Below are 57,671 nucleotides of genomic sequence, written 5' to 3' on the forward strand. Positions count from 1 at the left end.
CAAGCACACGACGGTTGGTGTGATGCAAGTGGAGATGCCAATTATAATCGTTTGGTACGTCTTCCTTATCCAAAAAGTGCTGAAAAGATGCAACGTGAAGATGGCCTCTATGATATGGGCCTTATTCTAGATTGGAATATTACAGAACGAAAGATGGCAAAAGGAAGTGCTATTTTCATACATTTAGCACAAAATAATTATACGCCAACAGAAGGATGTATCGCACTTTCATATCGTGATATGCAACGTATTTTACCTTATATTAATCGGCAAACAAAAATTATTATTTTAGGTTAAAGCTATGCTACTTTTAATCCTCCCATAGAACAGACTTCTTTCCATTCATCTTCTGTAACTGATTGTACCGATAAGCGCGTAGCTTTAACCAGCATCATATTTTTTAATTTTGGATTAGCTTTAATTTGTTTTAATGAAACGGGATTTGGTATATCACAAATAGCACGAATATCTACACACTCCCAGCGTGGATCTGAACTAGTAGAATCAGGATGTGTTTCAGCGCATACTTCCACAATACCAACTATTTCTAGTCCTTGATTTGAGTGATAAAAAAAACCCTTATCGCCATATTTCATAGCGCGCATATTATTGCGTGCTTGATAATTGCGTACACCATCCCATTGTTCACCATCAAATCCTTTTTGTTTTTGCATGTCCCACGACCACTTAGAAGGTTCAGATTTGAAAAGCCAATAAGCCATAAAATTTCCTTTATAAACTTTAATAAGTTTCCAGATTTATACTTTTACTCCACGACGCCCTGTCCCGACTAAAGGAAGAGATTTTTCATCTAATGGCCAGCGTGATCGAGGTCCGATATCAAGAGAACTTACTTGTCCCCGTGCTAAACGTTCAGCACCAGCAAAAGCAATCATTGCAGCATTATCCGTACATAAAGAAAGAGGTGGAGCAATAAATTCAAAACCGTGTTGATGAGCAAGCTTTTGCAAACTAGAACGAATAGCTTGATTAGCTGCGACTCCTCCAGCAACAACTAAAGCAGGGAGAGGAGATGCCTCATGACGAGAAAACGGATAATGGTTGATAAATTGTTGTAACGATAGACCAACGCGATCCTGCAATATATCGATAACAGCTGCTTGAAAACTTGCAGCAATATCGGAAACATCACTTTCTGTTAAAGGTGCCATAGCTGTTGCAACTTGCCGAACAGCCGTTTTAAGACCAGAGAAGGAGAAATCTAACCGCTTATCACCCTTCAAAGGTCGTGGAAGAGAAATACGATTTTTATCCCCCAATAAAGCAGCTTTTTCAAGTGCTGGACCACCAGGATAGGAAAGACCTAAGAGTTTTGCGGTTTTGTCAAAAGCTTCTCCTAATGCATCATCAATAGTGGTTCCTAAACGCTGGTAATTCCCCACCTCATGAACAAGGATTGTTTGAGTATGCCCCCCTGAAACTAAGAGCAATAAATAAGGAAAATTAACATTATGCGTTAAAACAGCTGTCAAAGCGTGTCCTTCTAGATGATTGACGCCAATAAAAGGCTTTCTGGTAGCAAAAGCTAGTGCTTTTGCACTCATGAGCCCAACTAAAAGTCCTCCTATCAAACCAGGACCACTTGTTGCTGCAATGGCATCAATATCTTTGAGTTTCAGATCAGCGTCTGTAAGCGCTTGAAGAATTAAACCATCAAGAATTTCAATGTGAGCGCGTGCAGCAATTTCAGGAACAACACCACCATAAGGCGCGTGGTGGTCAATTTGGCTCCAAACAATATTGGAAAGAATACGGCTTTTTCCCTTATTGTTGTGCTCAATAACAGCGACTGCTGTTTCATCACAACTTGTTTCTATTCCCAACAAACGCATTTTAGGCCAAATCTCATATTATGAAATATCTTTAAAGCATACACGTATCATGAATAAATAAAGATGCAAAGAATTTCACCTTTAAATTAATCGATCTGAAAATAAATAGATTTCACTCTATACCTTATAAGAACTATGGGAGCAATTTTTGCACTCATCAAAAAAATGATTAGACCTAATGCTTTTTGCATATATTTATAAAGTTTTGTACAATCTCTATACTCTTATAAAATACTTTATGACAATGATTCAGTCGCATAAAATGTGACGCTTTAATTTGATTTATTTCACCATCAAGTAAATCATTTATTTGATTTTCTGGAAAAGTAAAATATACACATTATACTGACTTAATAATATTTGTAGGATGGGCTATAAATGTTATATGTTTCCTAAATTGAACCAATTTCAAAAAATTCTGCCCTCAGATTACTAATTATTTGGTTACAATTGCTTCTTCATACTTAAAAATAATCATAAATCATCGTCATACTCATAGGAGAAGAATAATTGCATCAATTACGCCGTATATTACATACTTTTTAGAGAGTACAGATTTATGAAGAGCTCTTACATAATAGAATAATCAATACTTCTCACTTTATTTATATGAATATGAGAACGCTAATGTCTGAGTTAATACACATAAGAAACACCGTCATCTTCTTATAAATTCTACAAAGAAATGGCTCACGACAGCGTGATAATTACCAATGACAAATGAGCACATTTTAATTGCTTTTCCTGAGATAATGAGTCAAAAAATCATTCTAAACAGACCTATAAGCTTTTGCATTTAGAAAATTATATGTCCTTATTATGACGATCATACCAACAGCTTTTCTTAAAGAATTATATCGTATCTCCTATATTAAATAAGGTATTGAAGATTTTTTAACATTTATTACAGTTAAACGAAAATAAGCAATTTACAAAAGAATTATGCAAATATAAACGATCGAGTAATCTTTGCAAAAGAAGATCCTAAATTTACAAATATTTCTAATCTGCAAGCATTTTACTGCATTACAGAAAGGAAGCTCATTATAATTTAGAAATACAGAGAGCAGTCTATTAACACTTATAATAAAAAATATTTTTCTTTAATCCTATAAGAATATTGCAAATAATCGGTCTCTCTTCAAATGAGTAATGCAGCGACAATTTTAAAACTTCACAAAACAAAAAAGATCACTAATAATGCTACTTATTATCCTGTTGAAACAGTTAGCAATATAACTTACCCATTAAAACCACTTCAATGAATTATTTGTAATTTAGCAACAACCAAAAATAAATAATTGATAAAACATATTTTCAACTTGATTGTAAATTATCTTTAAGGTAACTTCCTATCTTATGAAAATTTATTTTTCATATTGTTATATTTGATTAATTGGGTGGGGATTAAGTATGTTAAAGGATTTAGTATGCCCTCAAAAAAGAGATTCCCAAAATTTGAACCCCTCTCTCAAAAGAAAATTGCTTCAGCAGAAAAACTGTTACAAAAATCAAAAGACAGCATTCCTTCACCCAAAGAGCTTTCATCAAAGTTAAAAGATAGCATTCCTTCACCCAAAGAGCTTTCATCAAAATTAAAAGACGGCATTCCTTTACCCAAAGAGCTTTCATCAAAGTTAAAAGATAGCATTCCTTCACCCAAAGAGCTTTCATCAAAATTAAAACAAGGGTTTGCAATAGGAATCGAAAAAACAAAATATCTCTGTGTATCCGCAGGAGGGAATTCTAAACTTTGTCGTATTGTGGCCGTTAAATCTTTTGGAGATGTAACAGAGGGCGATCTTGGCGGTTTTATTGAAAATGAATCAAATTTATCACAACAGGGTGATTGTTGAGTTTACGGCAACGCTAAGGTTTTTGGAAACGCTAGAGTTTACGAAGATGCTAAAGTGTATGATAATGCCAAAGTTTATGGAAATGCCCAAATTTATAATAAAGCTCGTATTTCTCAATCTGCCGAAATTTACGGTAATGCTCGAATTTATGGCAAGTCTAACATTATTGGTGATGCTAAAATTCATGGTCGGGCAAGCGTTTATGGACACGCTCAAGTTTGTGGATGTACCGACGTTTATGATAATGCAAAAATTCACGGTAGAGCTAAGATTAATGACTATGTAAAGATTTTTGACCATGCCGAGATTTATGAGAATGCTCTTGTTACTGACAAAAGTAGAGTTCACGGCAAAGCTGAAGTTTATGGTAATGCTCAGATTAAGGAGCAAAGCGAAGTTTTTGGCAACAGTAAAGTTTATGGTAATGCCATAATTTCTGATAATGCCAAGATTTTTAGGCATAGCAAGATTTATGGAAATGCTGCTATTTACTACAATGCTTTGGTTAGTGGTGGAAAGATTTACGACAATGCAATAATTACGGATAATGCACAAATTTCTGGTCACGCTAAGATTTATGGAAATGCCAAAATTTATGAAAATGCCACAGTTAATGGCCATGCTAACATTTATGGTAATGCTAAGACTTATGGAAGTGCTGTAGTTAATGAAAATGTAAAGATTTTTCACAATGCTCAGATTAAGGGCAATGCCGAAGTTCGGGGAAATGCCAAAGTTTATGGTAGTAGTATAATCTCAGATACTGCCAAGGTTTATGGTAATGCTGAAGTTTATAACGAAGCTATGATTTGTGAAAATGCTCAAGTTTTTGAGAAATCCATAATTGCGGGAAAAGCTAAGGTGTATGGTAATGCACAGATTTATGGAAGTACTGTGATTAGTGAAGAGGTCGAATGTTTCGAAAATACTAAAATTTTTGGTCAAGCCAAAATTTCTGGTCAAGTCAAAATTTCTGGTCAAGCCAGAGTTTACGAATTTGCAGAAGCTTGGGAGTCTGCCAATATTTTTGGCAATGCTTGCGTTTTCGGAAAATCTCAGATTTTCGGTAATAGTAAAATATTTGATGAAGCAAAAATTTATGACTTTGCTGCAATTACCGAAAATGCTGAAGTTTATGGTTGTGCTAAAATTTATGGACATGCTAGAATTTTCGGTGAAGCAAAAATTTTAGGAGAAACCTTAATTACAGGCCAAGTGAAAGTTTTTGGTCAGGCTGAGATTGTTGATAAACGTTTTTTTAATAATGAAGCAATTAACGGCCATCAATTTCTTCATGATGAGAGCCAGATGAAAATTCTCCATGAAAAAGAAGAAAAAGTTTTTGATGAAAGCAAAATGCAAGTTTTAAATGAGAACATAACTAAAACTTTAAATGAGAGAAAGATTATAAATCTTAAGGCTCAAAAAGCTTCTATGATTAATGAAATTAATATAGTTCAAAAGGCTGAGGTTCAAAAGGCTGAGGTTCAAAAGGCTGAGGTTCAAAAGGCTGAGGTTCAAAAGGCTGAGAATATCATAAGTAATGATGAGAACCAGATGAAAATTCTCCATGAAAAAGAAGAAAAAGTTTTTGATGAAAGCAAAATGCAAGTTTTAAATGAGAACATAACTAAAGCTTTAAATGAGAGAAAGATTATAAATCTTAAGGCTCAAAAAGCTTCTATGATTAATGAAATTAATATAGTTCAAAAGGCTGAGGTTCAAAAGGCTGAGGTTCAAAAGGCTGAGGTTCAAAAGGCTGAGGTTCAAAAGGCTGAGGTTCAAAAGGCTGAGGTTCAAAAGGCTGAGAATATCATAAATAGTAAAGGACGGCTTTGCCGAAGCTTCTAATGTTTTTATTAAAAATACACAAAATCTTACTGTGTAAATATATCAGTATGCAAATATGAGAGTGAATGTTATATAAAGCTTTTTATATTAATAAATAAAATGTATACTAGAAACTATAAAAGCTAAATTAAAAAAGAAAAAATTGTTAAGTCTAGTTACGAAACTATGAAAAAGTATAAAAAATAAGTATCAGAAAATACTCTATCTTTACGTTCGATAGGTTATATTTTTACAGTATTTTAGTTTTTATCCAATTACTGCTTAAAAGCAGTTAATAAATTAGACAATAAATAATACTGTTTTTGATAGGGGGTATATTATTATAACAATAATAAACACAAAGAGTCTCAAACAAGTGGTTTTAAGCTACAGTGCTGTTTTGTACAAAATTAAATCAGAAGGAGCTCTTCAAATCAGTGATAGCTCATACAAGCGTAGTATTTGAACTGGGTGAAGTTTTAGCTGATATGTTTTTAAATTTTAGATATATCACAACAAATTATAGCTTGTTTATGAGAGAAATTCTTCTCCTAAAAACTCTGATAAAAATATGGACCTAGAAGATTTGATAACAAAAAATCTCTATTTTTGAAAATCTGATATGAGAAGGCAATTACATAAATATTCTTAACAATATTACCAACAAAGCATTCGTATGATGTATAAAATAATTTATGCAATTATTTTTCGGATATTAGGGGAGTTAAGCAATTTATCATTAGTTCTTAATATAGACAAGCAAACGGTAGCTAATATTTTTTATATCATACTAATAAACAAGCAATAATTATCAATCTAAAGGCAGCATCTAATGAACGTCATTAAGTAGCACATAATATCTGTCATTAACTTCCTAAATATCATATGATTGAACAGTATTCATAGCCTTCTAAAAATTAGCAAAGTGGTTTGTTGTATGATGGAATATAACAAACTAACGGCGCCGTATTATATATAATAATTGAGAAAGCAAAACTTCCCCTATAAAATTTCTACTATACATGCTCATATAAATACCACCAAAATCTGATGTAAATACAGTCAGATATCCTAAAAATTATTCTGATGCTTTGCAATAATCGTCAGTTTCAGTAAGGCTTGATGAATGATTACTTCACTTAAAAGTGGATTTTTACGACTTTCTAAAATAGCTGATTGTATTTTTTTCATTGCATACAAAATTTTCTCTAAGTTCCAATATTTTAAGGCTTGTTCAACTATTTTTTTCCTTTGAAAAAAAATCGGTGGTTGCGCCTGAGAAATGACTATAAAAGGAGTTTTGCCTTCAATTTCTACTTGATAACGTAAAAGCTGTAATTGTTGAAAATGCCTTTGAGCCGTATTTAAAACAAAAAAAGATGTATTGTTTACAGCACAACAACGGCTAAAATAAATTTCAAAACTCGCTAAATCTCCTAGTAAAACAGCATCAATTACTTCATCTTGAGAAAGAGCACTCACATCGCTAACAATAGCTTTTACATCTTCAAAAGCAATATGAGCCTTCTTTAAGGTATAAAGACACAACTTTTCCAATTCACTCCGTGATGCAAGACGATCTTCTCCGATATTTTGGTGCAAATATTGACGCGCTTCCAAAGAAAGAGTTGCATTGAATTCATCTAAAATCTCATCAATCAAGATATCAAGAGAATGAGCATTATCTGCATAACAAGGCAAAGCAATTGCTGTTGATGCTGTTTCAATAATATTGCGTAATCCTACTCCTTTTTTTAAATCACCCGCTTCAATTAAAATAAAACTGGCTTCTGGTGGTTCTGTTATTAAAAGTTTAAGCGCCTTAAGAAAGCCTTTTTGGTTAGCACCACTAGATATCCATATCAAACGATCACCACCAAAGAGCGATAAAGTGCGTGCTTCATCGCCTAATCGCGCAGGATCTTTATCGATTTCAGCTGCATCTAAGCGAACAGTGGAAAAAGGATTTTCTATTGCCACCTGAGAGAGCTTGGCAAAACGTTGTGCACGCTCACAAACAAGACCACGATCCGGTCCATAAATTAAAACGATAGGAAAAGAACGCGAAAAATGTTTTAAAAACTGATCAACTTCATGTGCTTTTTTCTGAGCCAAAATATTAATCCATTAAAAATACATCATCAAAAACTTCATCACAAATCTTCTGAAATAGTCCAATTTCACTACCTCTATCTTACATTTTTTACACTCTTTCTTCACTAACTGTCCAAAATGACCTTACGCTAAGCAAAAGCAAAATCTGATTTCTATAATCAAAAATCTAATGTACGGAATTCACCACTCTAATAACAATTTCCTCTTAATATTTATTTAGTTAGTTAAAAATATCACAAAATCAGCTATTTCTGAACGAATACTCAAGAAATCACATAAAATAATAAAACATTATCTAAAAAGGAGAAATCTACAATTTTCTTGATAGTGCCTCTTAAAGGCATTGTGTAGTGATTCTGAAGATATATTAGATTCCATTCAATACTTTTATAGCGCAAAATGACTGTTTCTAGTGATTTACAATCCTTTATCAGAGAACAACGCTCTTTTGATTTTTTACTTTTATCAAATTTCCATGCCAAAAGGCAAAATCAATATCTTATTTAAAGGGAAAGGATTTTATAATTATTGATTTTATTATGTTTTTTATCCTACTTTTCACCTTTTAGATACTTTTCTACCGTTTTGATAGCAAGCCTTTTGCAATCAGTGCTTTTTATATAAAGAGCAATTATATTACCACCTATCCAGCAAAAAAATACTTTGAAGTGTAATAAAGACTGTCTTATCTAAGTTTGCAGCTCTTGCTGCTACTAATTTTTTCAAACCACGAGCTGATTTTTTAATACTGGCTTCATTACAAAACTTTTTAAATAAATTACCAAAACTCTCTTTAATGAATTTTCCCCCTTTGCCACAAATAAATATTGCATCTCAAATAGAGCTAATTTTAAAAGTCTTTGCTCGTTTAGTTCAAATAGACAAAAAGGTACCTATTTGATGAATATTTTTAGGGCAGAAAATGAGCTTTTGTCGATTTTAATCACTGAAACAGGAACAAGAAATAAAAACAAATATCACCCCATTAGGAAACAATCATGCTCAAACGTCGTGATAAAAAAATCACAGATTTAAAAAAGCGTTTAATGAATACGATTGTTATTGGGAAAATCAGTCATGCTGACCATAAAAATGCGTGCTATCGCAATCTAAAGTAGAAATTTAACCAACGACTGGATTGTTGATTGCCAAACACAGACAGATAGAGCACATATCTATGGAAGAGGTGGTATAGGAGAGCAAGTTATTATGAATTCTGTTCATACAGATGCTAATCAAACCGACGACTTACGAAATGTAGAAAAGAAGGAAAAGTATTTCTTGTATCAGTTGGTTTCCAATGTATTTGGATCAGAAAGATTTCAATATGATCAGTATCAATTGAGCAAAACAAATCTTAAAATATAATAAATATGATAAACACTTCTATGATTTGATAACATATTTAATAAATCAAGTCATAAAGATTAAAGAGTTTATAAAAATGAAAAAAGAACTATTCATTCATGAGACGATGTAGAAGCACATTTAAGATCTTATTTCACATCTTAAAAAATAAATTGAAATCAACAAATTATGCAAAAGAAAAAGCACTGATATCCAAAATAATAATGACAACATCAGACTATCTCACCATTCTCAATACGATCATATTACTGTTGCGTATAAAATAATTGTAGAGCTTAATGAGCTTAAGCATTTTCAAAATCAATTTTTACTCTTATTTTTAAAAAACAAAAAAATAAATCTACTGAAACGTTATTTTTTTGTTGCAATTCGGAAAAGCCTACGCCATACAGGGAGTGTTTAGGTAAAAAGTGGTTCAAATTTTTAAGCGGGTGTAGCTCAGGGGTAGAGCACAACCTTGCCAAGGTTGGGGTCGTGGGTTCGAATCCCATCGCCCGCTCCATTAGTGAATGTAAACTTATTTTTAAACTATAAACTTTTTGAAGAGTCTTTCTTATCTATGATCCCAAAGTTCACAAAAATGATGAAGTGGACCACGTCCTTTTCCTACGTTTAAAGTACTTGAAGCAAATAAAGCGCTATTTAAATAATTTTTAGCTCTTTTGATTGCATCAAATAAAGGTTCCTTAGGTAAGAGTGCTGCAATCGCAGCCGAAAGAGTACAACCTGTGCCGTGATTATTGGTTGTACTGAAACGGGAAGCCTCCAGCATTACAACACCCTTGGAATCACAATAAATATCAGGACTAGAAAGATCGTAATAATTTGTAGTCTTGCAAGCAAGAACATCTAAATGCCCTCCTTTCAATAAAACAGCACCACACCCCAATGCCAAAAGTTGTGGACTTTGCTGATACATAGCATCTAATGACCATTGCACTTCATGATTCAACAACATTGCTGCCTCAGGTAAATTTGGTGTAATCAACGTTGACATGGGAATAAGAACACTACGAATAACTTCAATCGCATCAGGCTTCAACAGAACATCTCCACTCTTTGCCACCATAACCGGATCAAAAACAATGAAACGAGCTTTATAATGAGCCAAACGTTCTGCAATAATCTGTGCAATCTGAGCATTCGCCACCATTCCAATTTTGACGGCGTCTACATGAATATCTTCAAAAACCGAATCAATTTGATCAGCAACAAAAGAAGCATCCAATGCCTGAAAAGCACGCACACCCTGTGTATTCTGTGCAACAACAGCTGTAACTACGCTCATACCATAAGCTTTCATTGCCGAAAAAACCTTTAAATCGGCTTGCATTCCAGCACCACCAGAAGGATCAGTACCCGCAATGGATAAAATCCGTGGAATAAACTTACTTTTATCACTCTGTAATGTCATATGGTTCTTTCCTTATAATTTTAAATATTTTAAAAGGAGTATTTGAAAAAGTTTTAATTAAAGATGTTTTCTCATATAAATTGCATTATAAATAGAATTTCTTGATAGACATGAAATGGGAAATGTAGTGCTTATCTTTCGCTCTCTTCTTTTTACATTTGTTTTTTACATAACAACTTTTGTACAGATGATTTTTTACGCGCCTTTCTATTTTTTAATGCCGCGTAAACAAGCATGGATTGTGCCTAAAATGTGGGCACGCATTACATTGTTTTTACAAAAACATATTGCTGGAACAGACTATGAAATTGAAGGTATAGAAAATCTTCCCAGTGGGGCTTACATCATTGCTCCAAAACATCAATCCGCATGGGAAACTTTTAGCCTTGTTCCCTATTTTGATGATCCCGCCCTTATTATCAAACGTGAATTAATGTGGATCCCTCTTTTCGGTTGGTACATGGCAAAAACACAAGTTATTCCGATTAACCGGACAAGTCCTATTAAAGCCCTCAAAATCATTTTACACAATGCAAAACAAAAAGCGAAGCAGGGGCGCGAAATTCTCATTTTTCCTGAAGGAACGCGTAAACAACCTGGTCAAGATCCAGATTATAAACCAGGAATTACTGCTCTTTACAATGAGCTTAAACTTCAAGTTGTTCCTATTGCCCACAATGCTGGCTTATATTGGCCACGCAATAATTTTCGTCGCTATCCAGGAACAATCCGTGTTCGTATTCTTCCTCCTATCAAAGCTGGTTTAAATAAACGTGATTTTCTAGATCAACTCATTCAAAAAACAGAAAAGGCTTGTGATGAATTACTCCTATTAGCTGCTCAAGACCCTAATCCTCCTCCTATGCCGCCCTCTGCTGTTCAAAGACTTCAAATGCTTGGCCATCATTGGAAAGGACCTATACGTAATTAAAGATTCATCCTCTTTATGAATAAACAAAAATCTTTACAATAAAACTCCAACAATGCCAAACCACTTATAATGTCAAAATAATGGGGGAATTTATTTTATGCATCAACTCTTCTACACACTTTTTTTCTTTTTTATTCTGAGTATAATGAGCTCTCTAAGTTTAGCCCATCCTTTCATCTCTGTTGATGCCACAACTGGACGCATATTAAAGCATAATCAAGCTTTTGAACGTTGGTATCCTGCTTCTTTAACAAAACTAATGATGACTTATATTATTTTCCGAGCCATGAGCACAGGAAAAATTTCACCCCACAAGCATATCACCATCAGCAAAAATGCAGCGCAAGCGCCTGCTATTAATTCAGGTTATAAAGCTGGTTCTGTTCTTACACTTGATACGGCCTTAAAAATTACTTTGGTTAAATCCACAAATGATTTAGCTATTGCTATAAGTGAAGCTATTTCGGGTTCACAAGAAGCTTTTGTAAAACAAATGAATGCAGAAGCTCGACGTCTAGGTATGTTTGGAACCAATTTTACAAATACAAGTGGATTACCAAATCCAAATAATTACTCCACAGCACGGGATATGGCTCTTTTAGCGGTTCAAATCCGCCGAGAATTTCCGCAATATACTCATTATTTCTCTATTCCAGCCATTGATTTTGGCAATGGAAAAAAAATTCAATCTAATTCAAATAATCTTATTGGTCGTTTTGATGGCATAGATGGCATGAAAACGGGATTTATTTGTGCTTCCGGTTTCAATCTTGTCGCTTCAGCAACCAGAAATAAGCGAACAATTATCGTTGTTATTTTAGGATCGGAGAGCATCAATAAAAGAGAAGAAAAAGCAGCACAATTGCTCAATGCAGGATTTTCGGACAAAGGATCTCCTCAATCAACATTAGCAACATTAGAACCTTATGGTACGAAAATATCACAAATAACCGATATGAGACAACAAATATGTACACCTGAAGCTATAAAAATGCGTCTAAATTCTTATGATGAAGAAGGAAATATTATTCTCACCTCGCCTTTCATTACCGCTTTACCTTCCTCCATTCTTCCTTTGCAAGTAAAGCTCATCAGCGCACCGAAGATATTGAAAATCAATGGAAAAATAGTACGAGAAATTCCCATCCCATATAAACGACCTCCCTATTCACCTCCTATGATAAAAGCAGTCAACCACATTTAATATTTCAAATGCAAACAACACGTATTCCTGTCACTCTCATCACCGGTTTTTTAGGTTCTGGTAAAACAACTTTGCTTAATTATTTGCTTCAAGATCCTCTCTTAGCTAACAGTGCTGTTATCGTTAACGAATTCGGTGAAATAAACATTGACCATCTTTTTGTTGAAAAAGCAACAGAAGGAATTATTGAATTAACAAACGGCTGTTTATGCTGTAATTTGCGCAGTGATTTAGTCGATACATTAGTTGATTTAATTGATCATACTCAAAAAAAATATCTCAAAAAATTCAATCGCATTATAATTGAAACAACGGGTTTAGCTGATCCTGCTTCTATTTTACAAGTTCTTTTAAACCATCCTATTTTAACTCAAGCATTAGAGATTGATGCTGTTATTACAACATTTGATGTATTAAACTCTCCTCCTATTCTTGAATCTCATCCTGAAATACAAAAACAACTCGCTTTTGCTGACAAAATTATCCTTACAAAAACTGATCTTATTGATCATATAATTCCCCTAGATTTTCTCACCAACAAACTCAAAGCTCTTAATCCCACGGCACAAATCATCATTTCCCATTCTGATCAATGCAACTCACATGAATTAATAAATAAAATAATTCGGAATAAAAAAGAAGGTAACATAGAGCTAAAAAAATGGCTTCCCACTGTTCCACATGATCATTCTCATTATCAAAATTTTCGCGCTTTTTCATTAGATTGTAATGAACCGATTCACTTTGCTACGTTAAAAGTTTTTCTCAACCTCTTAAAAGATCTTTATGGTGAAAAATTACTCCGTATAAAAGCCATTATCGCATTGCACGATAATCCACATAGTCCACTTATTCTTCATGGTGTACAAACATTTTTTCATCCACCAATAAGGCTTCCAAAGTGGCCAAAAGGCATTACAAAAACTCGCTTTGTCATCATTACTCATGGTGTTGAAAAAAAGGCAATACAAAAACTCTTTGATGCTTGTTTAAATAAACCAGCACTAGATACTCCAGACAAAACTGCTATCTTAGATAATCCTTTACTCATTCCAGGAGTAAAATTTTAATCTCCTTTGCACAGTAACAAATCAACTGCTCACATACAATTCACGTTATATTACTCTTATAACTGAAAAATTGTATATTCTTAATATAGCTCATCCTTATATAGCTCATCCTTAGAAAGCCATAGCAACTGAATCTTCATCAATAAAATGTTCAAAAACATAACGTTTATCATAAACAGTAATTTTGGGAGGTTTACGATTTGTTTCAAAAAAATCATAGCCTTCTTTGAGCATCATCCAAAATTCATAATGAGGGCTTGTATAATGACGTTGCATATTAGCATCAGTCATACGAAAAGGAAAAGCATGTAACTGAAACTCTTTTTGCCCGCCTTTAAAAGCATCCCGTGCAAAGGCGTAGATTTGTGCCATATTCCTGTCATTCATTGAATAGCAGCCTACAGAAGAACAAGCTCCATGAACCATAAGATAGCTCCCTGTACGGCCATGAATCTGATCATAAAGATTAGGAAAACCTATATTAAAAGAAAGATAATATTTCGAATAAGGGTTCATTTGGTTTTCCTGAACGGTATAAAAACCTTCTGGAGCTTGAAAATCGCCTTCTCGATATTTAGGCCCAAGCCGACCTGACCATTTGCAAATGTCATAACTTACAACAAGAACAAATACTCCTGAACGATTTTGTTTCCAAATTTCAGCAATATTATCTTCCTTAAAAAATCGCATCATAATTGGTGCATACTGATCAATATCGTTCATAGCCATTTTATTGAGGATTTCTCGAGGCAATGATTGTTCAATTTTAGCTTTGAAAGAAGTAGGTAACCTCTCCTGACATGCCATTAACATTCCAGTTAGAATAAAAAGCGCTGCTGAAAACAATCTCTTTAATTTCATTTAAAAAAGGTCCTTGACAGTAAATATATTAATTCAAAGAACGACCAATCTGAAGATATTTTTCCCAACGCTCTTGTTTAATAATTTCACCATCTTTACCAGTCATAGACTTTAAAGCGTCTGAAATAATATTACCTGTTGCTTCAATTACAATTTCTTTTCCTCTATGTGCTCCTCCCAAAGGCTCAGGAATAATACCATCAATAATCTGTAACTTATAAAGATCTTGAGCAGTAATGCGCATATTCGTCGCAGCATCCTTTGCACGAGTTGAATCGCGCCATAGAATAGAAGCTGCACCTTCTGGTGAAATAACCGAATAAATCGAGTGCTCCAACATATAAACTTTATTAGCTGCCGCAATTGCTATCGCTCCCCCAGAACCTCCTTCTCCAATAATAACGGAAACAACAGGGACCTTTAAGCGTAAAGTTGCAGCTGTTGATTGTGCAATTGCCTCTGCCTGCCCACGTTCTTCAGCACTCACACCAGGATAAGCGCCCGCCGTATCAACAAAAGTCAGTAATGGTAATTGAAAACGATCAGCCAATTCCATAATACGAACAGCTTTGCGATATCCTTCTGGACGTGCAGAACCAAAATTATGGTGCAAGCGGGTTTGGGTATCATGCCCTTTTTCTTGACCTATATAAGCAATTGCTTCACCTCTAAAGCGTGCAAAACCAGCTTGAATAGCTGCATCTTCAGCGAATTTACGATCACCTGCCAAAGGTGTAACATCAGTCAACAATTGCGCTGAATAATCCATAAAATGAGGTCTATCAGGATGACGAGCTACTTGTGTTTTTTGCCATGGTGATAATTTTTTATAGAGATCTCTCAAAGCTGTTTGAGAACGCGTTTCAAGACGTGCAATCTCATCACTCATATTAAGGCTATCCTTTTCTTGAGCGATTTTTTTTAATTCAAGAATTTGCAGATCAAGATCAGCAACTGGTTTTTCAAAATCAAGATAATTATACATTGCATCCAACTTGTTTTGTATAATTTATACACTTATAATTTATTTTATAAAGTATTTTTCAAAAGATCATCTTTTCTTTACCTGACCTTACACTAATCAACAAGCGGATGATGCTCATTAACCAAACGATGCAACCTAGCTTCCAGTACATGTGTATAAATTTGAGTTGTAGAAATATCACGGTGACCTAACAAATGTTGAACCGCACGTAAATCAGCACCATTTTGCAACAGGTGGCTTGCAAAAGCATGGCGCAATACATGAGGAGAAAAGTTTTCACTTTGTATTCCTGCTCTTTTAGCGAGATCTTTTAATCCGCGAGCAACAAATTGGCGTGCAATATATCCAGTAGATGAACGAGCAGGAAAAAGGTAAATGCTTGTTGCGTCTTTTCTCTGATCACGCACACTCAACCACTGCAACAGAATTTGACGTGCTTTCTCTGATAAAAGTACCACTCGCTCTTTTTCACCCTTCCCGCGAACCAAAATAAATTGCTCTTTTCCTCGCACAGCTTGAACTGGAAGACTAACTAACTCACTGATACGTAATCCCGTCGCATAAAGCATTTCAAGCAACACCTGAAAACGCAAAGCACGGTAATAATTCTGGGTTCCAGACTCTGCTTGCTCTGTCTCCAATTGCGCAAAATCTAATAATTTTGTCATCGCATCTTCACTGATAATTTTCGGCAAAGGACGTCCTTGACGTGGTGAATCAATATCACTAGAAGGGTCATCTTCTCTTAATCCTTCAGCATAAAGAAATTGAAAAAATTGACGTAAAGTTGATAACCGACGCGCTTGTGAAGTTGCTGCGCAACCAGCTTTCTGCATGAGAGATAAAAGATTGATTAAATCTTCTCTTTGCGCCGAAAAAAACGAAATAGAGTGCGAAGATAATTTATTTTGTGCCCATTGTAAATCATGTTGATAAGCTAAAAGTGTACAAACAGAAGCCCCTCGCTCCGCACTCATCATTTCAAGAAAACGATCTATGACAGCATCATTTTTCATGTATTTTCTTTCGAAGATTCCTTTAATAAATCTAAAGGCACATCAACATTTATATCCACGGTCACTGGTTCAACATAAACCACAAGTGCAACCATAATGCTAAAAAAAATAATAATTAAAATGAAAAATATTATTAAAAATCGAGTTAATGTTGGCATGAAAGTAAACTATTCCAAAAAAATCTTAATTTTCTATCGTATCTGATAAAGATTAACAGGTCTTGACTTTAAGATAGATAAATATCGAAATAAAATCATGAATAATAATTATTTTAAAATATCCCCACAACATAAATAAAAAATCAACTGTTACTGTATCTTAATTGTTAAACACTCATACTGGCCGGTCTCATGAGTGCAGAAAAATCAATGATTAAAAAACATGTCGTTATTATGTATAATTTACTTTATTTATGATACTGATCAAGAAATCGAAAAAGCAGCACAAATAACAATTTCTGAATTCTTTTAAACTTATAAAAAATAAAGTTTCACACTTTTGAACAAAATATCATTTAAATATCCTTAAAAAATCTCCCTCATTTTAGCAACAAGCAAAGCAGCTTATATACTGAAAAACCATACCTCAAATTAAATATAGCACAAAATAGATCTTAATATTCTCATTGAACGTATTTTAAAGTATCCTGGCTATTGCTTTAAAAAAGACTTAAAAATCACCAAAACTCATAGAATAATGCTACTCTAGCTATGCAAAAGCAAACTTAACGATTAGTAATCATAGCAAACATTAAGAAGCATAAAATATTACACGATCCACACAATGCTAATTGCACAACAAAATATATGAAACTGAAGCACACACATTCCTTAATCTTGGCCACACATTTGGACACATGCTTGAAAGAACAATTACCTACAATTCAAACTGCTTAATCCATGGTGAAAGTGTAGCGATTGAAATAATTTAGCTCACCAATTTTCTACTCAACTGAATTTAATAAATCCCACACTAACACAACCTATTCAAATACATTTTAAAGCTGTTGGTTTACCTACAAAATTACAGGATATTCCAAAACTTGAAATGTTAATGACTTTAACAGTATAAGATTAAGAAAATAGTCTCACTCTCGCCCTAACATGTAAGCTCAGTTAATCATTCATTGCAAAACATCTTGATCGCATTGAATATCATTTTAAATTTTCTAAAATAAAAATTAATGAAAACGGGCTCATAAATATTTATAATGATTGATTAAACTCGACGTTTTCGCTATAAAATTAAATATGATTGGGTCTGCGTAGCTCAGTAGGATAGAGCACAGGATTCCTAAGAAATTGGGCACTTTCAGAAGAAATTCTAAAAGTGAATCTGCTCAAATTCGGGGAAAACTTCACAGGAATTTGTATGTCAATCCCGAGCCAAGTCTCTTTTTAAATTAAAGAGAAAGGTGTAGAGACTGAACGGGCAGCACCTAAAAAGCATAAGTTTTAAGGTGAAGAGACAGTCCAGACCACAAACAGTTTTGCTGATAAAGCTGGCGGTGAAAATCGAAGTGGTATGAATCCTGGGGTCGTAGGTTCGAATCCTACCGTAGACACCACTATATAAGTTACGATTGTTACTTTGAATCATTAAGGAAACGTTATGAAAAAACTCTACTTAAGTTTATTATCCTTCAATCCGATTACTGCCTTCGCTGGATCTTTGGTGATCAATGTACCAGATGTCCCGGAGCCTATGATAAAACAGGTTGTTTATCAATGTGATACTGGAACAAATAAAGAAAAAGTCGAAGCAACTTATCTCAATGCTGATAATATTTCGTTAATCGATTTTAAATGGAAAGGTGAACGCATTGTCGGTGCAAATGTCATCGCTGCGTCAGGATCAAAATACGCAGGAGCCCAGTATATTTGGTGGGAATCTAAAAACGAAGTTACACTTTTTGACCTTATTAATGATCCAGAAGAAAAGAAACCTATTTTTTGTAAAATAGAAGATAAGCAATAATAAGTTTTTATCCATTAGGTTTACATTCGTCTAAATTTCACGATTTCTTCTTTTTATGATTATGAAATAAAAGAGAAAGTGGTTCTTTTAAAAAATCCTTTGATTGATCTCGATGAACTGCTGTTTGTGACAACAACATAGAGGTTATTGGTGTTGTCATAAACAAAAAAATCATCAACAATATCTCATGAATAACAAATACATGATCCACATGTATTGAATAAAAAAAAGAAGCAATAATAATACTGCTTCCTCCCCAACTTGTACTCAATGAAGATGTATGCAAACGTTCATAAAAATTAGAAAAACGTACAAGCCCTATTGTTCCAATGAGAGTAAGACTAGATCCCAGTATTAAAAAAAAGCTAATTATAAGAGCACTCCAAAGTGAAATATCATCTTTCATTCAATAATTTCTCCACGCATTAAAAATTTTGCCAAAGCAATACTCGATATAGGACCTAAAAGACTAATAATGAGAACAGCTTCAAAATAAATAGTTGTTCCTGAACGAATATCAAACGTCAGAAATAAAAGGATAGCAGTCATATAAAGAGCATCCAAACCAACAATGCGATCTTGTGCTCTTGGACCACGAACCAGTCGAAACAATGCTAGAATCATCGCCAAACTTAAAAAAAACTGTGAAAGATAAAGTCCCCAATAAAGAATAACCATACTCATGAAAAAATCTCCAAAAGCAATTGTTCATATCGCTGCTTGATCAACTGTTCATAATCATTTCCATCTATTAAATTTAAGACATGAATTAAAAGTTGATTATTTTTGCTATTATAAGCAACCCAAACAGTACCTGGAGTAACTGCCAAGATACATGCTAAAATAGCTAAGGCAACTTGACTTTCAAGCGCTAGAAAAATAACAACAAAACCAGATTTTTGTTTTTTACGCCTTTTTGTTAAAATAAACCAAGCTACTGAAATATTTGAAGAGATAGAATCTATAAATACCCGGAATAATAATAGAAAAACCGCTTTCCAACTCTTAATGGTGGCTGTTTTCATCTCAATAAGCTGCATCATTAAACTACTGAACAAAGCAATAACAATGCCTAAAAGAAATTGGCCTAAATTAAAACCGTTTAAAATCACCCACATTAAAACAATCGCACAACTAAAAAAAGGATATGCAAAGAAGCGATTCATCAATTTTTCTCCATCTTTTTTAGAGAAAAATCAGTTAAAATACTACTGATATAATTTTTAGGAGAGTGTAAAACTTTAGCAGTTTCATACATATAATGGCTAACAGGTCCAGCCATTATTGTTGCAACAAAACACAAAACTAAAAGAGCAGCAATAGGTGTAAATTCGATTACTTGCACACGTGGAATTTTACCTTCAAGAGAAACCCAAAAAATTCGAATACCGGCTCTTGTCATTGAAATTAAAGTTGCAAAACCGGAAATAATAATAAAAATTACAAAAAGCCAATCCTGTAAAACTGGCATATATGCGGCAGAATTCCCTTCTTTGGGATTTAAAATTGCCATAATCATCATAAATTTTGCAATAAAACCAGATAAAGGAGGTAATCCAATAATTAAAATAGCACAAATAGCAAAACAAGCACCAAGAATTGCCAAAGTTACCGGTAAATAAGTACCTACTTTATCTTCTTCTTCCTCTTCTTCATCATTATACACTTCCGTTGTAACATCTAAAACATCAGTGGTGACGTCCTGATCACGCTCAACTAATTCTACCAAAAGAAAAAAAGCTCCCAAGGCTAAAGTTGAAGAAACAATATAAAAAAGCGCACCCGCTGTTAACAGTGTATTTCCAGTCCCAATTGCTGTTAACACTGTTCCAGAAGATACAAGAACACTATAAGCCGCTAAACGACCCAAAACTTGACTAGCCAACACTCCAATAAAACCAAAAGTTAAAGTCGCAAGCCCACCATAAAATAAAATCGTAGAACCAAAATGGGTAAAATATCCACTTTCAGGACCAAACCATAACAATGTTAAACGTAAAATAACATAAATACCCACCTTGCTCAAAATCGCAAAAGAAGCACTCACGGGAGCCGCTGCTGCACAATAAGTTGGTACCAACCAAAAATTAAGTGGCCACAGACCAACTTTAAGCAATAAAGCAACACCTAAAAGGGCTACACCTATTTCAAATAAAACAATATCCGTAGAAGCGATATATCTTATTTTAACCGCCAAATCAGCCATATTAAGCGTGCCCACTATTCCATAAATTAGAGCCGTACCAGTTAAAAACAAAAATGAAGCAAAAAGATTAATCACTATATAATGCATACCAGCACGAACGCGTGATTGACCTGATCCATGTAAAGCAAGCCCATAAGAAGCAGTTAACATAACTTCAAAAAATACAAATAAATTGAATAAGTCACCTGTCAAAAAAGCACCATTAATGCCTACTATCAAAAATTGCATCAATGACTGAAAATGGGGACCTACCTTATACCAATAAGCTTGTGAGAAAATAAACGTAGCAGCAGTCAATACACTTGAAAGTAAAAGCATCAAAGCACTTAAGCGATCAAGAACCAAAATGATAGCGAAAGGAGAGGGCCAATTACCAAGTTGATAAACATCTGAAGCCGGCGCTATTTCAAGAGTACGTAGACACAATAAAATAGAAATAACAATCAATAAACCCGCAGAAGAGAGACTAATAAGTGACTTAAGCTGTGAATTACGTTCATCATAGAAAAGAAGAAGTGCTCCAGTACTTAATGGCAAAAGAATAGGCAAAATAAGTAGATGCTGTAACCAAATTTCCATCACTTTGCCTCATGTCCATCAACATGATCCGAACCTGTTAAGCCACGTGACACCAAGAGAATAACCAGAAATAAAGCTGTCGTTGCAAAACCAATTACAATCGCTGTCAAAACCAAAGATTGCGGAAGAGGGTCAGCATAGTTTGCTGGATTGATCGCACGAGATGGATCAACAATAGGGGCTGCATTGCTACGAGGCCTGCTCATTGAAAAAATAAAAAGATTTATGCCATAAGAAATTAACGACAAACCAAGAATAACCTGAAAAGTTCGTGGACGTAAAAGCAGCCAAATACCGGATCCAACGAGAACACCAATACCTAAAGAAAGAACAACTTCCACTAACTTTCTCCTTTTTTCAAATTAGGTTTTTTACTAATTCGATAAACGCGAATGGATTGATGTGCAATTGCAATTAAAATAAGGATAGTTGCGCCCATCACGAGAGAAAACACCCCTAAATCAAATAAAAAAGCAGATGCAATAGGAATTTTTCCAACCCAAGGAAGATTCATATATTGAAAAAAAGATGTTAAAAAAGGATATTTAAAAAACCAAGAACCTACCCCCCTGTTGCTACCGATAATAACAAACCGAAACCCATCCAACGCAAAGGCAAAACCCTTAAATGACTTTCCACCCAACGAATATTAGTAGCAAGATATTGTAAAATAAATCCTATTGCCAAAGTAATACCTCCAGCAAATCCACCTCCTGGAAGATTATGGCCACGTATAAATAGATAAATTGCAAAAGTAATAATAAGAGGAAAAAGCCAATGCATAATAACAGAAGGAATAAATAAATAATCTAATAAAGTATCCCTCTCTTGATAATTAATCCGTTCTTTATCAAAAACCGTCTGCATATGATGTTGAAAAGGAGCTATGCTTTCAGGTGCAGGACGAAAACGCCGTAAAAGAGCAAAAACAGTCAGTGCAACAACACCTAAAACCACTATTTCTCCCATTGTATCAAAACCACGGAAATCAACTAACAAAACATTCACAACATTGCGCCCACCAGTATCAAAATAAGCCCGTGTAAGAAAAAAGTCAGAAATTGTCATTCTTTGTGGACGCGTCATTACCGCAAATGATAGCCACGCTATACCTGCACCACTGACAAATGCTATGATAAAATCACGAACACGACGTAAATACACTAAAGATCCAACAGATACAGAGGAAGAAGGATGCAAACGCTTAGGTAACCAACGTAAACCAAGAAGTAACAATACTGTCGTCACCACTTCAACAACCAATTGTGTTACCGCTAAATCAGGAGCAGAAAGCCACAAAAAGGTCGCACAAGTCATTAAACCAGCGCCTCCCAACAGCATTAATGATACAAAACGATGAAACTTGGCCTGCCAAGCAACTAAAAATGCACAAAATCCGCCAATCAACCAAATAACAATAAAAGAAAAATCAAGAGGAAAAAGTGGCAATGGACCTGCTGAAATTAACCCATCACACCACAGTAAAAGACCAACAAATGCAAAACACACGAAAAGGACCCAACATAACTGAACTTGTAAACGACGTGTTGATAAAAAAGATTCTGCTATACATGGCCATTTCCAAAAAATAATCATAAAAATACGCTCAAAAATACGTAATCTTTTTAAAGAACGAAAAAGAGGCACTCCCTCATTACATGATAAAAAATAATGATACCCTAAAATATAAAGCAATGCACCCCCTGATAAAGCAACAAAACTCATAATTAAGGGAGTATTAAAACCATGCCAAACAGCTAAATTATAAGAAAATGTTGTTGGTCCTAAAACAGCTACTATGGCATTATCTAAAATAGATCCGATTGTTAAATTAGGAAAAATACCCACTGCCAAACAGATAAAAACCAATAATTCTATTGGAAAACGCATAAAGCGTGGTGGCTCATGTGGTTTTTTGAGTAAATGAACAGGTTCAGGTCCGAAAAAAACACTGTAAATAAAGCGTATAGAATAGGTTACGCTGAACAAACTAGCTAATGTTGCTATATAAGGTGTAATCCGATTCAACCAAGATTCCATATGGATTTCAACTGTTTCAGCAAAAAACATTTCTTTTGATAAAAAACCATTAAGCAAGGGCACACCAGCCATTGCAGCACTCGCAACTAAGGCAAGAGTTCCTGTAATAGGCATATAACGAAAAAGGCCTGTCAATTTACGCATATCACGCGTACCTGTCTCATGATCAATGATACCAGCTGCCATAAATAATGACGCTTTAAAAGTAGCATGATTAGCCATATGAAAGATCGCGGCAACACAGGCAAGGGGACTGTCAAGACTCAAAAGCGTAGTAATCAAACCAAGATGGCTAAGCGTCGAGTAAGCAAGCAGACCTTTCAAATCTTGCTGAAACATTGAAAAATAAGCACCAAGAAGTAATGTTATTAATCCTGAAATACCAATAAGCCAAAACCAAACGTCTGTTCCAGATAAAACAGGCCACAGTCGAACAAGCAAAAATAAACCTGCTTTTACCATTGTTGCCGAATGTAAATAAGACGATGCAGGTGTTGGAGCAGCCATTGCGTTGGGTAACCAAAAATGAAATGGAAACTGTGCACTTTTTGTTAATGCTCCTAATAAAATACAAATAAGAATCGGAATATAAAGAGAACTGGACCGAATGAGATTTCCAGATTCTAGGACCTTATCCAGATCAAAACTACCAACAATATGGCCAATCAATAAAACTCCGATCGGCAGTGCAAAACCGCCTAAACCAGTAACTGTTAAAGCTATACGCGCACCATCACGCGCACTGGTATTATGGTACCAATAACCAATCAATAAAAAAGAAAAAATACTAGTAAGTTCCCAAAAAATCACCAAAAATACGAGATTTCCTGATAAAATTATTCCCGTCATTGACCCCATAAAGGCTAGAAAAAAGGAAAAAAATCGTGGAACTGGATCTGCTGGATTCATATAATAACGTGCATAAACAACAACAAGAAACCCTATCCCTGTAACTAAAAGGCAAAAAAGCCATGATAAACCATCTATGCGGAGGGTTAGATTAACCCCCCATTCTGGAAGCCAAGAAAGATCTAAACGTACGACACCGTTTCTACAAACCGCTGGATACAGCATAATTGTCAAAAGAAGGCTAAAAAGTGCAATAGCTCCAGCAAACCAAGCTTCATTATTTCTAGCAGTTGAACGAAAAAAACCAATGATAAAACTACCACTAAAAGGAAGCAAAACAAGCAATATTAACATTGCTTCCCGTGTTGTCATTAGCTGAACTCCATTTTATTTTTAATATTCTATCATTGGCAAAATAAAAAATGTAAAATCATTCTTCCTTTCACACTTATAACAATAGATTTAAATAAAACTTAAAAATGTAAAGAATTCTCACAAAATGATCACTTCATACACAAAATCTACATAAAATATTTCAAAGTTTTTTACCTCTTATATCCTTTACCCTTTGAAAAAACTGGAAAAACATTGCTTGCGAGGTCCATGGAAAGGTTGATAGCTATTATCACTTTGAGTATAAGAACGATAATGAGCTTTACAATACGCAATATGCTGCTTCATATTCCATAGCTTCTTTTCCTCTAGAACAAAAGAAGTCGTCGATTTGTCGTTTTGGGCTGATATAATCTTTCGAGGCATATTTTTCACATCTGAAGATGTATACGCAACAAATGCTTTTTCAGGATACCACCAACCGTCATTATATTTACGATAACCATGCCGATAATGACGATAACCTTTAAAACCATTCAGTTCCTTACGCCCAGTAACTTTCAAAAAAGCTGAATCATTTTGAACAGAAAGCTGATCAACTGCTTTTGCCTTAACACCACTCTTATGCACCATATTAGAAATATTGGTTGTTATAATAAAAATACTGGCAATCGCTACAATAGACAAAATGGAATATAAGTTTTTAATAATGAACATAACATACATCTCAAAACAATTGAATAAAAACCAAATTACAGAAAGTCTTCTTACTGCCACCAAATGAAAATAGATTTTCTCACTGCTATTTTTTCCTTGAGACATTCTGTTGCTATATGTACTAAACGCTAATATGAACAATAAGATCCTTCAAACGAGAACGAATAGCCAATGATTGGGACTCCTTATTATCTTATCGATAAATCTAAACTCATAAAAAATATGAAGACTATTGCTCACTTACGAGCAATATCAGGAGTAAAAGTTTTACTTGCTTTAAAATGTTTTGCGACATGGAGTCTCTTTGATGTTATGTCCCAGTATATGGATGGCACCACATCATCATCCCTTTATGAACTCCGCTTAGGAAAAGAAAAATTTGGAAAAGAAACCCATGCTTATTCAGTTGCATGGGCCGATGATGAAATTGACGAAGCCTGTGGTTATGCAGATAAAATCATTTTTAATTCAATTCAACAATTGAAACGCTTTGCTAACACGACAAAAACAATTCAACGAGGCTTAAGATTAAACCCAGGCATCAGTGCATCAAATTTTGATCTTGCAAATCCCTCCCGTCCTTTTAGCCGTTTAGGAGAAACGAATCAGGATGCTATTAAAGAAGCCTTACCTCTCATTAACGGTTTAATGATCCATAACAATTGCGAAAATAGTGATTTTAATCTTTTTAATCAAATGCTTAACCACATTGAAGAAAAATTTAAAGAACTCTTTGTTGCAATTGATTGGATCAGTCTCGGTGGAGGAATTCACTTTACCGCTGAAAATTATCCTTTAGAAGATTTAGCAAAACGCTTAAAACATTTTTCTCAAACCTATGGTGTAACTGTTTTTCTGGAACCAGGAGAAGCTGCCATTACCAAAAGTACTACCTTAGAAGTTAGCGTTCTTGACACATTATATAATAAAAAAAATCTTGCCATTGTTGACAGTTCAATTGAAGCACATATGCTTGATCTTTTAATCTACCGTGAAAATGCCAAATTAGAACCAAATCATGGTCCTTATGAGATTATGGTTTGCGGCAAATCTTGTCTTGCTGGAGATATTTTTGGAACATTTCAATTTCCTGAACCCCTGAAGATAGGTGACAAATTATCCTTTCAAGACGCTGCAGGATACACAATGGTTAAAAAAAATTGGTTTAATGGCGTTGCAATGCCGGCTATTGTCATTAAAGAATGTAATGGGACCTTAACACTTCAACGTCAATTTAGCTATAATGATTATAAAAATAGCCTTTCATAACAAACACAACAAATAAAAATCATCATGCAGCAGTATTAAAAGGAGATGAACCCACAATGAAAAAAAACGTTCTTATTATTGGTGCTGGCGGTGTTGCACAAGTTGTTGCTCATAAATGTGCCCAAAACAATGATCTTCTCGGTGAAATTCATATCGCTTCACGAACACAAAAAAAATGTGACGCAATCATTGCTTCCATTCAAGAAAAAAAAGCTACAAAAGTAGAAGGCATTATCAAAAGTCATACACTCAACGCAATGGATGTTGAAGAAACTGTCAAACTTATTCAAAAGACAAAATGCGAAATCGTTATCAATGTTGGCTCCTCTTTTCTTAATATGTCTGTTCTTTCAGCTTGTATTGAAACAAAATGCGCTTATATCGATACAGCGATTCATGAAGATCCTTTAAAAATTTGTGAAATACCCCCTTGGTATGACAATTATGAATGGCCCAGACGTCAAGAATGCGAAAAAGCAGGTATCACTGCTATTTTAGGCGCAGGTTTTGATCCTGGTGTTGTAAATGCTTATGCAGCATTAGCACGCGATAGCTATTTCGATACAATTACCGATATTGATATTATTGATATCAATGCCGGAAACCATGGACGTTGGTTTGCTACAAATTTTGACCCAGAAATTAACTTTCGGGAATTTACAGGACAAGTATGGTCATGGCAAAATAAAAAATGGACTTCTAATCAAATGTTTGAAATCCGTCATGAATGGGATTTACCCGTTGTTGGAAAACAAACGGCTTATATGACAGGACACGACGAAATCCATTCATTATCTAAAAATCTTGATGTTCCCAATATTCGTTTTTGGATGGGTTTCAGCGAACGTTATATTACTGTCTTTACCGTTCTTAAAAATCTTGGACTCTTATCCGAACAACCTATCAAAACAGCAGAAGGTCAAGAAGTTGTTCCTTTAAAAGTTGTGAAAGCTGTTTTACCTGATCCTGCCTCTTTAGCACCAAATTATACAGGAAAAACTTGTATTGGAGACCTTGTTAAAGGCACAAAAAATGGAAATCCAAGAGAAGTATTCATCTATAATATAGCTGATCACAAACAAGCTTTTAATGAAACTGGCGCACAAGGAATTTCTTATACAGCTGGAGTTCCTGCAGCAGCAACAGCTATGCTTATCGCTACTGGTGAATGGGATGTTAAAACTATGGTGAATATAGAAGAACTACCGCCACATCCTTTTCTAAAATATCTTGATCATATGGGACTGCCAACTTATGTAAGAGAACAACAAGACGATAAGAAATTACAATTTTAATTTATTTACGGAATGAAAACACAATAAAACCGCCTTTAAAAAAGCGGTTTTATCAAAACATAAAGATATTAAGGGAAAAAACTCTCCCATTCTGCTTTCAAAAAGACCTATGGAATCTTGTTAGAAAGTAACTTTAGGTATGAAGAGGTTTAGAAAATGTCGCTAAAGCTGCTTCTCGCACAGCTTCCGATAAAGTAGGATGTGCATGACAACAACGCCCTAAATCCTCTGATGAACCACCAAATTCCATCAGAACTGCAATTTCATGGATCATTTCACCTGCACCAAATCCAAGAATATGCCCACCCAAAACTTGATCTGTCTTTTTATCAGCAAGAATTTTAACAAATCCATCATTCTTTTGCATTGCACGCGCACGCCCATTTGCCATAAAAGGAAATTTTCCAATGTTATAACTAATACCTGCTGCTTTAAGCTCTTCTTCTGTTTTACCTACACTAGCGATTTCTGGTTGTGTGTAAACGACACTGGGAATAACATCAAAATTAACATGGCCTTTTTGACCAGCTAAAATTTCAGCCACGGCAACACCTTCTTCTTCAGCTTTATGAGCCAACATTGGACCTTTAACAACATCACCAATCGCATAAATTCCTGGAACATTAGTTTGCCACTGTGCATCTATCTTAATAAAACCGCGTTCATCCATCTGAACACCTGCTTCAGCCAAACCCAGCCCCTCTGTATAAGGAGAGCGTCCTGTAGCAATCAAAACAACATCAGCTTCTAAAGTCTCTTCAGCACCACCTCGAACAGCTTCAAAAGTTACCTTAGCAACTGAATTAGATTGAGTCACAGCTGTTACCTTCGCACCAAGCTTATATTCAATCCCTTGTTTTTCCATTAACTTCTGAAATTGTCGTGAAACTTCACCGTCCATCGATCCTAAAACTTTATCAAGAAACTCTACAATAGTAACTTTAGCACCCAAACGACTCCACACGGAACCAAGCTCTGAGCCAATAACACCCGCACCAATAACTACCATGCGTGCAGGAACTTTTTCAAGTGCAAGTGCTCCTGTCGAAGACACAATCACTTTTTCATCGATTTCCACATTCACACCTGGAATACCTGATACATCTGAACCTGTAGCAATAATAATATTCTTTGTTTCAATCTTGTGTTGATTGCCATCTTTGGTAAGAATTTCAATCTGACCTGCACTTAAAATTTTTGCAGTGCCATGAAAAGTATCAATTTTATTTTTTTTCATCAAAAAAGAAATGCCACTTGTATTAGCTGTTACAACAGCCTTTTTATGCGCCATCATCTTATCAAGATCAAGCTTAGCCTGAGAAATAGAAATACCTAGCGTTTCAAAACCATGTTGCGCTTCAGCAAATAATTCCGAAGCATGTAACAATGCTTTAGAAGGTATACAGCCAATATTAAGACACGTACCACCTAATGTTGCACGTTTTTCGATAATCGCAGTTTTGAGACCCAATTGAGCAGCTTTTATTGATGCCACATAACCACCTGGACCAGCTCCAATTACAACAACATCATAAGACATCTGTCTCCCCTTTCATCCTCAAAAACTGTATTTTTATAAATCAAGAACAAGACGTTCCGGATCTTCCAAACTTTCCTTAACACGCACAAGGAAAGTAACAGCTTCTTGCCCATCTACAATACGATGATCATAAGAAAGCGCTAAGTACATCATTGGACGAATGACAATTTGTCCTCCGACCACCATTGCACGTTCTTTAATTGCATGCATTCCCAAAATACCAGATTGTGGTGCATTCAGAATCGGTGTTGACATTAATGACCCATAAACGCCGCCATTAGTAATAGTGAATGTTCCACCCAACATATCCGCGACCACCAATTTTCCATCGCGAGCAAGGCGCCCTAAACGACCAATTTCTTTTTCAATTTCTGCAATTGACATTTGATCTGCATTGCGAACAACCGGAACCACAAGTCCTTTATCCGTTCCAACAGCAATCCCAGCATTAACATAATTTTTATAAACAATATCTGTTCCATCAATTTCCGCATTAACAGCAGGAAGTTCTTTTAATGCATGACAAACAGCTTTGGTAAAAAAGCCCATAAAGCCAAGCTTAACGCCATGCTTTTTTTCAAAAAGATCTTTGTAACGTTTACGCAAATCCATAACAGTAGACATATCAACTTCATTAAATGTGGTTAACATTGCTGCTGTATTTTGCGCATCTTTAAGACGGCGTGCAATTGTCTGACGCAACTTTGTCATACGAACACGCTCTTCGTGCACTGTATCCACAGATATAGCAGAAGAAACAGAAGCTGATGTTTTTGTCCCCGCTAAAACATTAAGAACATCTCCCTTGAGAATCTGTCCACGCTTTCCAGAACCTGAAAGATCACTTTTCTCTATGTTATTTTCAGCCATTAATTTTGCTGCTGAAGGAGCAGGAGGCATCGTTCCTCCTAAAGAGGAAGTCGATACAGACGCTGCCATAGGAGAAGATGTCGGCGTAGATATCACAGAAGGTGATGCAGGTGGTGCGGATGATACAGAAACACCATCAGCTCCTGCTTCAACCATTCCTAAAAGAGCATTCACTTCAATTGTATCACCTTCTTTTGCAATGATTTCAGATAACTTTCCAGCAACAGGAGAAGGAACTTCAACAGTTACCTTATCAGTTTCTAACTCGACCAAAGGCTCATCCATAGCTACGGCTTCACCAATTTTTTTAAACCATTTGCCAATTGTTGCCTCAGTAACTGATTCGCCCAAAGTAGGAACACGGATTTCAGTAGCCATAATATTTTTCCATACGTCAGAGTAGTAATAAATTAAGAACCTAACGCGTCTTCAAGAAACGCGGCAAGCTGTTCAAGATGTTTCGACATTAAGCCAGTCGCAGGCGATGCACTTGCAGAACGCCCAGCATAACGTGCACGCGAATAACGTGCACGAATATGAGTCAGAACCCATTCTAAATAAGGCTCAATAAATGACCAAGCTCCCATATTTTTGGGTTCTTCTTGACACCAAACAATTTCTGCCTTTAGAAAGCGCGACAATACGTCCACCAGAGCCTTTGCCGGGAAAGGATAAAGCTGTTCAACACGTAACAAATAAACATTATCAATTCCCCTCTTTTCACGTTCTTCATAAAGGTCATAATAAACTTTACCTGTACAAAGAACAACACGGCGAATCTTGCTGTCTTTTTGTAATTTAATCACAGAACTTTTAAGGCATTCTGCATCATCAAGTAACAAGCGATGAAAATTTGTTCCAGGCCCCATTTCACTTAAAAAAGAAACCGCTCGTTTATGACGCAGAAGTGATTTTGGTGTCATCAAAATCAATGGTTTACGAAAATCACGTCTAATTTGGCGACGCAAAATATGAAAATAATTTGCAGGAGTTGTACAATTTGCAACCTGCATATTATCCTCTGCACACAATTGCAGAAAACGCTCTAAACGGGCTGAAGAATGCTCTGGCCCTTGTCCTTCAAAACCATGAGGTAATAAACACACAAGACCAGACATACGAAGCCATTTACGCTCAGCGGATGAAATAAACTGATCGAAAATAACCTGAGCACCATTAGAAAAGTCACCAAATTGTGCTTCCCAAAGTGTTAAACCACGTGGCTCAGCAAGTGAATATCCATATTCAAAACCAAGAACAGCTTCTTCAGAAAGCATAGAATTTACAACCTCATAAATAGCTTGTCCCTGTTGTAAATTATTTAAAGGAATATAACGGGCTTCATTTTCTTGATCATAAAGAACTGCGTGACGTTGCGAAAAAGTTCCACGTTCAACATCTTCACCAGAAAGGCGAACCGGTGATCCTTCTAAACACAAAGAACCAAAAGCTAAAGCTTCAGCTGTTGCCCAATCAATACCCTCACCAGATTCAAACATTTGAACACGATTATTTAAAAAACGCTGAATCGTTTTATGTATATGAAAATCTGATGGAACTTCGACAAGTTTTCGTCCAATCTCCTTTAAGGTTTTTAATTCAACACCTGTCATTCCATAGCGCTGTTCATCACTACTACTAGCAGCTTTAATACCTGTCCAACTCCCATCAAGCCAATCAGCCTTATCAGGTTTATAAGAAGCACTCGCTTCAAATTCACTTTCAAGCTTATCGCGCCACATTTGTTTCTTTTGTTCAACTTCTTGAGGATCAATGACTCCTTCAGCTATTAGTTGATTACTATAAAGTTGAACTGTCGTTTTATGATTACGAATCGCTTTATACATAAGGGGCTGTGTAAAGGAAGGTTCATCACCTTCATTGTGTCCGTAACGGCGATAACAAAACATATCGATGACCACCGGTTTATGGAAGATTTGACGGAATTCCGTTGCTACTTTTGCTACAAAAACAACAGCTTCTGGATCGTCTCCATTTACATGAAAAATTGGTGCATCGATCATTTTCGCAACATCTGATGGATAAGGTGACGAACGTGAAAAGCGTGGATTAGTTGTGAATCCAATTTGATTATTGATAATCACATGAATCGAACCAGCAACACGGTAACCCCTCAAATCTGAAAGACCAAACGTTTCCTGAATAACACCTTGCCCTGAAAAAGCTGCATCACCGTGAATAAGAAGCGGTAAAATTTTCGAGCGTTCACTTAACGGTACAACCTCCGTGCGATTATAACCAATAAGTTGATCTTGCTTAGCACGTGCCTTTCCAATCACAACTGGATCAACAATCTCAAGATGAGATGGATTAGGCAAAAGTGATAAATGAACTTTTTTACCATCAAATTCACGATCAGCAGAAGTCCCCAAATGATATTTTACATCACCTGATCCCTCAACATCATCAGGTTTATAAGAACCACCTTTAAACTCATGAAAAATAGCTCGATGCGGTTTTTCAAGAACTTGAGAAAGAACATTTAAACGACCCCGGTGAGCCATCCCAAAAACTATTTCTTGTACCCCCAAAGCACCACTGCGCTTAATAATCTGCTCAAGAGCTGGAATAAGCGCTTCACTCCCATCAAGACCAAAACGTTTTGTGCCCTTATATTTTACATCCAAAAACTGCTCAAAACCTTCAGCTTCTATAAGCTTATTAAGAATAGCTTTTTTACCCTTTTGTGTGAAGGCAATTTGTTTATCTGGCCCCTCAATACGTTCCTGAATCCAAGCTTTTTGAGCAGGATCTGAAATGTGCATATATTCTACACCAATCGTCGAACAATACGCACGATTAAGGATTTCAAGCATCTGCGGGATGGTTGCGTACTCTAATCCCAAAACATTATCAATAAAAATCGGACGTTCGTAATCAGCAGGACTAAAACCATAAGCTTCTGGTGATAACTCTCTATAGTCTTCCCGATTTCCAGCCAGTTTAAGTGGATCAAGTTGTGCATGAAGATGCCCCCGAGCTCGGAAAGCACGAATCATCATAAGCGCATGAACAGAATCACGTGTTGCTTGAATAATATATTCTTCGCGAGACATTTTTCCATTTTGTACAGGATTAACAGCTGCTTTCTCTTTTAATTTATCTCCAAAATGCTTCTCAAGTGCAGACCAATCACTATCTAAAGCAGAAACTAGCTCTCCACTTTCTTTTAATGGCCAATGATCCCGTTGCCATGTCGCTCCTTCAGCATTCTTGAGCACATCTTCTTTACTCTCTTGAAAAGTTTCAAAAAAATCACACCATTGTCGATCAACATTGGTAGGATTCTTTTTATATTCGGCATAAAGTTGATCTATATAATCGGCATTTCCACCATATAAAAATGATGTTTGTGTAAAAAGATCATTCTTCTCATCCTGCCTTGCCATATACTTTTCCGGAACACTCGTTCCGTCTCCTTAATGTACCCGCTTTTCTTTTTAAAATAAGAATCGGAAAATTGTAAAAAAGTTTTTATTTTTATACCCATATTTTATCTGAATGGATGACATCCACTCAGATAAATTCTTCTTTTAACACTTCAACTAAAGTCTTGCCTATTTGTGATGGTGAAGGAGAAACTCGAATTCCAGCTGCTTCCATTGCCGCAATTTTATCTTCTGCCCCACCTTTACCACCAGAAATCACTGCACCAGCATGTCCCATTGTCCGTCCCGGAGGAGCTGTACGACCAGCAATAAAACCAACCATTGGTTTTTTACGACCTTTTTTTGCTTCATCCTTTAGAAACTGTGCTGCTTCTTCTTCAGCAGAACCACCAATTTCACCAATCATAACAATAGATTCGGTTTCATTATCAGCTAAAAACATTTCCAACACATCAATAAATTCAGTCCCCTTAACGGGATCTCCCCCAATACCAATAGCTGTTGTCTGCCCAAGTCCTTCATGACTCGTTTGAAAAACCGCTTCATACGTTAGAGTTCCCGATCTTGACACAACTCCAACAGAACCTTTTCTGAAAATAGAACCTGGCATAATACCAATTTTACATTCATCAGGAGTGAGAATACCCGGACAATTAGGACCAATTAAACGCGACTTTGATTGCTCTAATTTAGCCTTAACCTTAACCATATCCATAACCGGTATACCTTCTGTAATACAGACAATTAAACCGATTTCAGCTTCAATAGCTTCTATAATAGCATCAGCAGCCCCCGCAGGAGGAACATAAATAACAGAAGCATCAGCCCCAGTCTTTTCTTTACCTTCCACAACACTGGCAAAAATAGGAAGAGTTTCACCCTTTGATCCCTTCCATGTTTCTCCGCCTTTTTTGGGATTAATACCGCCAACCATTTGCGTACCATGGTAAGCAAGTGCTTGTTCTGTATGAAATGTCCCCGTTTTCCCCGTAAGCCCTTGAACAAGAACTTTTGTATCCTTATTAATAAGAATTGACATGGTTTAAGCTCCCTTCACTGCTGCAACAATTTTTTGAGCAGCATCATCTAAGTCATCAGCAGAAATAACATTTAAACCACTTTCACTGATAATTGCCTTACCCTGTTCAACATTAGTACCTTCAAGACGAACAACTAAAGGAACTTTTAAACCAACTTCCTTAACAGCAGCAATCACACCTTCAGCGATAACATCGCAACGCATAATCCCACCAAAAATATTGACTAAAATGCCTTTGACATTCGGATCAGCTGTAATAATTTTAAAAGCAGCAGTTACTTTTTCTTTTGAAGCACCACCACCAACATCAAGAAAATTTGCTGGTTCAGCCCCATAGAGTTTGATGATATCCATTGTTGACATAGCAAGACCAGCGCCATTCACCATACAACCAATCGTCCCATCAAGAGCAACATAAGCAAGATCATGCTTTGATGCTTCAATTTCTTTTGAATCTTCTTCTGAAAGATCGCGTAATTCCAAAATATCTGGATGACGATATAACGCATTATTATCGAAAGAAACTTTTGCATCAAGGACACGTAAACGGCCATTATCCATTACAATCAGCGGATTGATTTCAAGAAGGCTCATATCTTTTTCACAAAAAGCCTTATAGAGTATTGGAAACAACCTTTCACCATCTTCACGTGCACTATCGCATAATTTTAACGAGTCACAAAGTTTCGTGCAATCAGAAGGAGTAACGCCCTTTGTAGGATCAATAGGAAGAGTAAATATTTTTTCCGGTGTCTCTTCAGCAACCGTTTCAATGTCCATTCCTCCTTCCGTCGACACAACGAAAGAAACTTGACCAATTGTACGATCAACTAAAAGTGAAAGATACAGCTCCCGCTCAATATCAGCTCCATCTTCAATATAAAGACGATTAACCTGTTTACCTTCCGGACCCGTTTGCTTAGTTATCAAAGTTTTACCAAGCATTTCTTTTACATTCGTAATAACTTCTTCAACTGATTTTGCAAGTCGAACACCACCTTTTGAATCAGAGCTAAGTTCTTTAAACTTCCCTTTTCCACGTCCTCCAGCATGAATTTGACTTTTAACCACATAAAGCGGTCCTGGTAATTTTTTCACCCATTTTTCAGCTTGTTCTACAGAATAAATAGCAACACCATTCGCTATTGGCGCACCATATTCATGAAGCAGACGTTTGGCCTGATATTCATGGATATTCATATATTTGTCCTTTTCTTCTATGAAACACTAAATTGATTCTCAAAACACTTAAGGTACCTTATTTACCTAACAAAACTATTTTGAATCATCCGAGATTAGGTGCGATAGCAGCACATGTTTTACAAAGCTCGTGCACTGCATTTACTGATTTTTCAAAAGCAGATTTTTCAGTGTCATTCAAATCAATTTCAATGACTCGTTCAACACCACCAGCACCAATAACAACAGGAACACCAACATACGTATCCCTAACTCCATATTCACCTGAAAGATAAGCAGCAACAGGAAGAACGCGCTTAGTATCTTTTAAATAAGCCTCGGCCATTGCAGCAGCAGAAGAGGCCGGCGCATAAAAAGCAGAGCCTGTTTTTAACAAATTCACAACTTCTGCCCCTCCATTCCTTGTACGTTGGATAATTTGATCAAGTTTCTCCTGCGTTGTCCAGCCCATCTTTACAAGATCAGGCAAAGAAATACCAGCAACAGTGGAATAACGGATCAGGGGGACCATCGAATCACCATGACCTCCCAAAACAAATGCTGTCACATCTTTAACAGAAACTTTAAATTCCTCAGATAAGAAATAACGAAAACGTGCTGAATCAAGAACACCAGCCATACCAATGACTTTTTGCGTTGGAAGACCAGAAAACTTTTGCAATGCCCACACCATTACATCGAGAGGATTGGTAACACAAATTACAAATGCTGAAGGCGCATATTTCTTAATTCCCGTGCCAACTTGTTCCATAACTTTTAAATTAGTAGCTAAAAGATCATCACGACTCATACCAGGTTTACGTGCAATACCTGCCGTTACGATAACAACATCAGCATCTGCAATAGCTTCATAAGTATTCGTTCCTGCTAAATTGACATTAAAGTTTTCAACTGGTGATGATTCTGCAATATCCAAAGCTTTACCCTGCGGTATTCCCTCTGCAATATCAAACAAAACAACATTTCCAAGTTCCTTAAGTCCTATTAAATGCGCTAAAGTACCACCAATCATACCTGAACCGATTAAAGCTATCTTCTTTCGTGCCATTTTTATTTCCTTTTACTAAGCGCAAAATCCCCCGCGCTAACAGATTAAATATTTTCCCTTAATCTAATCCTCTTTTTAACAAGACCACTTAGACATAAGATGATCAAAATTCATCAAACTTTCTTTTTACGACTAAAAACTGCTTCCTAAAATATTAAAGCAACCAATTACAATTGTATCGATAAAATGAATTTAAAAAAATACAACAGAATTATTACAACATTTGTCAATTCAATAAGTTATTATTGAAGCAGTTTACGTAAAGGTAAAGTAAAGATTCGCTTATTTCTTTAACAATTGTTCTGCCCAAATATTGAGATAATCTTGGCTTTGCATTTCAAAAAGGCGCGACTGCGTTCTTTGAAACTCAAATGTTTCTATTGTCTGCGCCCGTCCTTTATATAATTGCCCAAGCTCTGCTTCTGCCGACATAAAGAGTCTTATGTTACGTTCATAAAGAACATCAATAAGCAAAATAAATCGTTTAGTTTCATTGCGATGTGCATCATCCATAACAGGAACATGATCAATAAAAATCGTATGAAAATGCTCTGCTAACGCCAAATAATCTGCTGCAGCTAAAGGCTTTATGCAAAGATCTCGATAATCAAAGCGTGCACATCCATCTCTAAAACGTGGAATATGAATAGAACGTCCCTTTACAGATAAATCATCTGATGTTTCCTTTTGACCTCGTAAAACGAATGTCCATGCTTGATCCATATTTTCATCTGCTGCTTGTCCCAATGGGGTGATATACACATGTTGTGGATTTGATTTTTCAAGACGATAATCCGTCTTTGCATCGAGATTAATAACACATACATGTTTTTTTAAAATTTGAATAAAAGGCATAAAAAGCTCTCGATTCAAACCATTGTAATAAAGATTATCAGGAGCGACATTTGACGTAGCAACAAAAATAACGCCTTGATTAAATAATGCAGTAATAAGACGACCAAGAACCATTGCATCCGCAATATCTGTCACCGTAAATTCATCAAAACAAAGCACATGTGCTTCTCGTGCCAAATCTTCTGCAACTGCTAAAATAGGATCATTTTGTTTGGATTTTGCATGTTTAAACGCTTGCCGATGTGCATCAATACGCTCATGTACATCAGCCATAAAATCGTTAAAATGAGCACGTTTTTTATTCCCTTCTGGCAAACAAGAGAAAAACAAATCCATGAGCATAGTCTTGCCACGCCCAACCTCGCCATAAATGTACAATCCCTGAACGAAATTATCAGTACCACATCGGTTTGAAGCATGAGAATGCGTTTGTTTCTTAAAAAAACGCCAAAACGTCCAAGGTCGAGAAATCTTTTGTGCTGAAATTTCTTGTAATAAATAATCAAAATGTTTTGTTAAATCCCGTTGAGCTGAATCGAAACTAATGTCTCCTTTGGAAACAAGCTCTTCATAGCGCGCTGAAACTAAAACCATCCAAAAATCCTTTTTTCAAATCATTCTGAACAAATGTAAATTTCATAGACATAAATGCTTTTTTGCATCATTTTGTGATTAAATAATGCAAATTCGTGCACGTAATATTTGCCTTTTTATAAGGAGTTTAAAATGATTTAACGGTCTAAAACAACGGGTTGATTATCCAACGTCCGTCCTTCCAAATAATCTTTCCCAAAAGAATAAAGAACCGCGACAACACTTCCAGATCGGTCATAAAAATATAATTTCTTTTCTTTAACAGCCCACGAATTCACTTTAGCAAATATTCTTGGACAATTTAAAGGACCAGCTCGATATCCTGAACCAAACTTTGTTTGTGGAGTTGCAATTCGACAAGACTTATTACCAATAGAGAGATTCCATACGCCAACAATATTTGTAGGAAACAAATCAACTGCATTGTCTGGTACTTCAAAGCGAGTTAACTGTGTGTCATCTTGAGCATATTCCTTTTCATAATTTGAGGAAGTTAACACTTCAGAATTTAATGTATCAGATGTTTCAGGCTCTAACAGTTGCTGAACAGGATAAAAAACTTCTGCTATGTTGTTTCCATCACTGTTACCAAACTGCGAACTTGCACAACCACTTAAGATCGCTATAATAAATAGTACAATGAAAAATGGGATTTTTGGGAATGTCATATCTTCACTCTTTCTCATGACAATAATAAACTTACTTAAAAAACAAGCGAGCGTATTTTATGAAAATACGCTATTTTACAAAAATAAATTAATAAATAAGAAAAACCTAATAAAAAACATGTGATCATAACAAAAATTATTCATTTTGAAGAAAAACATTCACGTCCTTTCATTTTATTTCTGTCAATGCTGGTAATTTGTAAAATTTTCAGTCATTATATTCTTTGCTAGACTTACTATTGCACAAAAAATAGAGAAATCTTATGGAAACACCATTCAGCAAAATGAACGGTCTTGGAAACAAAATTATTGTTGCTGATATGCGTGAAAGCACACATAATATTACACAGCAAGCAATTCTTGCTCTAGCTAAAAATCCACAAACATATTTTGATCAACTTATGACGATTCACCCCTCAATTAAAAATGAAATTAATTTTCGCATTGAGATATGGAATTCGGATGGTTCAAAAGCACAAGCTTGTGGTAATGGTACGCGTTGCGTTATCGAATGGCTGACGAAACATAATCTTGGTGAAAGCTTTCAATTAGAAACACCTGCTGGTATTGTTGAAGGGAAACGTCAAGCTAATGGTCTAATCTCTGTTAATATGGGACGCCCAAATTTTGATGCAAAAAATATGCCTATTGCTCGTGAAGTCGCTAATACCAATCACGTAGAAATAACAGCCGGACCTTTAAAAGATGCTTCTCTTGTTTCTATTGGAAATCTTCATGCTATTTTTTTTGTTGAAAATAATATTGAGCATATTCCTTTAGAAAAATATGGACCGAAACTTGAAAATGACCCACTTTTTCCGGAACGGTGTAATATCTCCATTGCTTCTGTAACATCACGAAACAGTTTAATTTTACGAACATGGGAACGTGGAGCAGGTTTAACAAAAGCCTGTGGCAGTGCAGCTTGCGCCAGTGCAGTAACAGCTTACCGCCGCGGATTAACAGAACGTTGTATTGATGTTAATTTACTGGGAGGAAATCTTTCTATTCTTTACCAAGAAGATGATCACGTCATTATGACTGGTCCTGTAGAATATGAATTTAGCGGTCTTTTAAACCCTTTAACAGGAGACTACAAAAAGGATTCTTTTTAATGACAATAGAAATTGTGACTTTTGGTTGTCGGCTCAATAGTTATGAATCAGAAATCATACGCAAAGAAAGTACTTCTGCTGGTCTTAATGAACTTAAAGATGGTGCTATTATTTTTAATACCTGTGCCGTCACCGCTGAAGCTGTACGACAAGCAAAACAAGCAATTCGAAAAGCGAAGCGCAAAAATCCTCATGCGCGTATTATCGTCACGGGATGTGCAGCACAAACAGAAGCAAAAAATTTTTCTCTGATGAAAGAAGTCGACCTCATTTTAGGCAATGAAGAAAAACTCCATGCTCATTCCTACCGTCAACTTCCTGATTTCGGCATTAATCATGATGAAAAACTGCGTGTTAATGATATTATGGAAGTTCATAAAATTGCGCCACATATGATTAATGCATTAGAAGGACGCACACGTGCTTTTGTCCAAGTACAAAATGGATGCGATCATCGTTGTACATTTTGCATCATTCCTTATAGCCGCGGACGATCACGTTCAGTCCCTATGGGCATCATTATTGAACAAATTAAACAACTTGTAGGCAATGGTATTCAAGAGATTGTTTTAACAGGTGTTGATCTCACAAGTTATGGTCCTGACTTACCTGGAAAAATCACTTTAGGAAAATTAGTTTCAACTATTTTACACCATGTTCCTGATTTGCCACGATTGCGTCTTTCATCCATTGATTCTATCGAAGCAGATCAAGAGTTGATTAATCTTTTAGCATATGAAAAAAGAATCATGCCACACTTGCATTTATCCTTACAAGCAGGTGATAATATGATTTTAAAAAGGATGAAACGACGACACTTGCGTGAAAATGCAATTCAGTTTTGCCAAGATTTACGAGCTAAACGCCCTACAATAGTTTATGGTGCTGATCTAATTGCTGGCTTTCCTACGGAAACAGAAGAAATGTTTCAAAATAGTCTAGCTTTAATTCATGAATGTGGTTTGACACATCTCCATGTTTTTCCCTTCAGCCCAAGAGAAGGAACACCAGCTGCGCGTATGCCACAAATTAGTCGTGAAATAATTAAAATTCGCGCTGAAAAATTGCGTAAAGAAGGGGAAAAAGCTTACCAAAAACATCTTATTTATTTAAAAAATAGCCAACAAACAATTCTTGTCGAAAGAGATGGAATTGGACGAACAGAAGATTATACACTTACACAAATTAAAGATGTTAAAGCTGGAGCAATCGTTAAAGCTCTCATTGTTGATCACGATGGAAATAAATTAATTGCCACACTTCCTGAATCGAATGCAGCCTAAGCAGGAAAGCCCTCATGAAAAAGTCTTTTATCAAAAAAATACTCTCTTTTAATACATCTAAAGAAAAAATAATAAAAAAAGAGCAGCCTCTTATCTCCCATGAAATCAGTGAAGAAGAGCAAAATGAATATAAAAGTGAAAAGATAAACAGCAAATATTCTTCCATAGATGCACAAAAAGAAGAATGCGAGCAAAAGAAAATACAAAAGACAACACTTATCGAATCTAGTGAAAAAATTGCTCTTCCTGAAAAATCTTCTCGTAAAGTGATTGTTACTGATACAATTATAGAAAAAAATGAAAAGCCTTTATCCGCCTTAACCGTTGAACAAAAAAAAGCAGCATGGTTTGAGCGCCTAAAAAAAGGATTATCTCGTTCTTCACAACAATTAAGTGATTCAATTGGTACGCTTTTTGTCAAGAAAAAACTCGATGAAAACACATTACAAGAATTAGAAGATATTCTCATTCAAGCAGATCTCGGTATAGAAACAACCACACGCATTATTGATATCTTATCAACGCGTTATTATGAAAAAAATTTGTCACCAAAAGATATTTATACTATTGTAACTAACGAAATCAAAAAGGTACTTGAGCCAATTGCATTTCCATTAGAAATTGATCTTAATCACAAACCCCATGTTATCTTACTCGTCGGTGTAAATGGAACCGGAAAAACCACAACCATTGGAAAATTAGCGGCTAAACTAACTATGGGAGGTCTAGAAGTTATGCTTGTTGCTGGAGACACGTTTCGCGCTGCAGCTGTTGAACAATTACATATTTGGGGGGAACGTGCTAAAGCTCCTGTTTTTTCAACAAAACTTGGTGCTGATGCTGCAAGCTTAGCTTTTGATGCTTATGAAAAAGCTAAAAAAGAAAACTATGATGTTTTGCTTATTGACACAGCGGGACGTTTACAAAATAAAATTGAATTAATGGATGAATTAGCAAAAATTATTCGTGTTTTGGGTAAACATAATCCTCAAGCACCTCATACTGTTCTTCAAACACTTGACGCGAGCACTGGGCAAAATGCTCTCAACCAAGTGAATGTTTTTCGTGATATAGCTGGTGTAAATGGTTTAGTTATGACAAAACTTGATGGTACTGCGCGCGGAGGAATTCTTGTTGCCATTGCATCTAAACATAAAATTCCCGTTCATTTTATTGGTGTAGGCGAAAATGTTGAAGATCTTGAACCTTTTTCTGCCTCTGATTTTGCTGAAGCTATTATAGGAAAATACACATGAAGTTTTCTCTTTTCAAACCAAATGCAGATAATGACTCTAATTTGAAAAAAAACAATAATATGCAAAAAAAACCGTCTTTGCCAATTCTTAAATTTCTTTTAGAAATGGGTCCGTTAGTTGTTTTTTTCCTTGCTAATTATAAAGGTGAGTGGTTGATAAAGAACATCGCGCTTTTTAAAGACTTTGATAAACCTATCTTTCCCGCAACAGCTCTTTTTATGATAGCAATTACTCTTGCCTTAAGCTTATCGTGGTTTCTTACACGTGTAATTCCTATAATCCCACTTATTTCAGGAATATTCATCCTTGTTTTTGGTTTTCTAACTCTTTGGCTTCACGATGATACTTTTATTAAGATGAAACCTACAATCATTAATGGCCTATTTTCTTTTATTTTATTTGGTGGTTTATTCTTTAAAAAACCCCTTTTGCGTTATGTTTTTGATTCTGGTCTGAAAATTGACGAGTCTGGATGGAACAAACTCACCTATAATTGGGCATATTTTTTTATTTTTCTTGCTGTTCTAAATGAAATCATCTGGCGAAATTTTAGTGATAATTTTTGGACCAATTTTAAAGTCTTTGGCGTTATGCCTCTAACATTTCTCTTTATGCTGACACAAATGCCTCTTATCATAAAACATTCAAAAAATTTAATAAAAGAAGATTAATAATCCTATTCTTACATCGCGCATCGAGAATTTATCACTATGAATTGCTTCATAAATTTAACATTATACCGTAGAGAAGATAGATGTTAATTGAGCAATTTATCTGTCGAGAAGATAATTTTGGCATTCTCATTCACGATGAAAAAAGTGGGTGTACTGCTGCAATTGATGCGCCTGAAGGCAAAGCAATTTATAATATGTTGAAGAAGCGTAACTGGACTCTTCAATTTATTTTTGTCACTCATCATCATTATGATCATGTAGAAGCACTGGCAGAATTAAAACAAGCTTATAATGCTATGATTATTGGACCAGCAGCAGAAAGCAAAAAAATTACTCCTCTTGATCATACACTACAACCTGATGAAACATTTTGTTTTGGTACACAAACTCTTATGGCCCTCTCAACACCTGGCCATACATTAGGAGCACTATCCTATTATTTTCCTCAAGCTAAATTACTCTTTGCTGGAGATACACTTTTTTCACTCGGTTGTGGACGTCTTTTTGAAGGAACTCCTTTAAAAATGTTAACATCTTTAAAAAAACTCCGTCAACTTCCTGATGAAACAATCCTTTATTGTGGACATGAATATACCGAAAAAAATGCTCTTTTTGCATTGACGATTGATCCACAAAATAGAAAACTTCATCAAAGAGCAGAAGAAGTTTTTTCGTTACGTGCCCAAAACGCTATGACCTTGCCAACAACTTTAGGAAAAGAAAAAGAAACAAATCCTTTTCTTCGTTGGGATGATCCTATTTTACGAAAAAACCTCGCAATGGAAAAAGCAACAGATGAAGAAGTTTTTGCTGAAATCCGTAAAAGAAAAGATCATTTTTAACTTTATTTACGATAATGTCCTTTTTTAAAATAGAAAAATTTGAGATTCAATTTTAAATATATCAATTGGATTTATATCTTTAAATTAGTTTTGTAAACGCCGACAAATATCATCTAATTGTTCTAATGATGAGTAATGAATCTTCAAATTACCACCTTTTTTACCATGTCTAATGATGACCTTCATTCCAATCACATCAGTAAGCAATTTTTCTAAAGATTGTGTTTCCATATCTTTTCTTACTAAAGTCTGTTTTTTAATCTTAGAATTTCCATATTCTTGTGCAAGTATTTCTGTCTGGCGTACAGAGAGTCCTTCATGGATAATCTTTTCTGCTAACTCTTGTGGATTTTCAACTGTAATAAGGCAGCGTGCATGACCCGCTGAAATATGACCATCTATCAAAAATTGTTGCACTTTTTGTGGGAGTTTCAACAAGCGGAGAGTGTTTGTGACATGGCTACGACTTTTTCCAATGATTTCTGCTAAATCTGCTTGAGTATATCCGTGTTCATTTAATAAAAGCTCATATCCTACCCCTTCTTCAATAGGATTAAGGTCAGTTCGTTGAACATTTTCGATAATTGCTAATTCCAAAGCAGTCTTATCATCTACATCGCGAATAATAACTGGTACTTGATTTAAATTGGCTCGTTGTGCAGCTCGCCATCTCCGTTCACCAGCAATTAATTGAAATTGATTAGGGTGAGTACGTGAAGGTCTAACAATAATAGGTTGAACAATACCATGTTGACGAATTGATTGTACTAAGTCATCAAGTTCCGAATCAGTAAACTGACGTCTTGGATTATTTGGATTACGGGAAATAAATTCAATAGGAACAAACTTTTCAGAAGCTATAGGAGCAACACTCGGTTTCGACGTGAACTTATCAAAACTCGCCGAATACGCAGGATTACCGTTTAAGTTGATCTCCCCAATCAATGCTGCTAGCCCGCGTCCCAGTCTTTTTTTTGATTGATCATCACTCATAATTTTTCTCTTTAAATTTTTTACAATTATTTCTTTACACTTTCTAAGCTGCAGCTTGCGCTTGTTTTTCACGTTGAATAACTTCCGACGCCAACCGCAGATAGGCTTGGCTACCAGCACATTTGAGGTCATAAAGCAGTACTGGTTTTCCAAAAGAAGGAGCTTCAGAAACACGTACATTACGAGGAATAACAGTACGATAAACTTTTTCTCCCATAAAAGAGCGAACATCCTCGACAACTTGATTTGAAAGATTATTTCGCCCATCATACATTGTTAAAACAATACCCTGAATTTCTAAAGATGTGTTTAAAATAGACCTTACTTGTTTCACAGTTTCAAGTAATTGGCTTAAGCCTTCAAGAGCTAAAAATTCACACTGCATTGGAACGAGAACAGAGTTTGCAGCCCCCATAGCATTTAATGTCAAAAGATTGAGAGAAGGAGGACAATCAATCAAAATATAATTAAATTTTTTGGCTATTTTGGAATCATAACAAAGAGCCTTACGCAATCTTTGAATACGATCTTGTGAAGAAGCAATTTCCATTTCAATGCCTAATAAATCAAGTGTAGATGGAACAATATGGAGATTAGGCACCGCTGTTTCTAAAGCAGCATCTGCAACTGAGATTCCAGAAACCAAAACATCATAAGATGATAAAGGACGACTATTCCGATCAATTCCCAATCCTGTACTTGCATTTCCTTGTGGATCAATATCCATAATAAGAATGTTTTTACCAATAGCAGCCAAAGCTGTTGCAAGATTAATTGTCGTTGTTGTTTTACCTACCCCACCTTTTTGGTTTGCAATAGCGATAATTCGTGTTTCGCTCATTTTGCTTTACCCTTTTTACATGATCGAACATGAGAAATTTCTAAGATAACAGAATTTGTATCAATTTTACTTTCATGTTTTAGCAGATCAAAGCGCCAATTGGCAGTAGCATTTTTCATTTCTTTAACGTAATCTCTACCTTTTTGCAAAAGAGCAACTGTTTTTTGTGTTAACCAAGGTGACATAAGATGTAAAAGAGTGTCTAATGAAGCTAAACCTCTTGCTGTTAAAATATCCGGTGTTTTTATTTTTTTATAGACATCTTCGATTCTACAATGATGAACTGTTGCTGGAAGATTAAGTTTTGCTATAACATTTTGTAAAAAAGCTGCTTTTTTCCCATTGCTTTCTACTAAATCAATATGCCCACCTTTTTTCTCTTTGAGAAAAATAGCAAGAACAATGGCGGGAAAACCTCCTCCTGATCCAAGATCACACCAGTGTAGAAATTGACTTTTCAAAGGATAAATTTGTGCAGAATCTAAAATATGACGTTTCCATAAAACTGGTATTGTTGTGGCAGAAATCAAATTAATATGTATATTCCATTGAATTACGAGAGATTCAAATTCTATTAAATGCTTCATCGTTTCACGTGAAACAGAGGGTATTATTTCTAAAATATCTTGATATTTTTGTTCTGTAGAAATAACCATTAAGCTAATTTCACTTTTTCACGTCGTTGACGTTGAATATATGTAAGGATTAGAGATAATGCTGCTGGTGTCATACCATCAATTTTTTGTGCATCAGCAATTGAACGCGGCGATATTTGTTGAATTTTTGTTTTTAACTCATTCGAAAGACCAGAAATTTCTTGAAAATTAAGAGAAGAAGGTATTTCTAAATGCTCATCGCGTTGAAGAGCTATAATATCTTGTGTTTGTCTTTCTAAATAGACCGCATACTGAGCTTCAATTTCCAAAGCTTCAACTATTTTGGCATCGATTGAATGCAATTGTGGCCAAAAATGTGCAAGACGTGCTACATTCATATGAGGGTAAGCTAAAAGATCATAAGCAGAACGTCTAACTCCATCACGATTTATTTGCAAGCCATGAACAAATGCTTCATTAGGCGTTAAAAAAAGTTTTTGACACATTAAACGTGCTTGATCAAGATGGTGTTGTTTTTGTTGATAGCAACTCCAACGAGTCTGACTCACAATACCCCATTCTTGGGCTAAAGGTGTTAAGCGGGTATCTGCATTATCAGCTCGAAGTGATAAGCGAAATTCAGCTCGCGATGTAAACATTCGATAAGGTTCACAAACCCCACGTAAAATTAAATCATCTACCATAACACCAATATAAGCTGTAGAACGACTTAAAATAATTTCTTCCAAACCACCAACCTTACGAGCGGCATTTAATCCAGCTAAAAGACCTTGAGCTGCAGCTTCTTCATAGCCTGTTGTACCATTTATCTGTCCTGCTAAGAATAAACCTGGCAAAGATCGTAATTCTAAAGTTTTGAACAGTTGTCTAGGATCAACAAAATCATATTCGATTGCGTAACCAGGTTGCAAAATCTCAACATTTTCCAAACCTTCAATTGTTCTCAAAAAAGAGAGTTGTATCTCTTCAGGAAGAGATGTGGAAAGACCATTTGGATAAATCGTATTATTCTCTAATTCTTCTGGCTCTAGAAAAATTTGATGTCCATCACGATCACCAAATTTGATAATTTTATCTTCAATTGAAGGACAATATCGCGGTCCTAATCCTTCAATGGCTCCAGAATATAAAGCTGATTTATGAATATTTTCACGAATAATTTGATGTGTTTTTTCATTTGTTCGTGTTATGGCGCATTCAATTTGAGGTTGTTCAATTTTTTCTGTCAAAAAAGAAAATGGAACAGGGTCTTCATCAGCCTGTTGTTTAGAAAGTTTATTCCAAAAAATTGTTTTTTTATTAAGCCGAGCAGGTGTTCCTGTTTTTAATCGTCCAAGATTTATACTATAATTCTTTAAGCGTTCGGCGAGTTGTATACTTGATTTTTCGCCCATACGACCGGCAGGCCATGTTTTATTGCCAATATGGACTAATCCACGCAAAAATGTACCTGTTGTTAAAACAACGGCATTCGAAAAAATACTTCCTTGTTTTTTTAAAACAACACCTGATACGCGATTATCTTTAACAATTAGATCAATAACTTCATCTTCAATGAGAATTAAATTATCTTGTTCCTGCAAAAGTTGTTGAATTTTATTTTTATATAATTGTCTATCTGCTTGTGTCCGTGGACCTCTTACTGCTGGTCCTTTTTTTCTATTAAGAAGTCTAAATTGAATTCCAGCAGCATCTGCTGCTTGCCCCATTAAACCGTCTAAAGCATCTATTTCACGAACCAAATGCCCTTTTCCAAGTCCGCCAATAGCGGGATTGCATGACATTGTTCCAATTGTTGATATTTGATATGTAATAAGTGCTGTTTGAGCTCCAACACGCGCTGAAGCCGAAGCTGCTTCACAACCAGCGTGTCCACCTCCTATAACAATGACATCATATGATTGCATTTAATTCATTCCATACAGAATTGATTTTAAATTTTATATAAACAAAACTTATAAAATACATAATCTTGTTAATCTGTCTATAAAATAATTACAGAAGAACTGGAATGTTTCACGTGAATCATCATTTACCAACACAAAATTCTGAAAAAATAACGTCAAGTAAATCTTCAACATCAATATCACCTACAATTCGCCCAAGTATATGACTTGCACGACGAAGATGTTCTGCACATAAACTTAAATCAAGAGAAGTAGAATTCATAGATGCATTAATTTCTTCAGCAGCTTCCTTCAATAATTGAAGCTGCCTTTTTCTTGCTGGAATAGCATCTCCAATTTCAGTAGCACGACGTAAACAAAATAATTCTATCTCTTTTATAAAATAATCAAAATTTAAACCATTTAATGTCGAAAATTGTATTGGCCAACGTGCTTTATTTCCTTCACAAAGATCAAGTTTATTACCTACATGCCAAATTTCAGCTGATGTTTTTGGTAAATTAATCTCTTGAGGATTATTCATATCATGAACAAAAATAACTAAGTCAGCTTCCACAATATGCTGTTTTGCTTTTTCAATTCCCAAAAGTTCAATCGTATTTTCTGTTTTCCTTAAACCAGCCGTATCTGTAAAAAGAACAAGTAAACCACTCAATACCAATCTAACTTCTAAAGCATCACGTGTTGTTCCTTCTTCTTCTGATACAATAGCAACAGATCTCCCAGAAAGACGATTAAGAATACTCGATTTTCCAGAATTTGGAGCACCTACTATAACAATTTTAATTCCATCACGCAAAATACTTGCACGTTCTCCTGCAGAAATATGTTCACACAACGAATGATAAAGTTTTTTTATATCTTTCCAAACTTTATCAGATACTGAATTAGGAATATCATTCTCATCAGAAAAGTCGAGTTCTGCTTCTATTAAAGCACGTGCTGTTATAAGTATGTGGCGCCAATCACGATAAAGTTTTGTTAAAGTACCACTCGTACCCATAACAGCTAAACGTCGCTGACTTTCTGTTTCTGCTTGAATTAAATCAGCAAGGCTTTCTGCTTGAATTAAATCTAATTTACCCTCAATAAATGCTCGACGCGAAAATTCTCCTGCCTCTGCAAGACGACATTCTTCAAATGTAGTTAATTCATCAAGAAAGCGATTAACAACTGCTTTACTTCCATGTAAATGAAACTCGGCACAATCCTCTCCTGTAAAACTATGAGGAGCAGGAAAAAAAACAGTTAAGGCAGAATCTAAAAAACTTCCGTCACGAGCAGTAAGGTTACCATAATGCATTAAGCGCGCTTTAGGTAAACAACCACAAAGTGTTTTTACAATATATTTCACACGAGGGCCAGAAAGGCGAACAATTGCAACCCCTGAAGGCAACAATCCACTTGAAACAGCAAAGATTGTATCCACAGGATTAATCCTAATTCAAAAAAATTTACGTGTTCATTGAATCAAAAAATTCGCTATTATTTTTTGTTTGTTTTAATTTATCAATTAAAAATTCAATAGCATCTGTTACACTCATAGGTGCTAATATACGACGAAGAACAAAAATCTTATGTAAATCTTGACGAGCTACTAAAAGATCTTCTTTACGTGTTCCTGATTTAATAATATCCATAGCTGGAAAAGTACGCTTATCAGCAACTTTACGGTCAAGAACAATTTCTGAGTTACCAGTCCCCTTAAACTCTTCAAAAATAACTTCATCCATGCGACTTCCCGTATCTATTAAAGCTGTTGCTATAATAGTTAAAGATCCTCCTTCTTCAATATTACGAGCTGCACCAAAAAAACGCTTAGGACGTTGTAAGGCATTTGCATCCACACCACCTGTTAAAACCTTTCCTGATGAAGGAACAACAGTATTATATGCGCGTCCAAGACGTGTAATTGAATCAAGAAGAATAACAACATCACGTCCATATTCAACTAATCTTTTAGCTTTCTCAATAACCATTTCAGCGACTTGTACGTGACGTATTGCTGGTTCATCAAAAGTAGAAGAAACAACTTCCCCTTTTACAGAACGTTGCATATCAGTAACTTCTTCTGGACGTTCATCTATTAATAAAACAATAAGATAACATTCAGGATGATTTGTTGTAATAGAATGAGCAATATTCTGTAATAAAACTGTTTTTCCTGTTCGTGGTGGTGCAACAATCAATCCCCTTTGCCCTTTTCCTAGAGGAGATATCAAATCAATTACTCGCGATGACATATCTTTATCCGTAGGATTTTGCACTTCCATTTGAAAACGCTCATTTGAATAAAGAGGAGTAAGATTATCAAAATGAATTTTGTAACGAATTTTTTCAGGATCTTCAAAATTAATTTTATTAACTTTAAGGAGGGCAAAATATCTTTCTCCTTCCTTTGGTCCTCGTATTGGTCCCTCGACGGTATCTCCTGTTTTTAATGAAAAATTTTGTATCTGTGTTGGTGAAAGGTAAATATCATCTGGTCCTGGAAGATAATTAGCATCAGCAGATCGAAGAAATCCAAATCCGTCTTGTAAAACTTCAACAACACCTTCGCCTATAATTTCTACATTTTGTAAAGTAAGTTTTTTTAAAATAGCAAACATTAATTCCTGTTTGCGCATTAAAGAAGCATTTTCAACTTCCAATGTTTCAGCAAAAGAAACAAGTTCAACTGGATTTTTACTTTTTAGCTCTTGTAATTTCATTTCCTGCATAAAATATGCTCTTTGATTAATGGGGGAACTGTTTCTAGAATTTTTAAAAGGATAAAGAATACTCTTCTAGATAAGGACGTTATATACTCAACTCTTTTAAACTGCAAGCATTACTCAATCACGAATATTAAAGAAAAAACAAATTTGTTCTGTAAGAAGGTATTTTTTCATAAGCTATTTTAGGAAAATTATATTGTTTTATTTTTTTATAAAACGAATATGGAATTTTATTTAAGTTCGTTAGAGTTTAAGAGCTGATATATCTAATCACTTAGATATCACTTGGAATATATTAAATTTTTTTTGAGATATAATTTAATAAAATTAAAATTTTGAAGGGATTATTCTTATTAAAACCTGTGTTTAATGTGGATTATTATTTATCCTTCATTTATCCTCAATTTTATCAACAAGGAAAAAGAAAAAAAACAATAATAAATAACTGTTTAAAGATATTATCCTTGTTTTTTCCAATAAGATAAATTTATTTATTATTGTTTTTAAATTTGTGCATAATAATAACAATAAATTTCTAAATTTTAGCTTTTTAAAATTTATAAAATTTTATACACACTGATTAACAAAGGATTAAATTTTCTGTGGGTGAAAAAAAATTTCATTTGTATATGATTTCTGATGCGACGGGAGAAACATTAATTTCTGCTGGAAGAGCTGTAGCATCGCAGTATAAAATAAGAAAAGTTATAGAACATGTTTATCCAATGATTCGCAGTAAAATGCAGTTGCAGCGAGTCATTAATGAGATAGAAAAAGAACCAGGAATTGTTCTTTACACGATTATTGATAAAGAAATTAAACAGTTGATTGATGAAACCTGCGCAAAAATATCTGTCCCTTGTGTTGATATATTAGACCCTATTTTAAATGTCTTTCAATCTTATATTGGAAAACCTAAAAATTTACGTGTAAGTGCACAACATGAACTTAATGCAGATTATTTTCGTCGTATTAAAGCTTTAGATTTTACAATAGAACATGATGATGGGCAATCTCCAGATAGTTTATTAGATGCGGATGTAATTCTTATAGGTATTTCAAGGACCTCTAAAACACCAACCAGTATTTACTTAGCAAATCGTGGAATTAAAACTGCTAATGTTCCTCTTGTTCAGGGAATTAATTTACCTCAAACTATTTTTGAAGCAAAGAACGCCTTAATTGTTGGTTTTATTGCTTCAGCTGAGAGAATTTCACATATTCGTGAAAATAGAGATTTGGGAGATGGTTTTTCTTTTGAAAGCTACACTGATCGCATTAGCATAGCTGAAGAACTTATTTACACAAAACGTATTTGTGAACGTTTTGGTTGGCCTATTATTGATGTTACAAGACGTTCTATTGAAGAAACAGCTGCAGCAGTTTTTGAGCTTTTATCGCAATTTCGTGAAGGAAAGGAGAAGAAAATATGATGAAAAAAATATTAATATTAGCATCTCTTAGTCCTTATCGCGCTCAGTTGTTAAAGAGAGCTGGTTTAAGTTTTTCTGTTGAAGGAGCTTCTTTTGATGAGAGAGAAATAGAAAAAACAGCAAAAATAAAAACTCCTCAAGAACTCTGTTGTTTTCTTGCTAATATGAAGGCAAAAAATGTTTCTGATCGTTTTCCTGATGCATTCGTTATTGGTTGTGATCAAGTTTTCGATTTTGAAGGTCAAATTTTTCATAAGGTAAAAAATGATGAGGAAGCACGTCAACGTTTACATATGTTATCAGGAAAAAAACATTCTCTTCATAGTGCCATTGCTTTAGTTCAAAATGGTAAAAAAATTTGGTCTGAGGTTTTTAGCGCTCATATGACAGTGCGTCCTCTCTCACTAAAATTTATCGAAAATTATTTAAAGTGTGTAAAAAAAGATGTTTTAAGAAGCGCAGGAATCTATCAGATTGAAGGAGAAGGAATCCATCTTTTTGAAAAAATCGAAGGGGATTTCTTTACTATTATTGGTTTACCTTTATTACCTTTATTAATCAAATTACGTCATTTAGGAATTATTGATAGCTAATTTGATAAAAAACGGTAAAAAAAATATGTTTGTGCATTTTTATTGTTAGTTATTCGATTTATCATTCAAAATCGCCAAAAATCCACGATTTTTAGCTCAAACAATAAGCTTACTATAATTTTCTTGCAAAAAAAGTAACATTTGGAAAATTAAAAAATTTGCTTATATTTGCTATTTGCAAAAATGAGAAATTTTTGTGAAAGTAATGCTTTATTATATAAGAAAAATATTTTCCATTTAGTAATCTATAAAGATCAGATGATTACAATTGTTGGTATTGTTAATATACTATGATTTAAGAAAAAGATTACGTTATAAATCATGGTAATTATAGTTTTTATGCTGATTTGACGGCTTTTATCATAGACGACTTGCGGAAACAGTGTTCATTTTTACAGATAGTGATTGCAAATATTCTTTTGTATGCTTTCAAAAACATAAATTTGAATGAATTTTTTACTTAATAGTATAAAACAACATGCAGAAAATTTAGCCGAGTACTTCGGAAATTTTATAAATATGGCAAGCATTTATGAAAATTAAAACAAAAATTTCTTGCGATTTTTATAAAATTAAGCGAATAACATTTGTGAAAAATACTCTTTATATTCTATTAATAACATTTCTATTACAGCAAGCAAATAAAAATAATCGATGGACAGGATGTTTTTATACTAAGTTGTTCCTAGTTTTGAACAATGATTTGCAGTGAAATCATTGGCAACAAAACAATTGCGAAAAGCAATCTTAGAATGCACAGGTGAAGATAAATTATGAAGATTATAGGATTGACTGGATCAATAGCAATGGGAAAATCAACAACTGCTTATTTTTTTAAACAAGCCGGTATTCCTGTTTTTAGTGCAGATGAGGTTGTACACCAACTTTACAGCAGTGAACCAACAGTGTCTCTTATAGAACGTGCTTTTCCTAGTGTTACTGAAAATGGTCAAGTCAATCGTCTAAAACTTTCTGAAATTTTAGTCAATAACAGTAAAAAATTAAAGATTTTAGAAAAAATAATTCATCCTTTGGTACGAGAAAAAGAAAGGGAATTTATTAACATAGCACGTCAGCAGAAAAAAAAATTAGTTGTTCTTGATATTCCTCTCCTTTTTGAAACAAAAAGTGAGAGTCGTGTTAATAATATAGTTGTTGTGTCTTCTCCACCAGAAATACAAAAGGCACGTGCAATGAGTCGGCCAAATATGAGCGAAGAAAAATTTTCAATCATTAATGCTAAACAATTATCCGATATACAAAAACGAAAATACGCTGATTTTGTTATTGATACGGGAAAAGATTTGGAAAATACACGTCAACAAGTTTTACGGGTGATAAAAAATCTATTAAAAGATAGTTCTTAAAAGAGTTAGGACAATGCGTGAAATTATTTTTGATACTGAAACAACGGGATTAAATAAAGAAAGTGACCGCATAATTGAGATCGGTTGTATAGAAATGATCAACCGTTATCTTACAGGACGCCGATTTCATGTTTATTTAAATCCACAAGATGTTATTATTCCTGATGAAGTTGTTACTATTCATGGATTGACGAATGAACGCTTAAAAGATGAAAAAAAATTTGATGATATTGTCGATGCGCTTTTAGATTTTATTGATGACGCAACAATTGTTGCTCATAACGCAAATTTTGATATCGGTTTTCTTAATGCGGAATTAGAACGAGTTGATAAGCCTCTTATTAATAGTGATAATGTCATCGATACATTATCTATAGCACGGCGCAGATTTCCTATGGGGCCTAACTCTCTTGATGTTTTATGTAAACGCTTTGGAATTGATAATAGTCATCGTGTTCTTCACGGGGCTCTACTTGATGCAGAGATTCTCGCTGATGTGTATATTGAGTTAATTGGTGGAAAACAGGGAATATTTAGTTTTGATAATTATGAAAGTTGTGATGTTATGAATGTTCAAGATAACAAAAATGCTTTCTATACGATAAAAACACGCTCCCAAGCCTTGCCTCAAAGATTAAGTAAACAGGAAAAAGATATACATGCCGATTTAATCAAAAAGATAGGTGACAAAGCTTTATGGAATCACTTCAAGATTATTTAAAATAAAAATTGTTCTGGGTTTTTATCAACTCTTAAAAAAATACGGTCGTTGTGGGGAGGGGAACACCACAACGACCTTATCGCTACATCGCACCCCAGCTATCATAGGAGGAACAAAATAAAGCTATTATATCCTGTAACAGCAAAGAAAAGCTTTAGGTACTGAACACAAAATGCAACGATATTCCGAACCTATGACAGTAAAAAATGGCTTTTTAGAGGCAAAACCAACAGATTTTAAAATAGGATCAATAAAAATATAAAAGTGTATTTTCTTTTTATGAAAAGGGAGAAATAAAATCGTTATGAAAGAAAATGATCATCTTTTTTTGGTTGATGGATCAGGCTATATTTTTCGTGCTTATCACGCTCTACCACCTTTAAAACGCAAAAAGGATGGACTTCCTGTAGGAGCCGTGGCTGGTTTTTGTAACATGCTATGGAAATTACTCTGTGACGCCCGTAATACCGCTATTGGTGTTGTTCCAACCCATATTGCTATTATTTTTGACTATTCATCTAATACTTTTCGTAAGGAAATTTATCCTCAATATAAAGCCAATCGAGCAGCTCCTCCAGAAGATCTTATTCCTCAGTTTGCACTCATACGACAAGCAACAAAAGCTTTTAATTTGCCTTGTATCGAAAAAGAAGGATTTGAAGCAGATGATTTAATTGCTACCTATGCGCAATTAGCGACACAGGTTGGAGCAAAAACAACAATTATTTCTTCTGATAAAGATTTGATGCAATTAGTAAACAAACATGTGTCTTTATATGATAGCATGAAAGATAAGCATATAGGTATCTCTGAAGTCATAGAAAAATGGGGTGTAATGCCTGAAAAAATGATTGATTTGCAGGCTTTAACTGGAGACCCAACAGATAATATACCAGGTATTCCAGGTATTGGCCCCAAAATTGCAGCACAATTATTAGATCAGTTTGGTTCTCTTGATCTTTTACTGCAACGCGTGACAGAAGTTAAGCAAATAAAGCGACGTGAAAATATTCAAACTTATAGTGAACAAGCAAAAATTTCTCGTGAACTCGTTAAACTTAAAGCAGATGTTCCTGTAGATAAAAACTTAGATCATTTCATTTTGGAACCACAAGACGGTCCACGTTTGATCGCTTTTTTGAAAGCTATGGAGTTTACAGCACTAACACGTCGTGTCGCAAAAGAGACGGCATGTGATGCTGCGGTTATTGATGCGTTAGAGCTAGATATTGAATGGAAAGAAATTACGTACGAGACTGATTTGAGTAGCAAAGAAAATAATACAGTTTTATTTCATGATTTTTTTGAGAATTCTCCACAAATTTTAGCACAAAAACGCAAGGATCAAGCTCTTATTCAAAAAATTGCAAGAGATGCCTATAAAACTATTCTTGATAAGGAAATTCTAAAAGAATGGCTGTTAGAAGCGCAAGAGCAAGGTTATTTTTCCTTTGATACAGAAACAACTTCTCTTGATCCTATGCAAGCAAAGCTCGTTGGTTTTTCATTGGCGTTACAACCTGGGAAAGCAGCCTATGTTCCACTTGAACATGTTGCAGAAGAAGAAAATCCTTTGGGAGGTAGGCGTATTGTTCCACAAATTGAAACACAAAAAGCTTTAGCACTTTTAAAACCTATATTGGAAAACCAAGCCGTATTAAAAATTGGCCAGAATATAAAATATGACTGGTTAGTCATGAAACAATACAATATTGTAATGTGCTCTTTTGACGATACAATGCTTTTATCTTATGCTTTAGAGGCTGGAATTTCGACACATGGTATGGATGTTTTATCTGAACGTTGGCTTGGGCATAAGCCAATTAGTTACAAAGATTTGACTCATAGTGGAAGAAAAATAGTCTCTTTTGCACAAGTAGATTTGAAACAAGCTACACTATATGCGGCAGAAGACGCTGATATAACGTTTCGTCTATGGCAAGTATTAAAGCCACAGCTTGTTGCACAAAAGATGACAAAAATTTATGAACGTCTTGATCGTCCATTGATAGAAATTCTCGCAAGAATGGAAGAACGTGGAATTCTTGTCGATCGACAGATTTTATCACGCCTTTCAGGAGAATTGGCACAGGCTGCTTTAAATTTGGAAGAGGAAATTTATCAGCTTGTTGGTGAAAAATTTAATATTGCTTCACCCAAACAACTAGGGGATATCCTTTTTGGTAAAATGGGCTTACTTGGTGGTGCTAAGACGAAAAGTGGCCAATGGTCAACATCTGCACAAACTTTAGAAGAGTTAGCTGCTGAAGGCCATATTTTACCAAGAAAAATTATTGATTGGCGCCAACTTACAAAACTA

General features: G+C 35.0%; 47 protein-coding genes, 1 tRNA gene and 2 pseudogenes (2 of these 50 only partly in view). 22 read left to right on the top strand and 28 right to left on the bottom strand.

Features of this window, described 5'->3' with window-relative positions:
• Positions 1–297, top strand: the 3' portion of a protein-coding gene (locus Bra60_RS06335) for a L,D-transpeptidase family protein (protein WP_078698166.1). Its footprint begins 267 nt before the window's first position; only the last 297 of its 564 coding nucleotides appear in the window; the start codon falls outside the window, past its left edge; its stop codon occupies positions 295–297.
• Between the two features lie 2 nt (positions 298–299).
• Here the strand turns inward: Bra60_RS06335 and Bra60_RS06340 are convergent, their stop codons facing one another.
• Both Bra60_RS06340 and tsaD read right to left on the bottom strand, forming a co-directional pair.
• Positions 300–722 carry an EVE domain-containing protein gene (locus tag Bra60_RS06340; protein ID WP_078698167.1) on the bottom strand — a complete coding sequence of 141 codons (423 nt, stop codon included), beginning with the start codon at positions 720–722 and terminating at the stop codon, positions 300–302.
• 36 nt (positions 723–758) lie between these two features.
• Positions 759–1,853: a tRNA (adenosine(37)-N6)-threonylcarbamoyltransferase complex transferase subunit TsaD gene (gene tsaD, locus Bra60_RS06345; protein ID WP_035006453.1), complete on the bottom strand. Its 1,095-nt coding sequence runs from the start codon at positions 1,851–1,853 to the stop codon at positions 759–761.
• A 1,430-nt stretch (positions 1,854–3,283) separates the two neighbouring features.
• On the opposite strand from tsaD, the gene Bra60_RS07360 reads away from it, so the two are divergent.
• Together Bra60_RS07360 and Bra60_RS07365 are read left to right on the top strand one after the other, a co-directional pair.
• Positions 3,284–3,709: a hypothetical protein gene (locus tag Bra60_RS07360; protein WP_194285018.1), complete on the top strand. Its 426-nt coding sequence runs from the start codon at positions 3,284–3,286 to the stop codon at positions 3,707–3,709.
• Positions 3,710–3,763: 54 nt separating this feature from the next.
• Positions 3,764–5,560, top strand: a complete 1,797-nt coding sequence (locus Bra60_RS07365; RefSeq protein WP_194285019.1) for a hypothetical protein — start codon at positions 3,764–3,766, stop codon at positions 5,558–5,560.
• 1,050 nt (positions 5,561–6,610) lie between these two features.
• Here Bra60_RS07365 and holA read toward each other — a convergent pair.
• Positions 6,611–7,654 carry a DNA polymerase III subunit delta gene (holA, locus tag Bra60_RS06355; protein ID WP_078688971.1) on the bottom strand — a complete coding sequence of 348 codons (1,044 nt, stop codon included), beginning with the start codon at positions 7,652–7,654 and terminating at the stop codon, positions 6,611–6,613.
• Between the two features lie 1,209 nt (positions 7,655–8,863).
• Between holA and Bra60_RS07180 the strand changes: the two genes are divergently transcribed.
• Positions 8,864–9,022 carry a hypothetical protein gene (locus tag Bra60_RS07180; RefSeq protein ID WP_153300892.1) on the top strand — a complete coding sequence of 53 codons (159 nt, stop codon included), beginning with the start codon at positions 8,864–8,866 and terminating at the stop codon, positions 9,020–9,022.
• Positions 9,023–9,449: 427 nt separating this feature from the next.
• A tRNA-Gly gene (locus Bra60_RS06360) sits at positions 9,450–9,524 on the top strand.
• A 51-nt stretch (positions 9,525–9,575) separates the two neighbouring features.
• Here Bra60_RS06360 and thiD read toward each other — a convergent pair.
• Positions 9,576–10,436, bottom strand: coding sequence for a bifunctional hydroxymethylpyrimidine kinase/phosphomethylpyrimidine kinase (gene thiD / locus Bra60_RS06365; protein WP_078688972.1), 861 nt, complete (start codon positions 10,434–10,436; stop codon positions 9,576–9,578).
• 115 nt (positions 10,437–10,551) lie between these two features.
• Here thiD and Bra60_RS06370 point away from each other — a divergent pair, with 115 nt between their 5' ends.
• From Bra60_RS06370 to Bra60_RS06380, 3 genes are all read left to right on the top strand, one after another.
• A complete protein-coding gene (locus Bra60_RS06370) occupies positions 10,552–11,367 on the top strand; it encodes a lysophospholipid acyltransferase family protein (RefSeq protein WP_078688973.1) in 816 nt (271 codons plus the stop codon).
• Between the two features lie 97 nt (positions 11,368–11,464).
• Positions 11,465–12,571: a D-alanyl-D-alanine carboxypeptidase family protein gene (locus Bra60_RS06375; RefSeq protein WP_035006448.1), complete on the top strand. Its 1,107-nt coding sequence runs from the start codon at positions 11,465–11,467 to the stop codon at positions 12,569–12,571.
• An 8-nt stretch (positions 12,572–12,579) separates the two neighbouring features.
• On the top strand, positions 12,580–13,641 hold the full coding sequence (locus Bra60_RS06380; RefSeq protein ID WP_078688974.1) for a CobW family GTP-binding protein: 1,062 nt from the start codon (positions 12,580–12,582) through the stop codon (positions 13,639–13,641).
• Between the two features lie 111 nt (positions 13,642–13,752).
• On the opposite strand, the gene Bra60_RS06385 is transcribed toward Bra60_RS06380, so the two are convergent.
• The 3 genes from Bra60_RS06385 to Bra60_RS06395 all read right to left on the bottom strand — a co-directional run bounded on the left by Bra60_RS06385 (position 13,753) and on the right by Bra60_RS06395 (position 16,503).
• Positions 13,753–14,502: a L,D-transpeptidase family protein gene (locus Bra60_RS06385; protein WP_078688975.1), complete on the bottom strand. Its 750-nt coding sequence runs from the start codon at positions 14,500–14,502 to the stop codon at positions 13,753–13,755.
• A 28-nt stretch (positions 14,503–14,530) separates the two neighbouring features.
• Complete coding sequence (locus Bra60_RS06390) at positions 14,531–15,487, bottom strand: acetyl-CoA carboxylase carboxyltransferase subunit alpha (RefSeq protein WP_078688976.1); 957 nt, start codon at positions 15,485–15,487, stop codon at positions 14,531–14,533.
• Between the two features lie 92 nt (positions 15,488–15,579).
• Positions 15,580–16,503: a site-specific tyrosine recombinase XerD gene (locus Bra60_RS06395; RefSeq protein WP_078688977.1), complete on the bottom strand. Its 924-nt coding sequence runs from the start codon at positions 16,501–16,503 to the stop codon at positions 15,580–15,582.
• An 805-nt stretch (positions 16,504–17,308) separates the two neighbouring features.
• Between Bra60_RS06395 and Bra60_RS06400 the strand changes: the two are divergent.
• Both Bra60_RS06400 and Bra60_RS06405 read left to right on the top strand, forming a co-directional pair.
• Positions 17,309–17,562 (top strand): annotated as a pseudogene (locus Bra60_RS06400) (3-dehydroquinate synthase family protein); the annotation flags it as partial.
• A 552-nt stretch (positions 17,563–18,114) separates the two neighbouring features.
• On the top strand, positions 18,115–18,480 hold the full coding sequence (locus tag Bra60_RS06405; RefSeq protein ID WP_035006445.1) for an MliC family protein: 366 nt from the start codon (positions 18,115–18,117) through the stop codon (positions 18,478–18,480).
• Between the two features lie 37 nt (positions 18,481–18,517).
• Here Bra60_RS06405 and mnhG read toward each other — a convergent pair whose 3' ends face one another.
• The 7 genes and pseudogenes from mnhG to Bra60_RS06440 all read right to left on the bottom strand — a co-directional run bounded on the left by mnhG (position 18,518) and on the right by Bra60_RS06440 (position 25,204).
• Positions 18,518–18,886, bottom strand: a complete 369-nt coding sequence (mnhG, locus tag Bra60_RS06410) for a monovalent cation/H(+) antiporter subunit G (protein WP_035006444.1) — start codon at positions 18,884–18,886, stop codon at positions 18,518–18,520.
• Positions 18,883–19,164, bottom strand: a complete 282-nt coding sequence (locus Bra60_RS06415) for a K+/H+ antiporter subunit F (protein ID WP_078674055.1) — start codon at positions 19,162–19,164, stop codon at positions 18,883–18,885. Before Bra60_RS06415 ends, mnhG begins: the two co-directional genes overlap by 4 nt.
• A complete protein-coding gene (locus Bra60_RS06420) occupies positions 19,161–19,646 on the bottom strand; it encodes a Na+/H+ antiporter subunit E (protein ID WP_035006442.1) in 486 nt (161 codons plus the stop codon). The genes Bra60_RS06415 and Bra60_RS06420 overlap by 4 nt, the downstream gene beginning before the upstream one ends.
• Entirely contained in the window at positions 19,646–21,265 is a 1,620-nt protein-coding gene (locus Bra60_RS06425) for a monovalent cation/H+ antiporter subunit D (RefSeq protein WP_078688978.1), read from the bottom strand. The genes Bra60_RS06420 and Bra60_RS06425 overlap by 1 nt, the downstream gene beginning before the upstream one ends.
• A complete protein-coding gene (locus tag Bra60_RS06430) occupies positions 21,265–21,606 on the bottom strand; it encodes a Na+/H+ antiporter subunit C (protein ID WP_078688979.1) in 342 nt (113 codons plus the stop codon). The genes Bra60_RS06425 and Bra60_RS06430 overlap by 1 nt, the downstream gene beginning before the upstream one ends.
• Positions 21,606–24,526: pseudogene (locus Bra60_RS06435) on the bottom strand (monovalent cation/H+ antiporter subunit A). Before Bra60_RS06435 ends, Bra60_RS06430 begins: the two are co-directional and overlap by 1 nt.
• Positions 24,527–24,715: 189 nt before the next feature.
• Positions 24,716–25,204, bottom strand: coding sequence for a BA14K family protein (locus Bra60_RS06440; RefSeq protein ID WP_078689070.1), 489 nt, complete (start codon positions 25,202–25,204; stop codon positions 24,716–24,718).
• Between the two features lie 171 nt (positions 25,205–25,375).
• Here Bra60_RS06440 and Bra60_RS06445 point away from each other — a divergent pair, with 171 nt between their 5' ends.
• Positions 25,376–26,473: a carboxynorspermidine decarboxylase gene (locus Bra60_RS06445; protein ID WP_078688981.1), complete on the top strand. Its 1,098-nt coding sequence runs from the start codon at positions 25,376–25,378 to the stop codon at positions 26,471–26,473.
• 56 nt (positions 26,474–26,529) lie between these two features.
• Positions 26,530–27,768 carry a saccharopine dehydrogenase family protein gene (locus Bra60_RS06450; RefSeq protein WP_078698168.1) on the top strand — a complete coding sequence of 413 codons (1,239 nt, stop codon included), beginning with the start codon at positions 26,530–26,532 and terminating at the stop codon, positions 27,766–27,768.
• 133 nt (positions 27,769–27,901) lie between these two features.
• On the opposite strand, the gene lpdA is transcribed toward Bra60_RS06450, so the two are convergent.
• The 8 genes from lpdA to Bra60_RS06490 form a co-directional block, all read right to left on the bottom strand.
• The gene (lpdA, locus tag Bra60_RS06455; protein WP_078688983.1) at positions 27,902–29,308 is read right to left on the bottom strand and encodes a dihydrolipoyl dehydrogenase; all 1,407 of its coding nucleotides are present in this window, start codon (positions 29,306–29,308) and stop codon (positions 27,902–27,904) included.
• 33 nt (positions 29,309–29,341) lie between these two features.
• Positions 29,342–30,556: a 2-oxoglutarate dehydrogenase complex dihydrolipoyllysine-residue succinyltransferase gene (gene odhB, locus Bra60_RS06460; protein WP_078698169.1), complete on the bottom strand. Its 1,215-nt coding sequence runs from the start codon at positions 30,554–30,556 to the stop codon at positions 29,342–29,344.
• 32 nt (positions 30,557–30,588) lie between these two features.
• Entirely contained in the window at positions 30,589–33,588 is a 3,000-nt protein-coding gene (locus Bra60_RS06465) for a 2-oxoglutarate dehydrogenase E1 component (protein ID WP_078698170.1), read from the bottom strand.
• Positions 33,589–33,715: 127 nt separating this feature from the next.
• A complete protein-coding gene (gene sucD, locus Bra60_RS06470) occupies positions 33,716–34,627 on the bottom strand; it encodes a succinate--CoA ligase subunit alpha (RefSeq protein ID WP_078698171.1) in 912 nt (303 codons plus the stop codon).
• Between the two features lie 3 nt (positions 34,628–34,630).
• Positions 34,631–35,827, bottom strand: a complete 1,197-nt coding sequence (sucC, locus tag Bra60_RS06475; protein WP_078698172.1) for an ADP-forming succinate--CoA ligase subunit beta — start codon at positions 35,825–35,827, stop codon at positions 34,631–34,633.
• An 85-nt stretch (positions 35,828–35,912) separates the two neighbouring features.
• On the bottom strand, positions 35,913–36,875 hold the full coding sequence (gene mdh, locus Bra60_RS06480) for a malate dehydrogenase (RefSeq protein WP_078688988.1): 963 nt from the start codon (positions 36,873–36,875) through the stop codon (positions 35,913–35,915).
• Positions 36,876–37,157: 282 nt separating this feature from the next.
• A complete protein-coding gene (gene zapE, locus Bra60_RS06485) occupies positions 37,158–38,324 on the bottom strand; it encodes a cell division protein ZapE (protein ID WP_078688989.1) in 1,167 nt (388 codons plus the stop codon).
• A 137-nt stretch (positions 38,325–38,461) separates the two neighbouring features.
• Entirely contained in the window at positions 38,462–38,992 is a 531-nt protein-coding gene (locus Bra60_RS06490) for an AprI/Inh family metalloprotease inhibitor (RefSeq protein WP_078688990.1), read from the bottom strand.
• 263 nt (positions 38,993–39,255) lie between these two features.
• On the opposite strand from Bra60_RS06490, the gene dapF reads away from it, so the two are divergent.
• The 5 genes from dapF (at position 39,256) to gloB (ending at position 44,162) form a co-directional block, all read left to right on the top strand.
• Complete coding sequence (gene dapF, locus Bra60_RS06495; RefSeq protein WP_078698173.1) at positions 39,256–40,107, top strand: diaminopimelate epimerase; 852 nt, start codon at positions 39,256–39,258, stop codon at positions 40,105–40,107.
• The gene (mtaB, locus tag Bra60_RS06500; RefSeq protein ID WP_078688992.1) at positions 40,107–41,390 is read left to right on the top strand and encodes a tRNA (N(6)-L-threonylcarbamoyladenosine(37)-C(2))-methylthiotransferase MtaB; all 1,284 of its coding nucleotides are present in this window, start codon (positions 40,107–40,109) and stop codon (positions 41,388–41,390) included. Before dapF ends, mtaB begins: the two co-directional genes overlap by 1 nt.
• 14 nt (positions 41,391–41,404) lie before the next feature.
• The gene (ftsY, locus tag Bra60_RS06505) at positions 41,405–42,646 is read left to right on the top strand and encodes a signal recognition particle-docking protein FtsY (protein ID WP_078688993.1); all 1,242 of its coding nucleotides are present in this window, start codon (positions 41,405–41,407) and stop codon (positions 42,644–42,646) included.
• Positions 42,643–43,317: a septation protein A gene (locus Bra60_RS06510; RefSeq protein WP_078688994.1), complete on the top strand. Its 675-nt coding sequence runs from the start codon at positions 42,643–42,645 to the stop codon at positions 43,315–43,317. The genes ftsY and Bra60_RS06510 overlap by 4 nt, the downstream gene beginning before the upstream one ends.
• 83 nt (positions 43,318–43,400) lie before the next feature.
• Entirely contained in the window at positions 43,401–44,162 is a 762-nt protein-coding gene (gene gloB / locus Bra60_RS06515; RefSeq protein WP_035006420.1) for a hydroxyacylglutathione hydrolase, read from the top strand.
• An 84-nt stretch (positions 44,163–44,246) separates the two neighbouring features.
• Here gloB and Bra60_RS06520 read toward each other — a convergent pair whose 3' ends face one another.
• The 6 genes from Bra60_RS06520 to rho all read right to left on the bottom strand — a co-directional run bounded on the left by Bra60_RS06520 (position 44,247) and on the right by rho (position 51,240).
• Positions 44,247–45,155: a ParB/RepB/Spo0J family partition protein gene (locus Bra60_RS06520; protein WP_078698174.1), complete on the bottom strand. Its 909-nt coding sequence runs from the start codon at positions 45,153–45,155 to the stop codon at positions 44,247–44,249.
• A gap of 43 nt (positions 45,156–45,198) precedes the next feature.
• Entirely contained in the window at positions 45,199–45,996 is a 798-nt protein-coding gene (locus Bra60_RS06525; protein ID WP_078688996.1) for a ParA family protein, read from the bottom strand.
• Positions 45,993–46,652: a 16S rRNA (guanine(527)-N(7))-methyltransferase RsmG gene (gene rsmG / locus Bra60_RS06530; protein WP_078688997.1), complete on the bottom strand. Its 660-nt coding sequence runs from the start codon at positions 46,650–46,652 to the stop codon at positions 45,993–45,995. Before rsmG ends, Bra60_RS06525 begins: the two co-directional genes overlap by 4 nt.
• On the bottom strand, positions 46,652–48,520 hold the full coding sequence (gene mnmG, locus Bra60_RS06535) for a tRNA uridine-5-carboxymethylaminomethyl(34) synthesis enzyme MnmG (RefSeq protein ID WP_078688998.1): 1,869 nt from the start codon (positions 48,518–48,520) through the stop codon (positions 46,652–46,654). Before mnmG ends, rsmG begins: the two co-directional genes overlap by 1 nt.
• Positions 48,521–48,641: 121 nt before the next feature.
• Positions 48,642–49,949 (bottom strand): tRNA uridine-5-carboxymethylaminomethyl(34) synthesis GTPase MnmE, encoded by a 1,308-nt coding sequence (mnmE, locus tag Bra60_RS06540; RefSeq protein ID WP_078698175.1) that lies wholly within the window; start codon positions 49,947–49,949, stop codon positions 48,642–48,644.
• Positions 49,950–49,974: 25 nt separating this feature from the next.
• Positions 49,975–51,240 (bottom strand): transcription termination factor Rho, encoded by a 1,266-nt coding sequence (rho, locus tag Bra60_RS06545; protein WP_078698176.1) that lies wholly within the window; start codon positions 51,238–51,240, stop codon positions 49,975–49,977.
• A gap of 599 nt (positions 51,241–51,839) precedes the next feature.
• Between rho and Bra60_RS06550 the strand changes: the two genes are divergently transcribed.
• The 5 genes from Bra60_RS06550 to polA form a co-directional block, all read left to right on the top strand.
• Positions 51,840–52,670 carry a pyruvate, water dikinase regulatory protein gene (locus Bra60_RS06550; protein ID WP_078688143.1) on the top strand — a complete coding sequence of 277 codons (831 nt, stop codon included), beginning with the start codon at positions 51,840–51,842 and terminating at the stop codon, positions 52,668–52,670.
• Entirely contained in the window at positions 52,667–53,263 is a 597-nt protein-coding gene (locus tag Bra60_RS06555; RefSeq protein WP_078688144.1) for a Maf family nucleotide pyrophosphatase, read from the top strand. The genes Bra60_RS06550 and Bra60_RS06555 overlap by 4 nt, the downstream gene beginning before the upstream one ends.
• A gap of 773 nt (positions 53,264–54,036) precedes the next feature.
• Positions 54,037–54,630, top strand: a complete 594-nt coding sequence (gene coaE / locus Bra60_RS06565) for a dephospho-CoA kinase (RefSeq protein ID WP_078688145.1) — start codon at positions 54,037–54,039, stop codon at positions 54,628–54,630.
• 13 nt (positions 54,631–54,643) lie between these two features.
• Positions 54,644–55,351, top strand: coding sequence for a DNA polymerase III subunit epsilon (gene dnaQ, locus Bra60_RS06570; protein ID WP_078698178.1), 708 nt, complete (start codon positions 54,644–54,646; stop codon positions 55,349–55,351).
• Between the two features lie 304 nt (positions 55,352–55,655).
• A protein-coding gene (polA, locus tag Bra60_RS06575; protein WP_078698179.1) for a DNA polymerase I crosses the window boundary here: on the top strand, positions 55,656–57,671 show its 5' portion. The gene runs 891 nt beyond the window's last position; 2,016 of the gene's 2,907 nt are visible here — the first part of the coding sequence; the start codon lies at positions 55,656–55,658; its stop codon lies off the right edge, out of view.

Origin of the sequence: Bartonella sp. Raccoon60, assembly GCF_002022585.1 — a bacterium.
GTDB classification, from domain to species: Bacteria; Pseudomonadota; Alphaproteobacteria; order Rhizobiales; family Rhizobiaceae; genus Bartonella; species Bartonella rochalimae.

Excerpts from the sequence above, each read along its gene's own strand:
- odhB (WP_078698169.1), bottom strand. The coding sequence starts at position 30,556 with ATGGCTACTGAAATCCGTGTTCCTACTTTGGGCGAATCAGTTACTGAG.
- Bra60_RS06490 (WP_078688990.1), bottom strand. The coding sequence starts at position 38,992 with ATGACATTCCCAAAAATCCCATTTTTCATTGTACTATTTATTATAGCG.
- mtaB (WP_078688992.1), top strand. The coding sequence starts at position 40,107 with ATGACAATAGAAATTGTGACTTTTGGTTGTCGGCTCAATAGTTATGAA.
- rsmG (WP_078688997.1), bottom strand. The coding sequence starts at position 46,652 with ATGGTTATTTCTACAGAACAAAAATATCAAGATATTTTAGAAATAATA.
- thiD (WP_078688972.1), bottom strand. The coding sequence starts at position 10,436 with ATGACATTACAGAGTGATAAAAGTAAGTTTATTCCACGGATTTTATCC.
- Bra60_RS06520 (WP_078698174.1), bottom strand. The coding sequence starts at position 45,155 with ATGAGTGATGATCAATCAAAAAAAAGACTGGGACGCGGGCTAGCAGCA.
- Bra60_RS06370 (WP_078688973.1), top strand. The coding sequence starts at position 10,552 with ATGGGAAATGTAGTGCTTATCTTTCGCTCTCTTCTTTTTACATTTGTT.
- tsaD (WP_035006453.1), bottom strand. The coding sequence starts at position 1,853 with ATGCGTTTGTTGGGAATAGAAACAAGTTGTGATGAAACAGCAGTCGCT.
- coaE (WP_078688145.1), top strand. The coding sequence starts at position 54,037 with ATGAAGATTATAGGATTGACTGGATCAATAGCAATGGGAAAATCAACA.
- Bra60_RS06390 (WP_078688976.1), bottom strand. The coding sequence starts at position 15,487 with ATGTATAATTATCTTGATTTTGAAAAACCAGTTGCTGATCTTGATCTG.
- Bra60_RS06420 (WP_035006442.1), bottom strand. The coding sequence starts at position 19,646 with ATGAATCGCTTCTTTGCATATCCTTTTTTTAGTTGTGCGATTGTTTTA.
- gloB (WP_035006420.1), top strand. The coding sequence starts at position 43,401 with ATGTTAATTGAGCAATTTATCTGTCGAGAAGATAATTTTGGCATTCTC.
- Bra60_RS06395 (WP_078688977.1), bottom strand. The coding sequence starts at position 16,503 with ATGAAAAATGATGCTGTCATAGATCGTTTTCTTGAAATGATGAGTGCG.
- ftsY (WP_078688993.1), top strand. The coding sequence starts at position 41,405 with ATGAAAAAGTCTTTTATCAAAAAAATACTCTCTTTTAATACATCTAAA.
- Bra60_RS06440 (WP_078689070.1), bottom strand. The coding sequence starts at position 25,204 with ATGTTCATTATTAAAAACTTATATTCCATTTTGTCTATTGTAGCGATT.
- mnmG (WP_078688998.1), bottom strand. The coding sequence starts at position 48,520 with ATGCAATCATATGATGTCATTGTTATAGGAGGTGGACACGCTGGTTGT.
- lpdA (WP_078688983.1), bottom strand. The coding sequence starts at position 29,308 with ATGTCTTATGATGTTGTTGTAATTGGAGCTGGTCCAGGTGGTTATGTG.
- sucC (WP_078698172.1), bottom strand. The coding sequence starts at position 35,827 with ATGAATATCCATGAATATCAGGCCAAACGTCTGCTTCATGAATATGGT.
- Bra60_RS07360 (WP_194285018.1), top strand. The coding sequence starts at position 3,284 with ATGCCCTCAAAAAAGAGATTCCCAAAATTTGAACCCCTCTCTCAAAAG.
- Bra60_RS06445 (WP_078688981.1), top strand. The coding sequence starts at position 25,376 with ATGATTGGGACTCCTTATTATCTTATCGATAAATCTAAACTCATAAAA.
- mdh (WP_078688988.1), bottom strand. The coding sequence starts at position 36,875 with ATGGCACGAAAGAAGATAGCTTTAATCGGTTCAGGTATGATTGGTGGT.
- Bra60_RS06525 (WP_078688996.1), bottom strand. The coding sequence starts at position 45,996 with ATGAGCGAAACACGAATTATCGCTATTGCAAACCAAAAAGGTGGGGTA.
- sucD (WP_078698171.1), bottom strand. The coding sequence starts at position 34,627 with ATGTCAATTCTTATTAATAAGGATACAAAAGTTCTTGTTCAAGGGCTT.
- Bra60_RS06375 (WP_035006448.1), top strand. The coding sequence starts at position 11,465 with ATGCATCAACTCTTCTACACACTTTTTTTCTTTTTTATTCTGAGTATA.
- Bra60_RS06415 (WP_078674055.1), bottom strand. The coding sequence starts at position 19,164 with ATGAGTATGGTTATTCTTTATTGGGGACTTTATCTTTCACAGTTTTTT.
- zapE (WP_078688989.1), bottom strand. The coding sequence starts at position 38,324 with ATGGTTTTAGTTTCAGCGCGCTATGAAGAGCTTGTTTCCAAAGGAGAC.
- Bra60_RS06405 (WP_035006445.1), top strand. The coding sequence starts at position 18,115 with ATGAAAAAACTCTACTTAAGTTTATTATCCTTCAATCCGATTACTGCC.
- Bra60_RS06555 (WP_078688144.1), top strand. The coding sequence starts at position 52,667 with ATGATGAAAAAAATATTAATATTAGCATCTCTTAGTCCTTATCGCGCT.
- Bra60_RS06425 (WP_078688978.1), bottom strand. The coding sequence starts at position 21,265 with ATGGAAATTTGGTTACAGCATCTACTTATTTTGCCTATTCTTTTGCCA.
- mnhG (WP_035006444.1), bottom strand. The coding sequence starts at position 18,886 with ATGAAAGATGATATTTCACTTTGGAGTGCTCTTATAATTAGCTTTTTT.
- Bra60_RS06380 (WP_078688974.1), top strand. The coding sequence starts at position 12,580 with ATGCAAACAACACGTATTCCTGTCACTCTCATCACCGGTTTTTTAGGT.
- Bra60_RS06465 (WP_078698170.1), bottom strand. The coding sequence starts at position 33,588 with ATGGCAAGGCAGGATGAGAAGAATGATCTTTTTACACAAACATCATTT.
- dapF (WP_078698173.1), top strand. The coding sequence starts at position 39,256 with ATGGAAACACCATTCAGCAAAATGAACGGTCTTGGAAACAAAATTATT.
- Bra60_RS06385 (WP_078688975.1), bottom strand. The coding sequence starts at position 14,502 with ATGAAATTAAAGAGATTGTTTTCAGCAGCGCTTTTTATTCTAACTGGA.
- dnaQ (WP_078698178.1), top strand. The coding sequence starts at position 54,644 with ATGCGTGAAATTATTTTTGATACTGAAACAACGGGATTAAATAAAGAA.
- Bra60_RS07180 (WP_153300892.1), top strand. The coding sequence starts at position 8,864 with ATGAATTCTGTTCATACAGATGCTAATCAAACCGACGACTTACGAAAT.
- Bra60_RS06340 (WP_078698167.1), bottom strand. The coding sequence starts at position 722 with ATGGCTTATTGGCTTTTCAAATCTGAACCTTCTAAGTGGTCGTGGGAC.
- rho (WP_078698176.1), bottom strand. The coding sequence starts at position 51,240 with ATGCAGGAAATGAAATTACAAGAGCTAAAAAGTAAAAATCCAGTTGAA.
- Bra60_RS06450 (WP_078698168.1), top strand. The coding sequence starts at position 26,530 with ATGAAAAAAAACGTTCTTATTATTGGTGCTGGCGGTGTTGCACAAGTT.
- Bra60_RS06510 (WP_078688994.1), top strand. The coding sequence starts at position 42,643 with ATGAAGTTTTCTCTTTTCAAACCAAATGCAGATAATGACTCTAATTTG.